Source organism: Brevibacillus migulae, assembly GCF_004521915.1.
GTDB lineage: Bacteria > Bacillota > Bacilli > Brevibacillales > Brevibacillaceae > Brevibacillus_F > Brevibacillus_F migulae.
Genome location: NZ_SDKD01000007.1, coordinates 168,727 through 226,397, shown reverse-complemented (window position 1 = coordinate 226,397; position 57,671 = coordinate 168,727). Strand labels below are relative to the sequence as shown.

The following is a 57,671-nucleotide window of genomic DNA, read 5'->3' as shown; positions in this document are numbered from 1 at the left end:
CGGTACATTTCCGGTGACAGGAATAACCTTGCCGTTTCTCAGCTACGGGGGTTCCTCCCTGACGCTGATGCTAACAGGTGTAGGTGTGTTATTAAATATCTCGCGGTTTTCACGATAGGGATGAACAGAGTGGTCAGTAAGCTGGCCACTCTTTCCTGCTGATAGAAACGTCCTTATCTGTGTAGGAGGAGAAGGAAGAAGGAGGACATCATGAGAGTAGTCCTAACGGGTGGAGGAACAGGTGGTCATATTTATCCGGCGCTGGCGATAGCGAGGGAGATTGCCAGACAGCATCCAGAGGCGACATTTTTATATATCGGTACTGACAAAGGTTTGGAATCCAGGATTGTGCCGCGTGAGGGAATCCCGTTTAAAGCCGTCGAAATCTCCGGACTTAAACGGAAATTATCCTTGGAAAATGTGAAAACAGCATGGAAATTCATTCGCTCCGTCAGCCGTTCCAAGCAATTGCTGCGCGAGTTTCGCCCGGATGTCGTGATCGGCACTGGCGGGTATGTCTGCGGACCAGTCGTCTTCGCAGCGAGCCGCTTGCGGATTCCGACCATCATTCATGAACAAAATGTGGAACCGGGCCTTACCAATAAATTTTTGGCGCGATTTGTCAACGCCGTGTGTGTATCATTTGAAGAATCGCTTGGCCATTTTCCGCAAAAGAAAACGACCGTAACCGGTAACCCCCGGGCAACGGAAGTCCTCCTGGGAAATGCCCTTGCAGGACGAGCATCATTGAATGTGCCTTTGGGAAAACGGATTGTGCTGATCGTGGGCGGCAGCCGCGGCGCGCGCGCGATCAATGAGGCGACCCGGGAGCTGCTCAAAGACGTCAGCGCATACCCTGACACGCACTTTGTGTACGTCACGGGAGAGGTTCACTATGAAGCCATTACGGTGAGCCTGTCGGATTGGCAGCTTCCGGAAAACGTGACACTGCTGCCCTATGTGCACAACATGCCGGATGTATTGGCAGCAACCGATGTGATCGTCAATCGCGCGGGGGCTTCTTTCTTGGCAGAAATCACGGCTTTGGGCGTACCCGCCATCCTGATCCCTTCTCCTTACGTGACCAATAATCATCAGGAGAAAAATGCCCGTGGACTGGAACGTGCCGGTGCGGCTATGGTTATTCTGGAGCGGGAATTGAGTGGTCAGCGCCTGCAGCAGGCATTGGATTCCTTGCTGCGTGATCCACAGCATTGGCAGCAGATGCGGGAAGCCAGCTTGAAGCTTGGCAAACCGGATGCGGCATCGGCCATTTACCAAGTGGTGAAGCATGTCGGGAAATCATAATGGGCTACTGTCACGCCCATATAGCGCAGCGCATAGTATGAAGCAAACACGTGATAGAACATGTTCCGACCTAGCATTTGTGTCAGGGGGTTCGCTATGAACAACAGCATATATCAACTCGGCGAAGAACTAAAACAAGCAAACGTTGGCAAGGTGTGGGTAAATGAGCCTCTCGCCAACCATACCACTTGGCGGATCGGGGGTCCTGCAGATTTGTTAATCCAGCCAAAAGACAAGGAAACTCTTGCCTTGGCTGTCCAAATGATCCATCGTCACAATATTCCTTGGAGTGTAATCGGGCGCGGCTCTAACCTTCTTGTGAGGGATGGAGGGATACGCGGAGCCGTGCTGAAAGTGGCTGAGGGCTTAAGTCACTGTGAATTCAGGGGTCAAGAGGTGTGTGTTGGTGCCGGGTATTCCATGATCCGCCTGGCGGTGGAGGCAGGCAAAATGGGGTTAACAGGATTGGAATTTGCAGGAGGAATTCCCGGTTCAGTCGGCGGCGCCGTATACATGAATGCAGGGGCACACGGATCGGACCTGTCACGTATTTTGAAAAAAGCCGAAATCCTCTTCGATAATGGTGAAGTCAAGGTGCTGACCAATGAGGAAATGAAGTTTGCCTACCGCACATCGCTGCTACAAACAAAGAAAGGTGTTGTGCTGGAAGCAACCTTCCAGCTGCGCGACGGCGATCGCAACGAGATTGCAGCTGTGCTGGCAGCGAATAAAGACCGCCGCCGACAGACACAGCCGCTTCAATTGCCGTGTGCAGGAAGTGTGTTTCGCAATCCGCCGGGGGATCATTCCGGTCGCCTGATTGAAGAGGCAGGACTGAAAGGATTTCAGATTGGCGGTGCGCAGATCTCGGAGATGCACGCCAACTTCATCGTGAACCGTGGAGGGGCAACGGCTTCCGACGTCCTCACCCTAATGGATCATGTCAGACGCACAATTATGGAAAAATACGGTGTCGATCTGCATCCGGAAGTATTGGTGGTGGGCGAGGGGTAACTCGGAGGTGAAAGTTTGGAGACTTTTACGATCGAAGGCGGAAAACCTCTGTCAGGTACGCTTCGAATCCAAGGAGCAAAAAACGCTGCCCTCCCGATTCTTGCCGCCGCTGTAATGGCAGAAGGGCAATTTCATATTTATGACGTACCACATTTGAAAGATATTGAAGTGATGTTGCAGATTTTGACCGCGTTGGGAGCAAAAGCTACTCATACGGATGGATGCGTGTGGCTGGATACAACTTCTATTTCGATCGGGCATGTGCCGGATGACCTAATGGGACAGATGCGTTCTTCCATCTTTTTGATGGGACCGCTGCTAGCACGCCTGGGCGAAGTGACGATTTCCAGGCCAGGCGGCTGTTTGATTGGCGAGAGACGAATTGATTTGCATTTATCTGGATTGACGGCTTTCGGGGCGAAGATGGAAGAAGCAGATGGATACATCAGCTTCCGCACCAAGCAGTTGAAGGGAACCAATATCTTCCTGTCGTTCCCGAGTGTGGGTGCGACGGAGAATATCATGATGGCTGCTGCCTTGGCAAAAGGTACCACTCGGATCTGCAATGCTGCCCGGGAACCGGAAATTAGCGATCTGGCTAACTTTTTAAACGCCATGGGGGCAAAAATCAGGGGCGCGGGGACAGACACCATCGAAATCACGGGTGTTCAACGCTTGCGACCGGTCAGCTACCGAGTCATTCCCGACCGTATTGTAGCCGGAACCCATATCCTGGCTGTTGGAGCCGCGCAGGGACACATTGAATTGACCAATACGATACCTGAGCACCTGACCGCTTTAATTGAAGTGGCGCGTAGCTGTGGTGTTGAAATCAAGACCTACCATGATATAATGGAGGTCAAGAGCACATCACGCCCGCGGGCAATTGACCGAATCATCACTTCCCCTTTTCCAGGGTTTCCAACGGACCTGCAAGCGCAGCTAATGACGTTTCTCGCCTTAGCAAGGGGAACGAGTGTGATCAAGGAGACTGTCTTTGAAGCAAGATTCAGACACGTCAATGAATTAGCACGCATGGGCGCTTCGATTTACGTAGACTTGGGTTCTGCGTTTATCCGCGGTGTGAGCCGTTTCAATAGCGCGACTGTCGAAGCCAGCGATTTGCGTGCCGGAGCTGCCTTGGTGATTGCAGGTATTGCAGCAGAAGGCACGACAGTTGTTGAACAGATCCATCACATCGATCGCGGCTATGATCGGTTGGAGCGACAATTCGAACAATTAGGGGCCACCATAACCCGTACAATCCAATAAATGATTGCAGTCAAGTGAATGGTAAGCGGCATGTAGCTATGCCGCTTTCTCTCTTTCACAGATAGGAACGATCGTACCGGAGGATGTTCACATGTCGGTTTATCAGGAACGTATTCCGCAAGTCAAACAACCAAAACCAAATCGCCGTGGCAATAAGAAGCTCACGTTTCTGCTGGTCGTCTTTTTTCTTTCTGTACTCGCGGTGCTTTTTTTCCGCTCTTCTTACAGCAAGGTCCAGGAGATCACGGTGTATGGGAATGATTTATACGCAGCGAATGAAATTGTACAAGCATCCGGACTTTACAAAGGAATGCAATTTCTCAATGTATGGGAATCCGATGTGCGGGAAGGATTGAAGCCGCTAGCCGGGATTAAAAGTGTGTCCGTCGAACGGAGCTTTCCGGGGAAGATCACGTTGCACGTAACCGAGTTCAAGCGCGTAGCTTTATGGACAAGCACGGACGGAAAACGAGCGCCTTTGCTGGAGAATGGCACCGTGCTCGATAAATTGGATTTTCGCTCAAGAGTGGTGGATCGCCCTTTGATTCGCGCATGGGGAGCTCCCGAGCTGCTGCCGCAGTTAGGTAAGGCACTCGGCTCACTTCCGCCCACAGTCCTTGAACAAATTTCCGATATCGCACTGACGCCGACGATCTCCGACAAGCAGAGAGTTACACTCTATATGCGCGACGGAAACGAAGTGCGGAGTGTGATCTACCAGATTGCCAAAAAGCTCCCATGGTATCCGGCGATTGCCAAAGAGCTTCCGGAAGGCGAGAGGGGAGTCGTCTATATGCTGGAGAGTACATGGTTCAGCAAATACGGCTCGCCTGCCAAACAAGAGGAGAATGGCAGCGAGGCGCAAGCAGGAGAAGAGCAGACAGAAGAAAAACAGGCAGAATCGAACCAAGCAGAATCGAGCCAAGCTGAGGAAGCGCAAACGAATGACAGCGAACAGTCAGAAACATAAAAGGAGTCTAACTTATGGCTAATCGTAAATTTTATTTATACCTGACACTGGTAACGATAAGCACAGGGTTTCTGATCGCCGCTTCGATCGAGTCGACAAAAGCGAGAAATACCGAAAGACAAAACGAGAAGCAATTTCAGCAGGAAACACAATTAAATGAACGAATACTGGCCGAGAAAAAAGAGAATCATCAGCTGGAAGTGCAGCTGCTGGAGCTGCAGCGAAAAGTCAGCCAGGTGGAGGAAGCCCTTGCGCAAAGACAGTCGGAAGCGGCGGAGATCCTCAGTGAACTGGAGGCTGCGCGGATGATGGCCGGTGTGGTGCCGGTTAGCGGCCCTGGCGTTATCGTGACGATGCAAGACAGCGAGCAAGCCGCTGCTTCCGCCGATGTAACGAAATACATTGTCCACGAACAAGATGTCCGGCTTATGGTGAATGAGCTGCGTGCGGCTGGAGCGGAAGCGATCAGCATCAATGGGCAGCGGCTCGTCAGCAATTCAGAAATTCGCTGTGTCGGACCCACGATTATCGTCAACGGTGTGAAGTCGGCGGCCCCGTTTGTGATCACCGCCATCGGAGATCCGGCGACGATGGTTGGCGGACTGCATTTGCCAGGCGGTGTCATGAATATGCTCCAGGATTATGTGAAAATTGATATTCAAGAGAAAGAGCATGTTGAGATCCCTGCTTATGTAGGCGATGGAAAAATGGATTCTTCCGCATCGTAAAGGATGGAGAAAGATGATTACCAAAAACCGTAAAATTACGTTTATTCTATCCTTAATAAGTGCTATCATAGGAATTATGTTTGCGATCCAGTTAAAAAGTAATATGAATCCAGTGCCTAACGAGTCGCGCAGCATTGCCGAGCTTCGCAGCAGCCTGCAAAAGGAGCTGGAAAAGCATAAAGGTCTCCTGGCTGATATCTCGAAGTATAATTTGTTATTTTACCAGTACGAAAGCTCTCTGAATGAAGGAGACAGCGTTTCGGTCATGAAAGAGGAATTGGCGCGCGCGAAAAGGATGGCCGGTATGGTTGGGCTTGAAGGAGAGGGGACGGTCGTCCGCATTCAGGATGCCGTGATTCCCGAACCTCCGCCGCTGAGCGATTTGGAAGAGCACAGCTACATCCCCAATGCCGTGATCGACGAAGACTTGCGCTGGTTGTCCAATATCTTATTTGCCAACGGAGCGAAAGCGATCTCTATCAACGGCCACCGGATTATTGCCACCACCGCCATTCGCAATGTGGGTGAAGATATCCAAATTGATACGAAAACGATACGGCCTCCGTATGAGATCAAAGCGTTGGGCGATCCGGATGTGCTCATCTCAGGCCTGAAATTGGAAGGTGCGGAGGAGAATCTGAAGCTGGCCGGAAAACAGCTGATTATCGAAAAGCATGACAAGCTGCTGATTCCGGCGTATACCGATGCACGTGTGATCCGCTTCATGAAACCGGTAAAAACAAAAGGAGAATCATAAGGCTATGTGGCTACCCGTCCTTGGACTCGTACTTGGAATCGCAGTTGGTTTGCTCCTGGATTGGCGTGTCCCTCAGGAATACAGCAGCTATCTGTCCATCGCCCTTTTGGCAGGATTGGATACGATTTTTGGAGGCATCCGATCCTATTTGGAACGTACGTTCAATGTTCGTATTTTCATGTCTGGCTTCTTTTTCAATATTTTGTTTGCTGCGGGATTGGCTTTTCTGGGTGCCTTTCTGGGCATCGATCTTTATCTGGCAGCGATCGTGGCATTTGGTGTACGTCTGTTTAACAATTTAGCTGTTATCCGTCGCATTATCTTGTCCAAATGGATCAATCAAGGCTAAATCATGAGGAAGAAGACGTATAAACGGTCTTATTTCCTCTGTTTTTTTATGGGTGAAACGTGATATAGTAGATGAAAACGATAATTTCTGATCGAGAAAAAAGGGAATGGGTTTCCTGTGTGGAATAGAGTAAGCAGGTGTCTTCTACAGATGAATGATTATGTCGTAGCAAAGGAGGTGTCACTGTTTTGGTTAGCAATCAAAATGAGCTGATCGTAAGCTTGGATATCGGAACTTCCAAGGTTCGCGTCATGATAGGCGAAATCAATAATGGAACGGTCAATATCATAGGTGTTGGACAAGCTCATTCCGAGGGAATTAAAAAGGGCGTCATTGTCGATATCGACCAAACGGTGAATGCTATCCGGGAAGCCGTTGACCATGCAGAGCGTATGGTAGGTGTATCAATTGAAGAGGTATACGTCGGTATAACCGGTAATCATATTGAATTGCATGAAACGCAAGGTGTCGTTGCTGTTTCTAGTGAAGACCGCGAAATTAGAGAAGACGATATAAATCGTGTGATACAGGCCGCGAAAGTAGTGGCGATTCCGCCTGACCGGGAAATTATCGAGGTTGTCCCCAAGGAATATATTGTGGATGGACAAGGCGGCATCAAAGACCCGCGCGGCATGATCGGCGTCCGTTTGGAAATGGAAGGAACGATCGTTACCGGGTCAAAAACAGTCGTTCATAATATCGTCCGCTGTACGCAAAAGACAAACCTGCGAGTTGCAGGAATTTTTCTGCAACCTCTGGCAGCCAGCTATGTAGCGTTGTCCAAGGATGATAAAAACATGGGCACGGTGCTGGTTGATATCGGAGCAGGCTCTACGACAATCGGCGTATTTGAACAGGGACATCTGGCAGCCACGACCGTAATCGGTATCGGCGGCGACCATATTACCAACGATATCGCTCTTGGCTTGCGTACGCAGACAGATGCTGCAGAGCGTGCCAAGGTGAAACATGGCTGTGCGTTGATCGACGAAGCTTCTGAAGAAGTCAAATTTAAAGTGACACGCATTGGAAGCGATGTAGAAAAACAGTTTACTCAGGTAGATATTGCGAATATTATTGAACCGAGGGCTGCGGAAATTTTCAACCTGGTCGAGGATGCGGTGTACAAGCTCGGCTTCCATTCCGAGATCGCTGGCGGATACGTGCTGACAGGCGGAACGGTCGCAATGCCCGGCATGCTGGAGTTGGCGAAAGAGGAGCTGGCAGCACCGGTTCGGATCGCGATTCCGGATTATATCGGAGTACGAGATCCCTCTTATACGACTGGTGTGGGTTTGATCCAGTACGCCCTGCACCACATGGAACGCAGAGGAAGCAAGACCGGCAGTCCATTTAAATCAGGACAGCGTCAAGCGTTCCCTAAACCACAAAAAGAATCAGGGAATCTCATGGAAAAAGTTAAAAACTGGTTTAGCGAGTTTATTTAATAGCTTGCTTAGACCTTTTGGATCGAGGGTAGAGAACAGACAGTACCCAAATTGAAACGGCCAACATAAACAAGGCCCGACGGAAGCTCTTGTGAGGAGGAACAAGCAGTATGCTGGAATTTGACCTAGATATTGAACAACTCGCGCGCATTAAGGTAATTGGCTGCGGTGGGGGCGGCAGCAATGCCGTGAATCGAATGATCGCAGGAGGTGTTCGCGGCGTTGAGTTCATTACGCTGAATACGGACGCACAAGCACTTGCTCTTTCCCATGCGGAAATCAAGCTGCAGATCGGTGAAAAGCTGACACGCGGACTTGGAGCAGGGGCTAACCCTGAGATTGGGAAAAAAGCGGCCGAGGAAAGCCGTGAATTGATTGAAAATGCACTGCGTGGTGCTGACCTGGTTTTCGTAACGGCCGGTATGGGCGGTGGTACGGGTACAGGGGCAGCTCCGGTTGTCGCTGAAATTGCCAAGGAATTAGGCGCATTGACAGTGGGAGTTGTGACTCGTCCGTTTTCTTTCGAAGGTCGCAAACGCTCCTCACAAGGAGAATTGGGTCTGGCCGCTCTGAAAGAGAAAGTGGACACGCTGATCGTGATTCCAAACGATCGTTTGCTCGAAATCGTAGACAAAAACACGCCGATGCTGGAAGCATTCCGTGAAGCAGACAATATTCTGCGTCAAGGTGTTCAAGGTATTTCCGATTTGATTGCGATCCCAGGGTTGATCAACCTTGACTTTGCCGACGTAAAAACCATTATGACCGAACGCGGTTCTGCTTTGATGGGAATCGGGGTAGGAAGTGGCGAAAACCGTGCGGCAGAAGCTGCTCGTCGTGCCATTTCCAGTCCGCTTCTGGAGACGTCCATTGAGGGCGCACGTGGTGTGCTGATGAATATCACGGGTGGTTCCAACCTCAGCTTGTATGAAGTCAACGAAGCTGCAGATATTGTTTCTTCGGCAGCTGATCTTGAAGTGAACATGATCTTCGGTGCTGTGATTAACGAGGACCTGAAGAATGAGATTGTGGTAACGGTGATTGCGACAGGCTTTGATGACCATCAACGTCAGTCGAATGGAGCAGCTCGTCGTCCACAACCAACCAATGCTGCACGTCCAACATCGCCGCAGCAACAAGCACCAACCGGACGCGCGACACGCGACGAGGAAGAAGAGAAGCCGTTTTTCTCTATGAACAATTTGGACAATCTCGACATTCCTGCCTTCTTGCGCAACCGTAGAAGAAACAAAAAATAACGAAAAGATCGTCAAAAGCCGGGACTCGTTCCCGGCTTTTTTTGTTGATAAAAGCCCGTATAAGTGCTGCGAAGGCTCCGCCAAAAGAGTGGCGCAGTCTCGATTTCTACTGTTTTTTCTTCTACAAAAAATCTGAAAAAAACCTGTCAAGATCTGACAGACTTTACATACACATTGATATATACTGTCCTTGCTGATGAGAAAAGGAGTACGCATCTCTTATACAGCTAGGATTCCTCCGATGGTTTCTAATCGAGTTTTGACTACTGGGCGGGAGGAAGGGCGGTATGGTCATCTATCTCGATATTATTCTACTCATGAATATGGCGATTGATACCTTGCTGCTCTGGTTTACGGCATACTTCCGTAAAGAACGTGTGGTCTGGTGGAGGATCATCGTTGCATCGTTTTTTGGATCGGCCTATTTGATATTCTTCTTTCTGCCGACTCTTGCTGTGTACAACCATTGGATGGTAAAACTGTTGATGTCGCTCGTGATGCTGCTGATCGCGTTTGGGTATCACCGTTTGCAAAACGTTTTTTACAACTTGTGTATTTTTTACTTCATTGCCTTTGTTTTCGGGGGAGGTGTATTTGGACTCAGTTACCTCCTCACGCCAAGCAGCGAAGTGGTAAACGGTGTTCTCCAAGTGCAAAACGATCGATTTGGCGCAGGTACCGGTCCCACCTTTGCAATTTTAGGCGTTGGCTTTCTGCTCGTCTTTTTTCTCACGAAGCGTAGCTATCAGGCTATCCAGGAACCACGTAAACTGGAACAGTTTTTGGTGGAAGTCACGATCCGCATTGCAGGTGAGCATATCCTGTGCCGCGGCTTGGTGGATACAGGCAACCTGCTGCATGAACCGATCACAAGAACACCTGTCATGATTGCAGAGCAACGGCTTTTCGCGCATTTTCTGCCGCCTGCTATCAAAGATATGGTGGCAGAGGAAAACAAGCTCGAGAAGGTAGACAGCTTGCTTGAAGCCGTCCCGCTTGAATGGCAGGGGCGCATACGGTTGATACCGTATCGAAGCGTATCGCGGGGGATGGATTTTATGGTTGCATGTAAACCTGAGGGAGTCGTAGTCATTTCGAATGGTTCGCGGTTTCAAGCTGAAAAAGTATTGATTGGCTTAAGTCCGCTTGCCTTGTCGGCTGATGGGAAATATCAAGCGATTGTGCATCCTGCACTGATGCAGATTGATCCAGAAGATCCAGTAAAATATATCGAACAGGAGGGTTAGCATGTTCATTAAACTTCGCCTTTCCATCCAATTACTCTGGTACCGATTCTTGCTCTCCATCGGTGCACGAGCCGAAGAGATCCACTACATCGGTGGCAGTGAAGCATTACCGCCCCCACTCACTCGGGAAGAAGAGGAAATCCTGCTCTCGCGCCTGCCGTCAGGTGACGCTGCCGTGCGCAGCATGCTGATTGAACGCAATTTGCGTCTGGTGGTTTATATTGCCCGAAAATTTGAAAATACGGGGATCAACATTGAAGATCTGGTCAGCATTGGGACAATCGGTTTGATCAAAGCAGTCAACACGTTTGATCCGGAGAAGAACATCAAGCTCGCGACCTATGCCTCGCGCTGTATTGAAAACGAGATCCTCATGTATCTGCGCCGGAACAATAAGATCCGCTCGGAAGTCTCCTTTGATGAGCCGTTGAACATCGATTGGGACGGAAACGAGCTGTTGCTTTCGGATGTGCTTGGCACTGAAAACGATACGATTTATAAAAATATTGAAGACCAGGTTGATCGAAAATTGCTGAAGAAAGCCCTGGATAAGCTGAGCGAACGAGAGCGCATCATCATGGAGCTGCGCTTCGGGCTTGCGGGGGAAGAAGAAAAAACGCAGAAGGATGTAGCGGATCTCCTAGGCATCTCGCAATCCTATATCTCACGCCTGGAAAAACGAATAATAAAACGGTTGCGAAAAGAATTCAATAAAATGGTGTAACGCATAATTTCCCATCTGGGGGAGATACTGTTCCTAAACCAAAAGGTACTTCTTGGTAAGTGCCCGCTTGTCTGGCCACACGCTGCAGATCGGTCTGACAAGAAAATGGTTGGGAACTTTTTTCTTTTTGAAAAAAGGCTCCGCCAAAGACTTGACGTAGCCAAGTTTTCCAAGCTTTGGCCACCGCCAAGTTGCTTTGCTCCAGAGGAGGGAAAGACATGACACGCAACAAGGTTGAAATCTGTGGAGTAGACACCTCGAAGCTTCCGGTACTGACCAACAAAGAAATGAGAGAATTGTTTGAGCGACTGCAAGCAGGTGAATTGGCGGCAAGAGAAAAGCTGGTAAATGGAAATTTGCGTCTTGTACTGAGTGTGATCCAGCGCTTTAACAATCGGGGCGAATTTGTAGACGACCTTTTTCAGGTTGGATGTATCGGTCTGATGAAAGCGATCGACAACTTTGACCTCAGCCAAAACGTAAAATTTTCGACCTATGCAGTACCCATGATCATCGGTGAAATCCGCCGGTATTTGCGTGACAACAACCCGATTCGTGTCTCCCGGTCATTGCGCGATATTGCCTATAAGGCCTTGCAGGTGCGTGATCAGCTGACCAACATCCACTCTCGGGAACCCACCATTGTGGAGATCTCCAGCGAACTGAATGTCGCGAAGGAAGACGTCGTGTTTGCGCTGGATGCGATTCAGGACCCCGTTTCCCTCTTTGAACCGATTTATCAGGACGGCGGCGATCCGATTTACGTCATGGATCAAATCAGCGACGAGAAGAACAAGGATGCAACATGGGTGGAGGAAATCGCGCTCAGGGAAGGAATGCAACGTCTGGGCGAGCGCGAAAAGATGATCTTATCCATGCGCTTTTATGAAGGGAAGACCCAGATGGAGGTTGCCGAGGAGATCGGCATATCCCAGGCTCAGGTGTCACGTCTTGAAAAAGCAGCCATCGCCCATATGCAAAAGCATGTGCAATCATAGCTTCCGAGATTATCGGGAGCTTTTTTTCGTCTAGAAGAGACTGTGGTGGGGAGAGCATGTTTCCTTGCCTGCGCTCGGATTCTCCGCCCCACTGTGAAGGAGGACTGTCCGCTCCACAAGGAAGCGCGGGGGAGACGCAAAAGTGGTAGCCGCTTCGCAGCAAGAGCAGGTTGCGCTCCTTTTTCCCGCTCTTCCTTGCTCCGCTGGGCAGGGCTCCGCAAGTCGCTTGGCAAGGAAACATGCTCTCTAGCGCGGCATTCATTTTACTACTGACAAAAGAAAAAGAACGAAAGTAACTCTCGGGATACGTACATAGAGTAATCTTTTAAGATCGATCAAATACATGGCCTCTCCGAGGAAGGGAAAAACGGGACGCGCGGAGTCTTTGTCACACCTGCTTAGGCGGAGCTTTCAAAAGCGGGACACGCTTGTCGCCCAACGCTTCCTCGAATAATCCCGCGCCTCTTGGGCCTTTGGGCGACGTCTCGCTTTTGAGAGCAAAGCCGGACAGTCTAATCACACAGTAGGGGTGGCAAGAACGCAGCGCCGCCCGTTTTTCCCTTCCCCCACCACAAAAGTCCGAATTACGAGGGACATATTCGCCTATGTCCACATATACATATGATACAGAGCAACAAGACGCTTATTTCGACCATAGGCGTCTGGGTGGGAAAGCAGGTGAGGATGGATGGTGAAGATCTCCGACTTTCAAACGAAAGAAGTCGTCAATATTTTGGACGGCAAGCGTCTGGGGCAAATTGCCGATCTGGAGATAGATCTTCGGCATGGACGTGTCGATGCGATCGTCGTCCCTGGACCCGGAAAGTTTCTCGGCTTCTTTCAATCCGGAAACGACTACGTGATTCCATGGCGCAACATCGTGAAAATCGGCAAGGATGTTGTCCTGGTAAGGGTAGAAGAAACATTGCGAGTGGATGCAAAGTCGGCTGCGGAGGATGAGTATCGCTCCTGAAGCGGCTCTCTATTTTCTTTTTACTGTTTTTCACGTACACTTATGGGGGAATCACTGAAAGCTCCGAAGGGGATGGAGGAAAGGAACGTGGCTTCATTTGTCTTGTCTGAATCGACACATACCTTGATACTCGATACATGGGAACAACAATTTCCCGGCCTAGTAGCCGGGTTTACCTTGCGTACGGGCGGACAGAGTGACGCTCCCTTTGCTTCTCAAAACATGGGGCTGCACGTGGGTGATGATCCACAGCGTGTGACGGAAAACAGACGATTGCTTTGCGAGCGTATCAACATGCCGTTTGACGTCTGGACGTGTGCCGATCAGGTACATGGAAAAAACGTACAGCAGATTACCCGTCACCATGCCGGGGCGGGGAAGGATCGGCTGGATGATTGTATCCAGGCAACGGACGGCTTACATACAGAGGAGCATGGTATTTTGCTGGCGTCCTTTTATGCTGATTGTGTCCCGCTTTATTTTTTCGATCCGAAAAGCGGAGCGATTGGACTTGCGCATGCCGGCTGGAAAGGTACGGTAGCCCGTATTGCCAAGGAAATGATAGAAGCATTCGCCAAGCGCTATGACAGCAAGGCGGAGGAACTGCTTGTAGCGATTGGACCCGCGATCGGAGGATGCTGCTACGAGGTAGACGACCGCATCATCGATCAGGTGAAGCAGACCGCTCTAAGCTGGATGGAGAGCGTTACGCCCCTGGCAAGCGGAAAATACTTGCTGGATTTGCCGAAGCTGAATCGCTTGGTTATGACCGAATGCGGAGTGCCGGAAGAACATATTGTCAGCACTGACCTATGCACGAGCTGCCATACGGATCTGTTTTTTTCGCATCGCAAAGAAGGGGGAAAGACAGGCAGGATGGCCTCGTTTATCGGTTGGAGGAAGTAAGGAGGTAGAAAAAATGGAGAGAACTGTTGAAAGGGACAAGCTTCGTGCAAGACTGACAAAGATTGAAGAGCGGATTGAGGCTGCCTGTAAACGGGCTGGACGCAGCCGGGAAGAAGTAAAGATCGTAGCGGTTACCAAGTATGTCGATGCAGACGCGATTGGAGATTTGCTGTCCGTCGGGATCGATCATATCGGTGAAAATCGGGCGCAGGATGCCCTGCCAAAGATGGAGCGCTATGGGGCGGAAGGGACCTGGCATTTCATCGGGCATCTGCAAACCAATAAAGTAAAAGATGTGGTAGGGAAATTTGCCTACATCCATTCTCTTGATCGCCTGTCTTTAGCCGAAGCGATCAATAAGCGGGCGGAAGCATTGGGAATCATTGTCCCTTGCTTTGTGCAAATCAACGTTTCAGGCGAAGAGACAAAATTTGGGCTTCGTCCCAATGACGTATTGGCTTTTTTTGCTGAAACAAGTAATATGAAACATATAAAGGTCGTTGGATTGATGACCATGGCGCCTCATGCCGAAAATCCGGAAGAGACCCGCGCGGTTTTTCGCGAATTGCGCCAGTGGCGTGACCGGGTAGGGCAGCTGCCTTATGACAACGTGGATGCACGGGAACTGTCGATGGGCATGTCAGGAGACTTTGAAGTCGCCATTGAAGAAGGCGCCACGTACATACGCCTTGGCTCTGTACTAGTAAAACCGGAAGAACACGAATGATGAATATGAAAGTTGCGCCAAGAGAGGGGGACAGCCAGGATGAGTGTGATGAACAAGCTCAAGGAATTTTTTGGCCTGGAAAGTGAAGAGTATGTCGAAGAATATGTGGAAGAAGAACAGGTAGAGGAAGACTTTTATCCAAAACGTAATCAACAAGTGCGTGCCTCCAACAACATCGTTCCGTTGCATGCAGCCAGAGATAGGGAAGGGATTCGCTTGATGCTTTTTGAACCGCGCAATTACAATGATGCGCAAGATATTGCTGACAATCTGCGTCATCGCAGACCCGTGGTGATTAATCTCCAACGAGTCGAAAAAGAACAGGCAAAACGGATTGTCGATTTTCTAAGCGGCACCGTATATGCATTGAATGGGGATATCCAGAAAGTTGGCGATCATATTTTTGTGTGCACGCCAGAGAATGTGGATATGCAAGGCAATATTTCCAGTGTAGTGGAGGAATAAAAGCAGGTAGAAAAAACATCGAGGTGAATCCATGTATTTGTTGTATACCGTAATCGATTATGCCTTTCTCATTTATCGATATATGCTGATTGCGTACGTACTGATGTCATGGGTACCGCAAATGAGAGATACCGGAATTGGACAGCTCCTGGAGCGTTTGGTTGAACCTTATCTGGCGCCTTTTCGCAGATTTATTCCCCCGCTCGGATTTATTGATCTGTCGCCGATCGTAGCGTTTTTTGCTTTGATTTTTGCGCATAGCGGGTTGAAGCTCCTGCTGCAATTAGTCTTCGGGTACTAAAGCGGATGAGCATCTTTCACCATTTTCGCAAAGAAGAGCTTCCTTTTGCAGAGCGGGCGCTGGAAATGCTGACGCAGGTTGAGCGGAAGCAGGCCATGCGCCTTACTGATTTTCTCGACCCGAGGCATTATTTCATTCTGCACAGCCTGCAATCGCAGGTGAGCGGGGTGGCGGTGACAGCGAATGGCGGGTATTCAGGTGCCGAACGGGTACGAGCTATGCTTCATCCCGAATATATCGAGCCGGATCAGGAAGATTTCCAGCTGATGCTGGTTCAAATCAGTGGAGATCAGCGTTTTCTGAAGCTGGAGCATCGCGATGTCATGGGAGCTCTGTTACACGTTGGTCTAAAGCGGGAAAAATTCGGGGATATTCTGATGGGCGATGATGGCTGCCAGGGCATACTCGCCAAGGAAACGGCCGACTTTGTGCGCATGCAGGTAACGCAAATCCATCGGATCCCGGTGGTGCTGGAAGAGGTACCTTTGACAAAGATCGTCTCGCCAACGGTCAAACAGACCGAGAAAACGTTCACGGTCTCATCGCCACGCATTGATGCTGTGGTGGGGGAAGTGTATCATCTGTCCCGAGCCAAAGCATTGGTGCCGATCCGGGCAGGACGGCTCAAAATCAACTGGAAAGTGGAAGATGATCCCTCCGTTCAGGTAAAAGCTGGGGATATCGTTTCACTGGCAGGGCATGGCCGATTCCAAGTATTGGAGCTTGCGGGCCCGACACGCAGCGGACGAATTCGCATGCAGGTGGGAATTTTTACATAAGCTTGTATGTATGAAAAGCAAAAAAATGCATAATCTCGGAAGGAATACAGCTAATCCTGTCGAAATGTAGGATTACGATTACGCAAAAAGAGTGGGGTGTTCTCGTGCCATTAACGCCGTTGGATATACACAATAAGGAATTTAGCACTGGTTTTCGCGGGTACAATGTGGATGAAGTGAATGAGTTCCTCGATCAAATCATCAAGGATTTCGAGATTTTGATCAAAGAGAAAAAAGATCTCGAAGAACGCGTGGCCCTGCTGAATGAGCGAGTGGAACACTACAAAAGCCTGGAAGAAAACTTGAGCAAATCGATCCTGGTTGCGCAGGAGACGGCAGAAGACGTCAAGTCAAATGCCCGCAAAGAAGCGCAGCTGATCATGAAGGAAGCGGAAAAAAATGCGGACCGGATCGTCAACGAATCGTTGGCCAAGTCACGCAAAATCGCGATCGAGATAGAGGAGCTTAAGAAGCGTGCCTCCGTCTATCGGATGCGCTTCCGCACTTTGCTTGAGGCTCAGCTGGAAATGCTGGAAAACGGCGCTTGGGATGATATCGAGCAAGCTGATTCCACCATTGAAACGGAATAATACATTGACTCTTTGTTGAAAATGGATGTATAATCAAAGCCAAACTTTTGCAATTTCATAATCAGACAATGATCGGGATCAGTACATGAAGCCAGTCTGTTCAGAGAGCCGTTGATGGTGGAAATACGGCCAGCACCCTTCATCGAATATCACCCGTAAGTCCTTAGCTGAACCCAGCGATGCAAGTAAGCTTGAGCGAGTCATTCACGTTACGAATGATTAAGTGGACAAAATCAGTTCTTGGATTTGTTCAATAGGGTGGTACCACGGAAGCCTCTTTCGTCCCTAACCGGGATGAAGGGGCTTTTTTTTATCTCTTAATGACAGGTAGGAGTGAATGGAAATGAGTGTTGATTACGGCAAAACGCTAAATCTCCCCAAAACCGATTTCCCGATGCGTGGAAACTTGCCATCGCGCGAACCGGAAATCCAAGCGAAATGGGAAGAGCTGGATATTTATAAAAAAGTACAGGAACGCACCAAAGGACGTCCGACCTTTATCCTGCATGATGGCCCTCCTTATGCCAACGGGGATATCCATATCGGCCATGCCTTGAACAAAATCCTGAAAGACATGATTGTACGTTACAAATCGATGGCTGGTTTTGACTCTCCGTACGTGCCAGGCTGGGATACACACGGTTTGCCAATTGAACAAGCCATCATTAATGCCCAAGGGCTTGATCGCCGCAGCATCGAGGTCAATGACTTCCGTAAACGCTGTGAGGAGTATGCGTGGTCGTTTATCGACAAACAGCGCAAAGGCTTCAAGCGACTGGGTGTGCGTGGTGACTGGGAAAATCCGTATGTAACCCTGCTGCCACATTATGAAGCCCGTCAGATTAAAGTATTTGGCGAGATGGCCAAGAAAGGCTATATCTATAAAGGGCTTCGCTGCGTGTACTGGTCTCCTTCCTCGGAAACCGCTCTTGCAGATGCCGAAATCGAGTACAAAGACAAACGTTCTCCTTCCATCTACGTTAGCTTCCAAGTGAAAGATGGGAAAGGAAAACTGGATCAAGAGACAGGTGTTGTGATCTGGACAACTACGCCATGGACACTGCCTGCTAACCTGGCGATCTCCATCCATCCGGAGTTTGAATACAGTGTGGTCAAAGTGAACGGCAGCAAATACATGCTCGCATCCGGCCTTTTGGAAGCTGCTTCCAAAGAAATCGGTTGGGAAAACGTTGAAGTGCTGTCTACGTTTAAAGGCGCTGAACTGGAAGGTGTGGTGACACAGCATCCATTCTACGATCGTGAATCGCCGCTGCTTCTCGGTGAACATGTTACGCTTGATGCCGGTACCGGTTGTGTTCATACCGCACCTGGCCACGGGGAAGATGACTTTGCCATCGGAAATAAATATGGCATCGGCGTGCTTTGCCCGGTCGATCATGAAGGTAAAATGACGGCAGAAGCACCAGGCTTTGAAGGCTTGTTCTATGAAGATGCCAACAAAGTGGTAACAGAAAAGCTGAAAGAAACAGGAGCATTGCTGAAGCTCGGCTTCATCACACACTCCTATCCGCATGACTGGCGCACGAAAAAGCCGGTCATTTACCGGGCAACCGAGCAATGGTTTGCTTCCATTGAGGGCTTCCGTTCCCAAATGCTCGATGCAATCAAAGAAGTGAAATGGGTGCCGCATTGGGGGGAAACACGCCTTGCCAACATGGTGGCAGATCGCGGCGACTGGTGCATTTCCCGTCAGCGCGTATGGGGCGTACCGATCCCGATCTTCTATTGCAAATCCTGCAATGAGCCGATTATCAATGACGATACGATCAATCATATTGCTGACTTGTTCCGCCAAGAAGGTTCGTCCGTATGGTTTGCGAAGGATGCAAATGAGCTTGTACCAGCAGGGCTTGCGTGTCCAAAATGCAACCACACCGAATTCCGCAAAGAAACCGACATTATGGATGTATGGTTTGACTCCGGATCGAGCCATGAGGCCGTACTGGAAGAACGTGAAGAGCTCAGCGCACCTGCAGACCTGTATCTGGAGGGCTCTGACCAGTATCGCGGGTGGTTCAACTCTTCGCTCTCCACATCTGTGGCGGTTCATGGACGGGCACCTTACCGCGGCGTATTGAGCCACGGCTTTACACTTGACGGAGAAGGACGCAAAATGTCCAAATCGCTGGGGAATACGATCGTTCCGCAAGAGGTGATTGATAAGCTGGGTGCGGATATCCTGCGTCTGTGGGTAGCCTCTGTTGATTATCAATCGGACGTACGGATTTCCGATGCGATCCTCTCGCAAATCGCGGAAGTGTACCGCAAAATCCGCAATACGTTCCGTTTCTTGCTCGGAAACCTCGATGGCTTCGATGTGAAAAAAGATCGTGTTGCCTACGAGCAGCTGGGTGAACTGGACCGCTTTGTGCTGGCAAAAGCTGCACAAGTGGTAAAACGTGCACGCAAAGCGTATGAGGAGTATCAGTTCCACACCGTGTTCCATGCGGTGCATAATTTCTGCACGATCGATCTGTCGGCGTTCTATCTGGATATTTGCAAAGATCGTCTCTATGTGGAAGCACCGGATAACCTGAAACGCCGCGCAGCGCAAACCGTCATGTACGATTGCCTGCTGGCCTTGGTGAAGCTGGTCGCACCGATTCTGCCGCATACTGCTGATGAGGTATGGAGCTTCATTCCAGGAGTAGAGGAAGTAAGCGTACAGCTGACAGATCTGCCAGAGGAAAACGAACAGCATCTGTCCCTCTCCGCAGAATTAATGGCAAAATGGGAAGCGTTCCTCGCCGTTCGTGATGAAGTGCTGAAAGCGATGGAAGAAGCTCGCCGCAATAAAGTATTCGGTAACTCAGTCGATGCGAAATTGACGCTCTATCCAGAAACTCCTGAGGTATTTGCGACACTGACTCGCATGGAGGACCTGGACGAATTGTTCATCGTCGCACAGGTTGAAATCCACGAGCCTGGTGCAAGCGTACCTGCAGAAGCGAAAAAACTGGAGGGCATCGCGGTGATGGCGCAGCCAGCAGACGGTGTCAAATGTGAACGCTGCCGCATCGTGAAAAATGATGTGGGAACAAATGCGGCTCATCCACAATTGTGCGGCCGTTGCGCAACGGTTGTTACCAATCACTATGCGCATGTAACGGAATAAAAACTGCGATAAAAAAAGGAAACCTCTCCTGTTGGCTAGGAATAACTGCCAGCGGGGGAGGTCTTTTTTTGCCCGCCTCCTGAGGCATACTACAGGAACAAAGAGGTGACGAAAGGGGAGGCTTTTGTGGACCAGAACAAGCTGTCTTACTTTAAGCAACGCCTGCTGGATCTAAAGAAAGAGACGGAAGATCGCGTGCAGGTTCGCTATAGCCTGGAAGAACAAATGTCCGATTCGATCCATGAGTTTTCCATGTACGATAACCATCCGGCCGATATTGGCAGCGAGATGTTTGAACGGGAAAAAGATTTGGCACTCTATAGTTTGGACAGAGAAACGCTGAAGGAAATCGACCAAGCGTTGGCACGCATGGAGGACGGTACATACGGACTGTGCAGTGTATGTGGAAAACCGATCCCCGAAGAGCGATTGGAAGCGTTGCCCCAGGCCATGACGTGCAAGGAACACGCACCACAGCCCCATATCAACAATGATCGCCCGGTAGAGGAGGAGTTTCTGCATCCCCCCTTTGGGCGCACTTCCCTCGATGAACGCGATGATGCCAACTTTTTCGATGGCGAAGACGCGTGGCAGATCGTAGAGCAATGGGGCACGTCCAATACACCTTTTGCCTATGGAGATAACGGGAAAAACGATTATAAAAAAATGTACGTCGAATCAGAGGATCCGGATGGCTTTGTCGAAGCTGTCGAGCAGATCGGTTATACCGGTATTGAAGGCTATCACGGACCGGACAGTGTCCATTTTATCCGAAGCGGCACCTATGAGGATTATATGGATAGCAAAGAAGGCTACGGAAATTTTGTGGACTATGAGGAATATATCAAGGAACAAAACGCGCAGAGGAATCGAGATGATCTAAAGTAAAGCGTGGTGACACCGGTGCAAATCGAACGTATCGAGACTTACCCCCTGCTGTATCAGCTGCCGCGTCCCTACGGAGATGCAAACGGATATAAAAAATACCGTACCTGTTATCTCATCCGCCTCGTGACAACGTCAGGCTTGGATGGCTGGGGGGAAATCATCGATTGGCTGCCTACTCTGGATAAAGGCTTTCGCGAGCGCATCATTCCTTTTTTGCTCGGAAAGCAAGCGACCCAGCGTCTGCATCTCGTAAAAACGATCAAAAAATGGCATCGACGCGCAGCCGCTGGCGTCAGCATGGCATTGACCGAAATCGCTGCGAAACAGGCAGGCATGTCCATTTGCGATCTGTGGGGAGGGAAGCTGCATGACCGTATCCCCGTCTACGCATCCTTTCAATCGTATGGGGAAGAAGACGACTGGCAAAAAAAATCGCTTGCACTGGTAGAGCAAGCGGTGGCAGAAGGCTTTTGCAAGCTTAAAGTCAAGATCGGCGGCCGTACGATCAAGGAGGATCAACAGCATATACGCAGCATGCAGGAGATGCTTCAGTATCAAGCCCAGTTGGCGCTCGATGCCAATCAAAGCTACGATCCGGCTGCTGTCATCGAATGGGAGTGCCTGTTTCGCGAATGGGCCAATCTGCTCTGGCTGGAGGAACCTCTGCCAATGGATCGGACGCTCGGCTATAAAATGCTGCGGAACCGGTTGCCCATCCCGCTCGCTGGCGGTGAAAATCTGCAAAGCGCCAGCGCTTTCGTCCCGCTGGTAAGGGAAGAAGCCATCGATATTCTCCAGCCGGATACGATGCATGAAGATGGCATTGACGGTTATCGGGATACGCTTCAGCTGGCTCGCCATTTTGGGTTGCGGGTTTCTCCTCATGCATTCGATGGAGCATTATCCCGGCTATATGCATGTTTCGCCCAAGCATGCTTGCCACCCTGGAGCAAGATGGTGGGAGAAGAGATTGAACCGGTTGAATGGGATGTGATGGAGAATCCATTTACGAAGCTCTTTTCGTTCACGCCCGTACAAGGAACGATCACCATTCCAGAAGGCGTAGGCATCGGTATCGACGTGGATACGGAAATGCTGGAGGCTTACCGCTGGGATGGAAGCACATACAGGTAGGAGTCGATGAATGAACCATGGCAGCAAACACGAAGAATCTAATCGGTCTTGGTGGGGTACCGTTGGTGATGGTGTTGGGAAACTCCATGTTAATTCCCGTTTTGCCTACCATGAAGGCAAGTCTTGATCTTACTTCATTTGAGACCAGTTTTCTCATCACTGCTTTTTCCATTGCCGCAGGGATCGTCATCCCGTTTGCCGGCTATTTATCTGATCGATTCACCCGGAAAATCGTGGTGATCGTTGGACTGTCCCTATATGGATTGGGCGGTCTGCTGGCCGGACTTTCTGCACTTTGGTGGGATTCCTATTCATTGATCATGGCTGGCAGAATCATGCAGGGGATCGGAGCTGCGGGGACTGCTCCGATCGCAATGGCGCTGGTCGGAGATTTGTTTAACGGAGCGGAAGAAAGCCGGGCCCTCGGCCTGCTGGAAACATCAAACGGACTTGGCAAGGTGCTCAGTCCCATCTTTGGCTCTCTTTTGGCGCTCATCGGCTGGTACATGGTGTTTCTCGCATTTCCTGCCATATGCGGGGTGGTGCTTTTGCTGTTTTTGTTTCTGGTCAAGGAAAAGAAACAGCAAAAAGAGCCAAAACCTGTCAAGCAGTACGTCCACTCGATCAGTCAAGTGTTTAAGCAGCACGGAAAGTGGCTGGTTCCTGCCTTTTTTATCGGCAGCATTTGTCTGTTTACATTGTTTGGCGTGCTATTTTACCTCTCGGATCTGTTGGAGGATAAGTACGGAATCGATGGTGTCCTCAAAGGCGGATTCCTAGCCATCCCCTTGCTGGTGATGAGCATTACCGCTTATATCACAGGTTTGATCATCAAGAAAAAGCTGAACCTGATGCGCCTTTTCGTGATCGTGGGGATGGTTTTGCTGGCAGCGTCCTATGTCATTGCGAGCTTTATGGACAGCGCCTATACGCTCATCGCGGTCTTGGTGATCGGCAGCTTGGGAACAGGGATGATCTTGCCTTGCCTCAACAGCATGATCATCGGCGCGGTGAAAAAGGATGAGCGGGGCATGATCACTTCGCTGTACAGCGGAGTTCGTTTCATTGGGGTCGCGGTTGGGCCGCCTGTCTTTACCTGGCTGCTCGGTTTTTCCAAGACCGTGATGTTTTATTCGATCGCAGGTCTTTCTGCCTTGTTTGCGATCGTGGCCTTCATCTGGCTGAAACCGCAAACGGCCGGAAGCTCGCAGCCTGAAAAGCATGCCAAAGAGGGAGAAAAACAGGTGAAGCAACAAGATTTCGAAGCATTTGATCAGGTAGCCCACATTCTTCAGCTGAAGGAGGAGAGCCCTGAAGAAAGAAAGCGAGCCGAAGCGGAAAAGTCAATCGGCTTCGATGTCGATGACTTGATCGACCATTTGTTGAAGAAACAAAAGGAAAAAGGTCAGTCGTAGGTGTGCATGTTACCAGGCGTGCACCCCTTTTCTTCTCAGGTAATGCCGACGTGGGCCGTAATTCCGCCATCCATCGTGATGGTGGCACCGTTGATATAACCGCTTTCAGGACCGACCAAAAAGGCTGCCATGGCTGCAATTTCGGTGGGTAAGCCGATCCGTTTGACTGGGGTTTTTTCCAGCACTTTTCGAAAATAGTCGGTTATTTCTGGTGATTTTATGCCCATTGCCGTATCGACATAGCCCGGGCAGATCGCGTTGCAGGTGATCCCTTCGTGTCCCCATTCTGCAGCGATTGCTTTCGTATAGCCAATCATGCCATGCTTGCTTGCGACATAGGTAGAACTGCGTGAGGCTCCAAATTGGCCTTGTACGGAAGCGATATTGACGATTCGCCCATAGCCTGCTTGTTTCATTTTCGGGAGCAGATAACGGGTGAACAAGAAGACGCTGCGCAAATTGGTGTTCATGATCCACTCCCATTCCTCATCGCTGACCTCGTCTACACGATGAAAAGGGCCGCCGACACCCGCATTGTTGACGAGCAGTAAAGGAGTGGCACCGAAATGGCTTTCCACCAATGCGAGCGCATTTTCCACACTTTTGCGGCTTCCGACATCGCATGCTACCGCGATCGCACTGCCGCCATCGTTCCTGATTTCTTCCTCGACCAGCTTGGCATTTTCCAGATTGATATCCAGCAGTCCTACCGAGATGCCTTGCCGAGCCAGGCGTTTGGCTGTTTCTTTTCCAATTCCCTGACCGGCTCCTGTTATCAGAGACATATTAGCTCCATCACTCATAGGTTCCTCCTACAATACTCCCTTTGGGGGAAGAATCCGAATCTCATCGACACGCATGGTGAGTGGTTTTGAAGCAATATGGAGAATCGCTTCAGCAATTTCTTCTGGCTTTAGCATATCGGCAGGATCAAACATGCGGTCGTCTGTAATTTCCGTGGCGACCGCCCCTGCACTTACCGTGGTGACAAATACGCGGTCCTCTTTCCATTCTTCATTGCAAATCTGCGAGAGCCCGCGTACCGCATGCTTCGAGGAGCCATAGGCACCGTTATGGGGGATGGGCATGTACCCCGTAATGCTTGAGAGGTTGATGATTCGTCCGCCGCCCTTTCTTTTCATCAAGCGATAGGCTTCCCGTGAGCATAGAAACAATCCGGTCAAATTGGTTGCGATCACCGCTTCCCATTCTTCCCGGGTGGTGTCGGCCAGCGGCTTGAAGATGCCAATGCCGGCGTTATTGACGAGCACATCAAGCTGCCCATGCTGCTCTTCCAACCAAGCAAATAATCGAAAAATACTGTCCTCATCGGTCACATCCAGCTTGGCTGTCGAGATCGTTCCGGTTTGCAGGGGGGCTGCAGGCAGATCAGGAGAAGCATGGCGGGAGGTCACGCATACCGCTGCTCCTTCACGGGCAAGCCATTCGGCCGTTATTTTACCGATCCCCCTGGTTCCGCCAGTGATCAATACGAGTTTACCTTTCATTTTTATCACCGCATCCCTTTACTCAATCAATGAGTCAATATAGGCTTTCGCCGCAATCAATTCGTCTGGGCTGTCCATAAAGCATTCAAGCGTCATATAACCTCTGTATGCGGATTTTTTTAGTGTGTGTAAAAAGGTGTGGAAAGGGAAATGGCCTTGACCAGGTGCCCGGCGATTGGAGTCGGCCAGATGAACGTAAGCGATCAGGGGAGCATGTTGTTCCATAATCGTGGTGATGGAAGTTTCTTCGATATTCATGTGGAATGTGTCGATCAGCAGCTTCACGTGGGAGGAACCCGTACGCTGTACTGCTTGGGCAGCCTCTGCAATTTGATTAAATGCGGGAGATTCATAGCGGTTGATGACTTCTACAAAAATCGTGGTGCCGGCTTGCTGTGCTTCTTGTGCGAGATCTGAGAGGGTAATCCCGAAGTCTTCGATTTCATCGGGAGTGGCCGGCAAATGGGGAGTTAAAACGCCAGGACTGCGTGAAATGCCGAAGGATGGAACGATAATCACTCCGTCCGCGTCAAGCTCACCGGCGATGCGCAGTAAGCGCCGTACGCCGGATATAGCCTTTTGACGTTCGGGTGGGGAGGGGTGAACGAGATGTCCATCGTATCCACCGACCAATGAAGTGATGCGGATCGGAGAATGAGAAAAGGCATGTTTGACTTCCTGGATGCGTTCCTCGATGTCAAAGGCCCATAGCTCCATACCAGAAAAACCATGCCTTTCCAACCAAGCGCATTTTTCCGATAGGGAATCTCCGGGGATGAGGTGCTCTTGAACAGAGAGTTTCATTTCACATCCTCCCAACCATGTTTAGGTATATCGATATTTATTTAGTACATCCTTGCCGCCAGTAACCGGAATAATCGCTCCAGTGATAAAGTCGGAAGCTTCTGCACATAGAAAAGCGACGGTACGGGCAATATCTTCTCCGCTGCCTGGCCTGCCGACGGGTGTATGAGGGTCCTCCAACTCTCTTGCATCTTGGATGTCGGCCTCTTTGTATTTCCCGATGATGTCACCAGGGCTAATCATATTGACCGTAATCCCGTTAGACGCTTCTTCCATCGCCAGCGTTTTTGTCAGAGAGACAAGGCCTGTCTTTGCGGCGGCAAAAGCGGATCGATACATCCAACCGGCAGTATGTTCGGCACGGTCAAAGCCAAACGTGATGATTCGGCCCCAGCGCTTCTGGCGCATCTGCGGCAAAATCAGCCGTGACAAATAGAAGACGCTGCTCAGGTTGCCGTGCAGCAGGTAGTTCCACTCCGCAGGCGTATATTCGGTTAATTTCTTCCTTTCCGCTATGTATGGGCCTGCACTATTGATGAGGATATCAATTCCATCCGTCTGCGCAAGGGCTTGTTGGACAAGGCGTTCTACGTCTTTTTCCTTGCTTACGTCACCCTGCAGCGCGGCTGCTTTGATCCCGTATTCATCCTGCAGTTGTTGGATCAGTGTTTTCGCTTGCTCTTCACTGTGCACATAATTAATCAGCAGATTGACTCCTTGTTTGGCCAATTCCACGGCTGTTCGTCGGCCCAGTCCAGTCGCGCTTCCGGTTATGAGCGCAGTTTTTCCTTTCAACGCAATACCTCCATCTGGAACAGGATGTTGATCATATCCGTCCGTGTGAATAGACATAGCTTCATTTTAGACAATGTATTAAAATAATGCTAGTTTTAGGCATGTGAAATAGGGAGGAAGAAAAATGGAACAATACACAGATCTCAGTGGGAACCCCATTGAACTCACATTTGACCCTGAGGAATTCCGTCCTGCTGGTCACGTGCTGATTGTACCGTTGTGGCAAGGAAAAATCGTGTTTACTCACCATAAAATCCGGGGGATTGAATTGCCGGGTGGAAAAATCGAGCGAGGGGAGACGGCGCTGGCCGCTGCCGTACGGGAGCTGCATGAAGAGACCGGAGCATCCTTGAAATCCATTGCGCTGATTGGGCAATATGTGCTGCAGATGGACGGAGTGTCCATCGTCAAATCCATTTATGCAGGGGAAGTGGAGGAGCTGCTGCCGCTGCCCGCCGAGACGGACACGCATGGGGCCATCCTGTTCGACGAGCTTCCGGACGTACAGAACGACCCCCGCTTCAGTCCATATATGAAAGATGCTGTTTTTGAGAGAACGATGCGCCAGCTTGGGCTGATGGCGGACTAAGCAATAAGGCAGCCGAGCGGGGAATGGGTAGGTTATTCCGCAAATTGCTTGGTATCGTGCTTGTTTTTCCATACACCCAAAGAGACAACCGCTGCCACGACCGCAATGATAAAGCTCCACCGCAAGACAGGATAAGGCTCGAAAACATTAGCGAAGAGAGGCTCTTCTGTAAACATGCGCGCAGCTGTCCAAGCAAGCACAGCCGATCCGACGTAGACGATCAGCGGGAATCTTTCCATGAAATGAAGAATGATGGTGCTTCCCCAGACCATGATGGGGACACTGATCATCAACCCGACCACAACCAACAGAAAAGAACCGTGGGAAGCTCCCGCGATGGCAAGCACATTGTCGAGACCCATCACGACATCGGCGATGACTATGGTTTGAATAGCACCCAGCAGGCTGGTGGCCGAGGCCACGTCTTGATCCTCCTTGTGGCTGACCAGCAGATTATAGGCAATCCAGATCAGGATCAGACTCCCGATCGCACGCAATAGCGGGATGTGCAGCAGCCAGACCACCGCCAGCGTGAGCAAGGCACGCACGATGATCGCGGCGATCGTTCCCCAGAGAATGGTCCGTTTTCGCAGGTGCTCCGGCAGATTGCGTGCTGTCATTCCGATTACGATCGCGTTGTCGCCAGCTAATACCAGATCAATGACCACAATGCTTAGCAGAGACATCCAAAAATCCGGGTTGAATATGCTCACGAAGGAATCACCTCTGAGTTAGGATAACCCAAAATCGGGCGGATCCCATGCTTCACAGGGGACTAGCAATATCTGCATACAGGGTTCCCAAGGAAACATTTATTCGCTACACTTGCTTAGGAACGTTTGATGTAAGGAGCGATACTCTTTTGAAAACACTCATTATTGCGGAAAAACCAGACATGGGACGAAATATCGCAGCCGCAATAGATCCCAAAGCGAAAAATCATCGGACCTATCTCGAAGGAGAACAATATATCATCACCTGGGCAATTGGCCATCTGGTTGAATTGGCGGAACCAGACGCCTATGATCCCAAGTACAAAAGATGGAACATCAACGATCTGCCGATTATTCCCGATTCGTTCAAGCTGGTCCCGAACCGAAAAACGATCGATCAGCTCAAGGTGATCGCAGAGTTGGCCAAGCGGTGCAACATGCTGGTCAATTCCTGCGATGCCGGGCGAGAAGGGCAGCATATATTCTCGCTGATCCAAAGGCATCTCAAACTGTCCCACCCTGTCAAACGGCTCTGGATCTCGGATTTGACCCCGGAAACCATCCGAAAAGGCTTCGCCGAGCTGAAAGACGGAGCCGAATACGAAAATTTGACAAAAGCGGCGAAAGCACGCAGCGAAGCGGATTGGCTGATCGGGATGAATGGTTCGCGCGCGTTTACGACCAAGCATAATGAATTGATTTCGGTTGGCAGAGTACAGACACCCGTACTCGCCCTTATTTATGATCGCCAAAAGCAGATTGAAGCCTTTTCCTCGCAGCAATTTTTTGAATTGGAAGGGCATTTCACACAAGGCCAGACGACCTATCGGGGACTATGGCAAGGGGATCGCATGACCGATCGCGCCAAAGCAGATGCGCTCGCAGCGAAGGTATCAGGCAAGCAGGGACAGATTGCGTCCTATGAAGTGAAGGAAACAAAAGAATACCCGTTCAAGCTGTACGATCTGACGCTGCTGCAGCGGGAAGCAAACAGCCGATACGGCTTTTCAGCAAAGAAAACATTGGATCTTGCCCAAGCGTTATACGAAAAGCACAAGGTGATTTCCTACCCGCGGACAAACTCCAACTATGTGACCGAACAAAACATACCGGAAATGCACAAAACGTTAGCAGCCCTGCAAGGTACGGCCTACGATGCATGGGTGCGGGGAGCGAACAGGCAGCTGGTGCATAAAGGAAATAAATTCATTTGCAATCCGGCCAGAGTCGAGGACCACCATGCCATACTCCCGACACCGCGCAGGGCTAACGGTCTTTCCGCGGATGAACAAAAGCTGTACGACATGATCGTAAGACGCTTTTTGTCCCAATTTTATCCAGCGGCAGAATACAAGGTTCATACGGTACTGACCGAGGTCGAAAAAGAATCCTTCAAGACGACGGTCAAGGAGCTGCTGGGCCTGGGCTGGAAAGTGATTTACGCCGATCAGAAAAAAGAAAAGGCCAAAACGCCAAAAGGTAAAGAAAAGGAAGAAGAGGACGAGGAAGAAGTCGAAGTAAACGAGCCTTTTTCTCTCGTGCCGGGTGCAGAGGTTCTTTGTGCAAAGGCAGCGGTTAAGGAAAAAGAAACCCAGCCTCCGAAGCACTATACGGAAGGGACACTGCTGAAAGCGATGGAGAGCGCTGGCAAACAAATCGAAGACGAGGAACTCCGCGAGGCCATGAAGGACGCAGGACTTGGGACTCCGGCTACCCGCGCTGCCACGATCGAGCGACTCAAAAAAGTGGGTTATGTAACGATGCAAGGCAAAAAGCTGCTGATTACGCAAAAAGGGCGTACGGTGATTGAATTGATCCGTGGGGCGGGTATTGATTTGCTGGCTTCACCAGAGATGACCGGGCACTGGGAACGCCGGCTGAACGAAATCTCCAGAGGAGCCGCATCTGATGCGCAGTTTATGGAGAACGTCAAAAAATTCGCCGCGATGATCGTTGACAAAGTGCGGGTCCAAGCCCGAGCGGCGAAAACGTTGTTTGAGGGCGAAGCGACCAAGCAGCCGGGGGGAGCAAAGCGAAGAGGACGAGCTGTCGGTGAAAGTGCCGGAAAAGCCCGGGCAGCGACGAAGGCTACTTCTGCCACGAAGAAAGGGGCCACCGCAAAGGACGGAGCTTCTCCAAGCATAGTGGCGCATTGCCCGCGACCTGGCTGCGGCGGCGTGATCTTCATGGGCCGTAAAGGCTATGGCTGCTCCAATTACACACAAGGCTGTAAATTTGTCATCTGGAAAGAAAATTACGGCCGCATGTTGACAGACGCCCAAGTCAAGGCGCTGATTGAAAAAGGCAAGACCGGGAAAATGAAGCTGGTACGCCCGGACGATACGCTTGCGGAAGGACGTCTTATCGTCAAAAGCGTGGAGACAGGCGAGCTGGCGATCGAAGAATAAAAAGCACGTACACTTCCGACACTAATGCTGGTTGTAGGATCAACCACCATCTATTCCATCGGGAGGTACATGATGCAACAACGTTTTGCCGCACATGAAGTGCTGGAGACCCAGGAAGCCCTTCGCTCGAAACATGCCGAGATTGAAATGCATGGCCTGTTTGCTGAAATGGCGCAAGATCCGCAATTGAAGGACATCATCGCCAGACATCAACGGATGATCATTAACGCTTATCAGCAAGGATTGAATCTGCTGCAGGGAAAAGGCGTCAACGTCAGCGCTCAAGCCAATCAGCTGCGGATGATGCAGCCGCCATCCATCGGCTTGAACAATCCGCAAATGACAACGCCGAATCCACATCCTTCCCGGTTGTCCGATATGACGATTTCGACGATCATGCTGAACTGGCATAAAGCGGGTTCCGCAATCGGCATGCTCTGGGCGGCGGAATGTGTGGACCCCGATATTCGCCAATATCATGTCAATGGCGCGAACAATTGCCAGCAAATGGCTTATGAGACCTGGCAATATATGAACGCGAGAGGCTACTACCAAGCTCCACAGCTGGCCGATCATACGATGAATACGATGATTGGGGCCTATCAAAATCAACCTGTTCTTGTGTAAAAGATTGCCGTCCTTCCGTGGGCGGCTTTTTTTGGTCGATAAGAATTTATTNGGGCGGCTTTTTTTGGTCGATAAGAATTTATTAAATTCTCATCGACATAAGAGCAACTAAGCTCCGCCAAAGACTTTGCGTAGCCAAGTTTTTTCTAATGCCTCCCTCTCGTCAATGGGGTTCTTGTCGACAAAAGAAGAAGCTTCCGGCAACCACCATTCGACAGTCTTCGTTTCGCCGATTCGTTATACTGGGCATGTGCAGCAGGAAAAACGATCAAATGGAAAGGAGCGCTTTACGATGATTTCCAATGGTGAAAACAAAGCACGGCAAAGAGATGTTGTACGAAAAGAGGCTCCGATTCAAAAAGATTGGATGTCGCTAGCACTCAGCGGTCCAAGCATGCTCCACGTTTGTTGGGAGCTGACATGGTCGCGACTGGTCATGGTTGCGTCCTATTTGCATGCAGAGCAGCAGGAGCTGGAAAAGGGGCTGCGTCTCTATGATGTGACCGGCATTTCCTTTAACGGAAACAACGCAAGAAGCTGGGTGGACATCCGGATCAAAGGGGAAGCCAATGATTGTTTTATTCCGAATGTTCAACCAAATTGCACGTATCTTGCAGACTTCGGGCTGTTTCATGAAGACCGGTTTTACCCGATTTTGCGTTCTGAAACGGTTACCACGCCTTCACAACTTGGCAATCAGATAGCGTGGAAGTACCGCTTTTGTCCGGATGCAGACAAACTCTCCATCCAATAAACGTTCGGAAAGTGAGGCTCACCCATGATTGAAACGGTAAAAAGCGTGACGGTTGTCGCTGCTTCCATTGCGCTTTTGGCAACGATTTTACTTATTTTCATACGTCAGCTGCAAAAATCGATCCGGGATTAACGCTCGGTTCGGTTTTTCATTTCATCGATGTTGTAGTTCTCATTTAGTCTTGTTCCGCATAGAGTGAATATGTTCAATAGCCTAGTTGCGGGGTACCTGTGTCTGGATGATCCGAGCATATGAGCAGATTGGGAGGGAAGTATGTTGCAGAAGGAAGTAGTGGACCAAAGCAGGTGCCCATCCAGCCTGTTTACGCCATACGGAATGGAGGGGGCAGGGAACCGGGAAATGACAGTTGAGGTAGCGGTTCGATTGGCTTCTGCTTATGCCTATGTACAGGCGCAGCCCACGCGAATTGGCATCTCAGCCTGCGCCCATCCCTTTTCCCAGTTGCTGAAGCATGGGATGATGACGAGTCTATGCTGTGCGGGGATGGAAACGGTCGATTTTGGCATTTGCACGGAAACGGTCCTGCAGTTTGGGATGAAACGGGAAGCGTGCCAAGGAAGCATCCATCTCGTGATGAACCGGGGGACCAGCGGAGCCGTCGAGATCATTTTTCTCGATCAAGAAGGGCAGCGTGTCACAGCGAGTTGGACCGACCGGGTGAAGGAAGCGTTTGTTCATCATCGGCATGTTCCAAGAAGGATTGATCAATTGGGGCGCATCCATGTGAAGCATGATGTGCAGGAAGAATATGTGCAAAGCGTAATCGAAATGACCAGAGATTCCTTGCAGAAACAGTAGTCGGTTTGTGACGATATTGCTGATAGGGGAGGGAATCATGTTGGCAAAACGATTGGCGTTTGGAACGGATGGATGGCGCGCAGTGATGGCCGACGAGTTTACCGTGGAAAATGTCCGTATCGTGGCGCAGGCGATTGCCTTGTACACGATTGAAAAAGGCATGGCGGAACAAGGAATCATTGTCGGGCATGATACGCGCTTTTTGGGCAGGAGGTTCGCGGAGGAAGTGGTTCGTGTACTGGCAGCAAACGGAATCCGGGCTGATCTCGTCAACGAGGCGACACCTACACCTGTCGTTGCATTTGGCGTCAAGCATTTCGGCACGAGCGGCGCGGTCATGATTACGGCAAGTCACAATCCCCCTGAATATAATGGACTAAAATACATACCCGACTATGCTGGTCCCGCTACCCCTGAGATTACCGATCGTCTGGAGGAATTGATCGGGAATGTGCAGGAGCAAGGCGGAGTCCATGCGATTGATCTGGAGCAAGCAGCCGCGGCTCAGCTCATGCAGTATATCTTTTTGCGTCCGCATTACGAAGCGCATATACGACGCTTGATTCACTTTGAACGGCTGCGCAAAGCCAACTTGCATGTCGTTGTCGATGCGATGCACGGGGCAGGGATCGGGTACGTCTCCTCTATCTTGAGTGAAGCGGGAGTGAAAACGACTACGCTTCGCGACTATGAGGACCCGCTCTTTGGCGGCAGCCTGCCAGAGCCTGGGGAAAAGCATTTGATGCAATTAAGCAAAGAGGTTGTCATGCAGCAAGCGGACCTTGGCCTGGCCAACGATGGTGACGCGGATCGCTTCGGCGTCATCGATGAAAAGGGCAAATACGTCCCTGCCAATCAGGTGCTGCTCTTGCTGGCGCATCATTTGATCAAAAACCGTGGGCTAAAAGGAAGAATCGTACGCACGGTAGCGACTACCCATCGATTGGATCGCATCGCGCAGCGGCATGGCCTGGAGGCATTGGAGACACCGGTAGGCTTTAAATATATCGGGGAGGAGATGCGGAAAGGGGATGTGCTTTTGGGCGGTGAAGAGAGCGGAGGTGCCAGTATCATCGGACATATCCCCGAAAAAGACGGGATCTTGATCAATCTGCTGCTTGCTGAAATGGTCGCATGGGAAGGAAGGCCGATCACAGAGATCCTGGAAGAGGCTTATCGCGAATATGGCGAGCTTCACACGACACGAATCGATATAAGGCATCGTGAGAAAGAGCGTTGGCTGAATGATTTTCTGTCCATGACCCACCGGAAAGCAGGCAGCTTTCCCGTAGTGTCCATTGATCGAAAAGACGGGGTGAAGCTCCAGCTGCAAGGCGGTCACTGGCTTTTGATCCGACCTTCCGGGACGGAGCCGCTGTTGCGCATCTATTGCGAGGCAGCGACAGCGCAGGCGCTTGAGCAGTTGAAAGAAGTGGTTGAAGATTGGTTTTGTGAATAACAGAATACAATAAAGGAGTGCCCACGAAGCCAGCTTTCAAGCTGTTGTGTGGGTTTTTCTTTTTCCCTCATATTCAGTTCCTTGTCAATTTTTGTTAGAATGGGGGAATAATCATGTCCGGCATGAAAAGAGGGTAACGGTGAAAATTGCACAAAGCGTACTTGAATCATTTTTACAAGAAGTGAAGCTGGAGAGCGTTTCTCCGGAAGATCCGGTCGTCGTTTTTCACCTGCCCAAGCCTTGGGAGCTGGTCGGCACGGGAAATTATGCAGGTGTTTTCGCTCACCCGGATTATCCCGATGTCGTGCTGAAGCTCTATGCCCCTGGCCGTCCAGGGATTGAACAGGAAAAGCAGGTCTATGAAAAACTCGGTGAATCAAAATACTTTCCGATCTGTTACCAGACGGGTGACAATTTTCTCGTCATAAAGCGAATCAGGGGCCATTCCTTGTTTGACTGCGTACGATACGGCATTCCGATTCCCCCGCAGGCGATCGAAGATGTGGAAGCGGCGATGGCGGAGGCGAGGGCAAAAGGCTTGCATCCCCACGATGTCCATGGCAAGAATGTCATGATGTATCAAGGACGCGGCTATTTGATTGACGTATCGGATTATTACAAGCCTCAGGAAGATAATAAATGGCGAGACCTACGCAAGGCGTACTACCGCTTTTATCTGCCTTTCATGAAGGATCGGGGATGGAAAGTCCCGCTGTGGACGCTCGATGGAATTCGGAAAGGGTATCGACTCTACAGAAAAATGAGAAGATTGTTCAGTTCTTGATGGCGTTTCTTGTTTCACATAGTGGGCTGTGGTAAAATTTTATTTTGACGCGTCTTGTGTACAGTGTTGTTCTACCATTGGACAACGTCTTCAGGGGAGGACTTATGATCATCTACTATATCATCGCACTTGTCATCATTGGGTTGGATCAGCTGACGAAATATCTGGTGAAAACGAATATGGAGCTGGGAGAATCGATTCCGCTGATACCGGATGTCTTTCATCTGACGTCGCATCGCAATATGGGGGCGGCTTTCGGCATTCTGCAGAACCAGCGCTTCTTTTTCATTCTCATTACGATCGCGGTGGTCATTGGGATCGTGATCGCAATCAAGCGAATCGGACATGCACAGCCTCGTACGGCATTCGCCCTCTCGCTTGTGCTGGGCGGAGCGATCGGAAATTTTATCGATCGGGCTACGACTGGACAGGTTGTAGATTTTCTGCACTTTATTTTGATTAACTTCCCGATATTTAACGTGGCGGATATGGCGATTACCATCGGGGTAGGGTTGATGCTGCTCGACCTGCTGCTCGACTCCAGACGGGCACGATAATCCGTGAACAACGAGAACATACTAGCAGTAATGACTAAGGTAGGAGAAAAAGGATTCTATGGAAAATACGTTATTTGAACGCTTTGACTGGACGGTTGATGCCGCCGACGCCGGCGAACGCATTGACAAATTCATTACCCTGCAAGGGGAGGAATGGTCCCGTTCCCAGATACAGGCCTGGATCAAGGAAGGTCGGGTATCGGTTGGCGGGGAAACGGTGAAGAGCAACTACAAGGTTAGCCGGGATGATGAAGTGACCTTGCGAGTGCCTCCTCCGCGCGAGCTGGCCATTCAGCCCGAGAACATCCCGCTGGATATCCTGTATGAAGATGCCGATGTGGTTGTGGTGAACAAGCCGAGGGGATTGGTCGTTCATCCGGCACCCGGTCATTATACGGGAACTCTGGTAAATGCCCTGCTGCACCACTGCAAGGATCTGTCCGGTATCAATGGCGTCCTGCGTCCGGGAATCGTGCATCGGATTGATAAGGATACATCCGGACTCTTGGTTGTTGCCAAAAATGACCGCGCACATGTGGGCTTGGCTGAGCAGTTGAAAGAGCATACAGTGAATCGCAAATACGTAGCCATCGTCCACGGTGTGATCCCGCATGAAATGGGGACGATTGATGCGCCGATTGGGCGTGACCCGAAGAACCGTCAGCAGATGGCTGTCGTTTTTGAAAACAGCAAGCCTGCTGTGACGCATTTTGTCGTACTGGAGCGCTTCAAGGATTATACGCTGGTGGAGTGCAAGCTGGAAACAGGCCGTACCCATCAAATCCGCGTACATATGAAATATATTGAGCATCCGCTCGCAGGAGATCCGAAATACGGGCCGAAAAAGACGCTCGAGATCGATGGACAGGCTCTCCACGCGAAAACGCTTGGATTTACCCATCCTCGCACCGGCGAGTATTTGGAATTTGATGCACCGCTGCCGCAAGAAATGGTCAGTGTGCTCGAATGGCTTCGCCTGCAATAATCAGAAACGAAAACGCTTGGGACTGCCGTGGGCATCTTCCAAGCGTTTTTTGCTGCCATGCATGAGGAAACAAAAACTGGGAAAAATCGTCAAAAGAGAATATGCTCCAGGAAAGAGAGGTTGTCCCTGCATGAAATACGTTTCTCGCTTCGTGGTATGCTTGTTCACACTATCGATCCTGATGGGGATTGGCAGCGGATCTGACAACACGTATGCGGCCGCTGCACCTGTGCAAGAGTCTGCGAACCCAGGGGGAGTGCCTGCCAAGATCGCTTTCACACGAAACCAACAGCTATGGATGCTGGATGCCGCCAATCCCAAAGCCGTTCCCAAACAGGTAACGAGATCTGGCAACGTTGAGGTCATCGGCTGGTCTTATGACGGGGAGTATCTCCTGTATAAAAACAGGGGAAAACAGGATGCGAATGAATTCAGCTATTTGTGGGTAGTCCAGGCAGACGGAAGCAATCCGCGGCAAGTAGATCCTCGACCCGTGCAAGGAACCCCGAAATGGTCGCCTCATGAACACACGATCGCTTATTTGACGGGCAACCCGCCGGATCAGATGATGGTCACCCTTGCAACCGTCCGAGCCAAGCAGCAGGTCCGTACCCGTCAGCTGCCATTCAGCCCGGAAGCGGCGGATATCGCGTGGTCCCCGGATGGAAAGAGCTTGTACGTGTCTTTACCTGCCGCCAAGGATCGGCCTATTCAATTGAATAAAGTGTCTGTGTTGAATGGAATAATCACGGAAATGTACCGTCTGGGAGGTCCGCCAAAGGTTGAAGAGGGGATTTATCCCTATCTTGCAGACGGGATCACCCTTTCCCCGGATGGCCGCTATGTCGCCTATTTTGAAAGAGTAACCTCCGCCTCCTTGTCTGCAGACGGACTGCCGATCAAACTGTTCGACTTCACCACATCAGCAGCTCCTAAAGTGATCGGGGCGGGACTCGCTTATCCCGAATGGCTGGCTTGGTCGCCAGACAGCAAGCGGTTGGCCATCGTGGACGGTACAGGCAGAGAAGCAACTGCCAACAAGCATGTGGTGCTGATCGACCCGGCTACGGGAAGCAAGCTGTTTGATTCCAAAGAAGCGGGATTGGTCGATACGCAACCCGTCTGGTCGCAAGGAAAGAACAGCGTCCTTTATTTTGCGAGAGGAAGAGAGAATCGTGACTGGCTGGGCAACTATGATCCGAACCGATTGCTTGTGCCTGACCAGCGGATCTGGGCCTACTACGGAATCGGCAAGCCGGTACCCGTTACCCGCGATCAAGGGAAGACTGCGGATCTTTATGCGAATCCTTCGCCAACCAATCAATTCCTGCTGTTCCTGCGTCTTTATCAGACGGAGCATGGATCGGTCTTTGTCAAAACACTAGGCAAAGGAACGGAGACGGAATTGATCAAAGATGTGAATGGAGAGGCCGGCTACTATGGGAATTATCTGCCGGAGTGGGTCAAGGTCTACTGGATGGAAGAAAAATAACCGTTGACACGTTTGTCTAACCATGTCATAATCGCTACAGAAAGCAAAGGAACCTTTAAATCCAGTCCCGTGAGGCTGGCAAGGGCTACGGATATTGGCGTTTGACGGACAGGAAGAATGTTTTCTTCTGTGTATTCGTCACACCCCCAAAAGCTCCTTGTCAACTGGACAAGGAGCTTTTTTTGCAAAGTCTACGGAAAAGGAGAGAGAGCATGGTCGAGAAAAATGTCATTTTGGACGAAGCTGCGATCAGACGCGCCCTTACCCGGATTGCCCACGAAATCATCGAAAAGAACAAAGGTGTAGAAAACTGTGTGCTCGTCGGCATCAAGACACGCGGGGTCTATTTGGCAGAAAGACTGGCTCAGCGAATCGAACAAATCGAAAACGTCAAGCTGCCAACCGGACATCTGGACATCACGCTCTATCGCGATGATTTGACACACAAAGCCGAGGACGCGGTGCTCAAAGGCGCTCAGCTGCCGAATGATATCACCGGTAAAACGGTCATCCTGATCGATGATGTGCTCTTTACAGGAAGAACGGTGCGCGCAGCTTTGGATGCGCTGGTCGATCAAGGCCGGCCGACGATGATCCAACTGGCGGTGCTGGTGGATCGCGGACATCGCGAATTGCCGATCCGTCCTGATTATGTCGGAAAAAATGTCCCTACCTCCCGCAGCGAGATCGTGGCGGTCGAATTGACCGAGGTAGATGAGCTGGATCAAGTGACGATCCGGCAAATGTAAGAAAACAATATATCACCTCTTTAAGGTTGATCCCGTGAGGTCAGCAAGAGGCCATTGCTTCTCCACCAAGGATGAAGACTGCCTCTTTGCGCCCATGCAAAGAGTTTTTTTATGCCTGAAAGACATCCTAAGAGTAAACGTTCTACGAAGAGAAAGAAGGGGAAGCAATGAACACAAACACTAAGAATTTTATCGACGTACACGAAACACCAGGGATTGGAAAATTGCTGCCGCTCAGCTTACAGCATCTGTTTGCGATGTTTGGCTCGACCGTCTTGGTACCGATCCTGACGGGACTGGATCCAGCGACTGCCCTCCTGACAAGCGGGATCGGCACGCTGCTGTTCCTGTGGATTACAAAAGGGAAGATTCCGAACTATCTGGGCTCCTCCTTTGCCTTTATCGGACCGATCATCACGGTATCCGCTGCACACGGCGTGGGAACCGCGCTTCTCGGCTGCCTCCTCTCCGGTCTCGTCTACATCATCGTCGCCGCGATCGTGGCGAAGAGCGGAGTGAAATGGCTGGATCGGGTACTGCCGCCAGTCGTCATTGCTTCTGTCATCGTAGTGATTGGTCTGAGCCTCGCAGGTGTAGCGGTGGATATGGCCACAAAAGTGACGGTAGATGGAGTAAGCACCATTTCCTTGACTTCGATTGAGATCTCTTTGGTAACGATGATTGTCACCATCCTCTCAGCGGTATTGCTTCGCGGATTTTTCGCACTCATTCCGATCCTGATTGGGATCATTACTGGATATGTATATACGCTGCTTCGCCATCCCGAATTGATCGACTGGCAAAAAGTCGTGGATGCGCCGATTTTCATCGGCATCGGCGAAATGTTCACGAACCACTTCAAATTTGCAGAGGTGTCTGCCGCACTGGCAAGCCCAAGCGCGTGGCTTGCGGCTCTGATCGTGGCGCCGATCGCGTTTGTCACACTTGCAGAGCACCTTGGCCACTTGCTCGTAACCAGTAAGATCATGGATCGTGACTTGATGAAAGACCCTGGTCTGCACCGCAGCTTGCTGGGTGACGGGATCGCGACTTCTCTGGGTGCACTGATCGGTGGTCCGCCAGCGACTACTTACGGGGAGAACATCGGGGTTCTTGCCATCACCCGGGTTTACAGCCGTGTCGTCATCGGACTTGCAGCGGTATTCGCCATCCTGTTTTCCTTCATCGGAAAAATCAGCGCCCTGCTCATGACGATTCCAACAGCAGTGCTGGGCGGTGTATCGATCATCCTGTTCGGGATCATCGCAGCACAAGGCTTGCGCATGTATGTGGAAAGCAAAGTCGATTTCTCCAATAAACGCAATATGATCATCGCAGCGGCGATCCTCGTAACCGGGATTGGCGGCTATAAAATCAGCTTCACCGGTGTTACCTTCTGGGAGTCCTTCTTGACAAACCTGACGATTGATAACGTAGCGTTCTCTACCTTCTTGGGAATCTTGCTCCACGTCATCCTGCCTGGAAAAGAATCCGCGATGGGAGAAGCGCACCAAGAACAAAAAAAATCTGCATAACTGTCCCTAATCCTTTAATTCGGTCCCGTGAGGCTGGCAAGGAACGCAGGGGTTCTTTTCTCCTGCACGCTGGGAAGCTTTTCATCCAAAGCTTCTTGCCTTTGCTGCCTTCGTTTGCGCAAAGACAAGAAGCTTTTTCTATCCAAAAATGTATACGGAGGGATTCGCCGTGAGCATGAACCACCTGATCGGCATGAAAGAACTGGAGAAACCACAGATCGAAGCGCTGTTAGACCGAGCGAACGCATGGGCAGAGCGCCCGGGTGAACAGACGGATATTCTGAACGGCAGATTTGTAGCCAATCTGTTTTTGGAGCCGAGCACGCGGACGCGCTTTTCCTTCGAAGTCGCGGAAAAACGGCTGGGGGCTCACGTGCTGAACTTTACAGCGGAAACCTCTTCCACAACAAAAGGGGAAACAGTCTACGATACGCTGCGGACGTTAGAATCGATGGGTGTCGAAGCAGCTGTGATACGTACGAAAGAAAATCAATTGCTGCAGGATCTGGCCGGTCAAGTCCAGCTGCGGCTAATCAATGCGGGGGATGGCACGAATGAGCATCCGACCCAGTGTCTGCTCGATCTGCTTACGATGAAACGCTATTTTGGCAAGATTGCCGGGCTGAAGGTTGCGATAATCGGTGACCTGCGCCACAGCCGTGTGCTGGGTTCTCACCTGCATGCGCTGCCTAAGCTGGGGGCGGAGCTGATTCTTTCCGGACCTCCGAGCATGATGCGGGCCAAGGAAGAAGTGCCTGCTGGCGTAAAAACGGTCGACATCGAGGAAGCGATCGAAACCGCGGATGTGGTGATGATGCTGCGCGTACAGCTGGAACGTCATGAGCATGCCCTGTTCGATACAAAAGAGCTGTACCATCAAGCCTATGGCCTGACGCTAGAGCGGGCCCAGCGGATGAAAAAAGGAGCGGTGATCATGCATCCGGCTCCGATCAACCGAGGCGTGGAAATTGACACGAATCTGGTGGAAGCCGAGCAATCCCTGATCTTTACCCAAATGAGCAACGGCGTGCCAGTACGCATGGCTGTATTGGAAACTTTAATGACCGGAGGCGAGAGTAAATGGGCATCATCCTTACAAATGGCAAGCTTCTGAACCAAGCAGGTAGCTTGGAGACAAAAGAAATTTTGATTGAAGAGGGTACGATTTCCCGCATAGCGGATCAGCTGGACCATACCGGCCACGAGGTTATCGATCTGCAAGGCAAATTCCTCTCGGCAGGCTTTGTCGATGTACACGTGCATCTGCGCGAGCCGGGCTTTGAAGCGAAGGAAACGATCGCGACTGGAGCGGCAGCAGCCGTACGTGGCGGCTTCACGACCATCGCCTGCATGCCAAATACAAGACCCTCCATCGATTCGGTAGAGACGGTGACGTACATTTTGCAAAAAGCAAAAGAAGCGGGGCTTGCCCGTGTCATCCCGTATGGCGCCATCACCGTGCGTCAGCTGGGAAAAGAGCTGACAGACTTTGCGGCCTTGAAAGAAGCGGGCATTTTCGCGCTAACAGATGACGGGGTTGGCGTCCAGTCCAGCCAGATGATGAAGCAAGCGATGAAACGCGCACAGGAATTGGGATTGTCCGTCGTGGCGCACTGCGAGGATGACGACCTGCTGATCCCGGGCAGCGCCCTGCACGATGGCGTGGTGGCAGCCCGCCATGGTTTGCCAGGGATCCCTTCCGAATCGGAGTCCATCCATGTCGGACGCGATATTTTGCTGGCAGAGCAGACAGGGGTTCATTACCACGTGTGCCATATCAGCGCGAAGGAATCGGTGCGCTTGGTGCGCGACGGGAAACGGGCAGGGGTGAACGTCACGACAGAGGTAACGCCACATCATCTGCTTCTGTGTGAGGAAGATATTCCGGATAGCTTGGATGCAAACTGGAAGATGAACCCGCCGCTGCGCTCCCGGGAGGATCGGGCTGCACTGATTGCGGGACTGAAAGACGGCACGATCGACATCATTGCGACAGACCATGCTCCGCACACGGCTGAGGAAAAGGCAAACGGGCTTGCGCGAGCGCCATTTGGCATCGTTGGTCTGGAGACCGCTTTTCCGTTGCTCTACACGCATCTGGTGCTGACTGGCGAGCTCACACTGGTTGAACTGGTTGAGAAAATGACGAGAAAACCTGCTGAAATCTTCGGGCTGCCATATGGACGCCTGGAGGAAGGCGCACCTGCAGATCTGACGGTGATTGATCTGGATGAAGAAAAAGAGATCGATCCAGCCGCATTCGCCAGCAAAGGGAAAAACACACCATTTGCTGGATGGCGCTGCAAAGGCTGGCCGACACTGACAATGACAGCAGGAAAGATAGTATATCAAGGATAACGAGGGGGAACTGCAATGAAAGCGAGACTGATTCTGGAAGATGGTACGGAGTGCATCGGCACTGCTTTTGGGGCTGTGACGGAAAGCCTGGGAGAAGTGGTGTTTAACACCGGATTGACGGGGTATCAGGAGGTATTGTCTGATCCGTCCTACTGCGGGCAAATTGTGACGATGACCTATCCGCTGATCGGCAACTACGGGATCAATCGTGACGATTTTGAAGCGGTCCGCCCATTCATCCACGGGTTTGTGGTCCGGGAGCACTGCGATCTGCCAAGCAACTGGCGCAGCACCAGCACGCTCGACGAACTGCTGAAGGCGTATGAGATCCCGGGAATCTCCGGTGTGGACACACGGATGCTGACACGTAAAATCCGCCACTTCGGAACACTCAAAGGGATGATTACGACCAGCGACGCCCCGCTGGAAGAGTTAGTCGCCTCCTTGCAGCAAGCAACGTTAATGACCGATCAAGTCTCCCGTGTATCCACCAAGAGTGTATTTAGTGCGCCGGGCACGGGCCATCGTGTGGTGCTTGTGGATTATGGTTCCAAGCACGGCATTTTGCGCGAGCTGACCAAACGCGGCTGCGATGTAGTGGTTGTCCCGTACAACGTGACGGCAGAAGAAATTCGCCGCCTGCAGCCGGATGGCATCCTGCTTTCGAATGGACCTGGCGACCCGAAAGACGTACCGCAGTCCATTCAGACGATTGCTCAAATCCTTGGAGAATATCCCTTGTTCGGCATCTGTCTCGGCCATCAGTTGTTCGCACTGGCTTCCGGAGCGGATACAGAAAAACTGAAATTCGGCCATCGCGGCGGCAACCATCCGGTCAAAGAGCTGACGACCGGACGCACCTACATCACCTCGCAAAATCACGGCTATGCGGTGAAGGAAGATTCGATCGCAGGCACTGGTCTGGAAGTGACCCATCTGGCGCTGAATGACGGCACGATTGAAGGCTTGCGCGATGTGAAGAAACAAGCATTTTCCGTACAGTATCACCCTGAAGCAGCACCAGGACCATATGATTCCGGCTACTTGTTTGACCAATTTCTCGACATGATCGTAAGCACCAAGGAGGAGAAAAGCTATGCCAAAACACGCTAACCTGAAAAAAATCCTGGTGATCGGCTCCGGTCCAATCGTGATCGGGCAGGCTGCCGAATTCGACTACGCGGGAACCCAGGCTTGCCAAGCATTGAAGGAAGAAGGCATGGAGGTTGTCCTGATCAACTCCAACCCAGCGACGATCATGACCGACACCAATATGGCGGACAAGGTATATATTGAGCCGATCACGCCAGAGTTTGTGACACGTGTCATTCGCCAGGAAAAACCAGACGGACTTTTGCCTACTCTCGGTGGACAGACCGGATTGAATATGGCGGTAGCCTTGGCAGAAGCAGGTGTCCTGGAAGCGGAGAATGTGAAGCTGCTGGGAACCAAGCTCTCCTCGATCAAGCAGGCGGAAGACCGTGAGCTGTTCCGCGCCTTGATGAAGGAGCTGGGTGAACCGGTTCCGGATTCTACGATTGTCAGCACCGTGGAGGAAGCCGTTACTTTTGCAAATGAAATCGGCTATCCGATCATTGTACGCCCTGCCTACACGCTGGGTGGAACAGGCGGCGGGATTTGTGACGATGAAGCCAGCCTGCGTGAAATCGTAGCATCCGGTCTGAAATATTCGCCGATTACCCAGTGCTTGATCGAGAAGAGCATCGCCGGGATGAAGGAAGTAGAATATGAGGTTATGCGCGATGCGAATGACAACTGCATCGTGGTCTGCAATATGGAAAATATCGATCCGGTCGGCGTGCATACCGGGGACAGCATCGTCGTCGCGCCGAGCCAGACGCTGTCTGACCGCGAGTATCAGATGCTGCGTTCTTCCGCGCTGAACATCATCCGTGCGCTGGGCATCGAGGGCGGCTGCAACGTGCAATACGCGCTCGACCCGCACAGCTTCCAATACTATGTGATCGAGGTAAATCCACGCGTGAGCCGTTCCTCGGCGCTCGCTTCCAAAGCAACCGGCTATCCGATTGCGAAAATGGCGGCAAAGATTGCGATTGGCTATACCTTGGACGAATTGAAGAACCCGGTGACCGGGCAAACCTACGCTTGCTTCGAGCCAACCCTCGACTACGTGGTGAGCAAAATTCCACGCTGGCCATTCGATAAATTCCAGTCTGCCAACCGTCGTCTGGGCACCCAGATGAAAGCAACGGGCGAGGTGATGGCGATCGGACGCACATTTGAAGAATCGATCATGAAAGCGATCCGATCGCTGGAAGTGGGAGCCTACCATCTGGAGCTGCCGGAAGCCGCTCAGATCCCGACAGATGTGCTGCAGCAGCGAATTGTGGCGGCCGATGATGAACGGATCTTCCTGTTGGCCGAAGCCATGCGCCGCGGTATAACCATCGAGGAGCTGCATGATCTGACCAAGATCGATCTGTTTTTCCTGAACAAGCTGGCGAAGCTAATTGATCAAGAGCGCATGCTCGCTGACTTTGGTCTGACGGAAGAAACACTTTATCAAGCAAAGCGACTTGGCTTTACCGACCGGAAAATCGCGGAGCTGACTGGCAAGGCAGAGGAGGAAGTCCGCAGCCTGCGCATCGGCAAGGGAATGGTTCCCGTCTATAAAATGGTGGATACGTGCGCGGCGGAGTTTGAAGCGCAAACGCCATACTACTACTCCAGCTACGAGCAGGAAGATGAGCGCATCGAGACAGGGAAAAAACGTGTCGTGGTGCTGGGCTCCGGGCCGATTCGGATCGGACAGGGGATCGAGTTCGACTACGCGACTGTACACGCGGTGTGGGCATTGCGAGAAGCTGGCTACGAAGCTGTGATTATCAATAATAATCCGGAAACCGTTTCTACCGATTTCAATACGTCAGATCGCCTTTACTTCGAACCGCTCTATATCGAGGATGTGATGAATATTCTCGACAAGGAGCAGCCAGAAGGTGTTATCGTACAGTTCGGCGGACAGACAGCGATTAATCTTGCGGATAAATTAGCAAAACGCGGGATCAAGATCCTGGGTACCAGCCTGGAAAATATCGATGCCGCAGAGAATCGCGAAAAATTCGAAGCGTTGCTGCGCGAGCTGGATTTGGCCCAACCACCGGGAAAAACCGTTACGTCGGTGGAAGGAGCAATTGCAGCAGCAGAAGGCTTGGGCTTCCCAGTGCTGGTTCGTCCATCTTATGTATTGGGTGGTCGTGCGATGGAAATCGTCTATAACGAGCAGGAACTGGTGTCCTACATGGAACAGGCAGTAAAAGTGAATCCAGAGCATCCGGTACTGATCGACCGCTACATGCTGGGCATCGAGGCTGAGGTAGACGCCATTTGCGACGGAGAAAACGTCCTGATTCCTGGCATCATGGAGCATATCGAGCGGGCAGGGGTGCACTCCGGTGACTCCATCGCGGTCTATCCGCCGCAATCGCTGTCCGTGGAAATCAAGGAAGAGCTCATCGAAATGACCACGAAGCTGGCAAAAGCGCTGCAAATCAAAGGGCTCTTGAACATCCAGTTCGTGATTTACAAAAACCGCCCTTACGTGATCGAAGTAAACCCACGTTCATCCCGTACGGTGCCATTCCTTTCCAAGGTGACAGGCATCCCGATGGCAAACATCGCGACAAAAGCCATTCTGGGGCATTCCATACCAGAACAAGGCTATGCTACAGGCTATCATCCGGAGGAAGAGATGGTCTCCGTCAAGGTACCGGTGTTCTCCTTTACCAAGCTGCGCCGGGTAGACATCACGCTCGGACCAGAGATGAAATCGACAGGTGAAGTCATGGGACGGGAGCGTACGCTGGCAAAAGCATTGTACAAAGGGCTGGTGGCAGCCGGCATGAACATCAAGACACACGGCACCTTGCTGGTTACCGTAGCGGATAAAGATAAACAGGAAGCTCTCGAAATCGTCAAACGCTTCCACAGCATCGGCTATAAATTGATGGCGACAGCGGGTACCGCCGATTATTTGGAGCAAGCCGGATTCCAGGTCACCCGGGTGCAAAAGCTATGGGAGGGTACGCCGAATCTGCTTGATGCGATTCACTCCGGAGAAGTCAATCTGGTGCTCAATACGTTGACCAAAGGAAAAACACCGCAACGCGACGGTTTCCGTATCCGCAGGGAAGCGGTAGAAAACGGAGCGGTATGTCTCACATCGCTTGATACGGCAAAAGCGCTCTTGCATGTACTGGAAACCATCACGTTCTCCACCGAAGCGATGCCACAACAGCAGTTTGCCAAAATCCCTGTACAGGCGTAGGAGGCACAAATGATAGGACAATCGATCGATTTGCGTGAACGCACCATACTCGCGCTTGATTTTCAAACGATTGGGGAAGTGGAACAATGTCTGTCTCAACTTGAAGGGCAGATTCGCTATGTCAAGGTAGGCATGGAATTGTTTTACGCAGCTGGTCCAGAAGTCATCTATAGCCTGAAGGAACAAGGTCTTCGCATCTTTCTGGATATGAAGACTCACGATATTCCCAACACGGCGAAAGGGGCTATGAAAAGCCTAGCGCGGTTAGGGGTAGACATGATCAATGTGCATGCGGCAGGCGGCAAAGCCATGATGGCGGCGGCACGGGAAGGATTGGAGGAAGGGACGCCGGCGGGAAGCCCTCGTCCCCTTCTGATCGGGGTCACGATGCTGACCAGCACGAGTCAGACAGTCATGAACCGGGAGCTCGGGATACCGGGTACCGTAGAGGAAGCAGTGCTCCAGTATGCCGTGCTGACCAAGGAAGCCGGACTGGATGGCGTCGTTGCCTCTCCGCTGGAGGTACCGATGATCAAAAAGGTGGCGGGCGGGTCTTTTCTAACCGTTACACCGGGCATTCGGCCAAAAGGGGCGGAGGCGGGAGACCAATCACGCATCACCACACCAAAGGAAGCTTTCGATCTGGGAAGTGACTATATCGTGATCGGCCGAGCCGTAACAGCGGCACGCGATCCTCTGGCGGTATGGCAAGCGGTTGTTGGAAAATAGAACAAGGGGGAACCGAGGATGAGTCAAGCGGGGATAACTGATACAGCAAAGCAAATCGCCAGTCGATTGCTGGAGATAGGAGCGGTCCATTTGAGACCGGATGAACCATTTACCTGGACGTCCGGAATCAAGTCACCGATCTATTGCGATAATCGGATCACCATGTCCTATCCAGCTGTGCGCAAGCTGATCGCCCAAAGCTTCGCCGACATGATCCGCGAGCGCTATCCGGATGTCGAGGTGATCGCCGGAACGGCTACAGCAGGCATCCCGCATGCGGCATGGGTAGCGGAACTATTCAACCTGCCGATGATCTATGTACGTGACAAGGCAAAAGCGCACGGGCGGCAGAATCAGATTGAAGGAAAGCTTGATCAGGGACAAAAGGTAGTAGTCATCGAGGATTTGATATCTACAGGGGGCAGCTCATTGAAGGCTGCACAGGCTGTTCAAGCGGAAGGCGGGAATGTGCTGGGAGTGGCAGCTATTTTCAGCTATCAATTCCAGACCGCAGAGGATTTATTTGCGGGAGCAGGAGTTTCTTTTTCCACCTTGTCCAACTATACAGCTTTATTAAGTGTGGCACGCGAGCAGGGGATCATTGATGAGGCAAAAGAGCAGCTCCTGTCCGAATGGCGGAAAGCACCGCAAACCTTTTATCAAGCGTAACTGCAAAAAGAGGTTGACAACATGAATGAATAGCATTACGATAGTTTCATTCCTTTTGAAAAAACATTGAATATGACTATATTCTCTTTTCTTATCGAGAGAGGTGGAGGGACAGGCCCGATGAAACCTCGGCAACCCATTCTGATTCGTCAGATGAAGGTGCCAATTCCTACAGGAGAACATCCTGAAAGATAAGAAGGAACTCTCATTTCTGTTACATATGTAATAGTGGTGCGCTCCTTCTTATTTCATAGAAGGAGCGCTTTTTCGTCGTTAGGAATTTATAAAATTCCCATCGACATAAGAAAAACTAAGCTCCGCCAAAGAATTGGCAGGTACCCAAGTTTTTCTAAATTATTCGGAAGGGGTGATTCCATGATCGAACTACGACATTTAACCAAGACTTATCATACCAAGGGAAAGACGATCACCGCCGTCCATGACGTCTCATTCACGATTAACCGCGGTGAAATTTTCGGGATTGTGGGATATAGCGGGGCTGGAAAAAGCTCTCTCTTGCGTTGCTTGAACATGCTGGAGAAACCTACGAGCGGGCAGGTGCTGATCGACCAGACAGATTTGACGAAACTTTCTGGCGACCAACTGCGTCAGGTCCGACAGTCGATCGGGATGATCTTTCAGCATTTCAACCTGATGGCTAATCGCACGGTGGCTGGCAATATCGCCTACGCCATGGAAGTGGCGGGAAAGGGCAAGGAGGAGATCGCAGCCCGGATTCAGGAACTTTTGGACCTTGTGGGACTAAGCGATAAAGCCAATGCTTTTCCTTCCGAGCTGTCGGGGGGACAAAAGCAGCGGGTGGGCATTGCTCGGGCATTGGCCAATTCCCCGAAGGTGCTGCTCTGCGACGAAGCCACGTCTGCGCTTGACCCGATGACGACCAGCTCGATCCTCGAGTTGCTGCGCGAGATCAATCGAAAGCTGGGCTTGACCATCGTACTCATTACGCATGAAATGCACGTGGTCAAAGAGATCTGCCATCGCGTAGCCATTATGGCCAATGGTCATGTGTTGGAAGAAGGCGATGTGTATCAAATCTTTGCCAAGCCGCGGCAGCAGTTGACCAAGCAATTTGTGCGCACGGTGATTGATGTGCAGCTGCCTGATCATCTGCTCGAACCGAAAGCGGAGAGTGAGTTGGTACGTATTTCCTTGCTGGCTGAGCAAGCGGAAAAACCGATGTTTGAGAAACTGATTCGTTCTTTCCAAGTACAAGCCAATATTTTGCACGGGAAGATTGAGTACATCCAAGGGCGGCCACTGGCCGTGTTCATCCTGGAGCTGACAGGTGAACAGCAAGAGCGGTTGAAGGCGTTGGCGTATCTGCAGCAGGAAACGGCTGAAACGGAGGTGATCCCGTATGCAAATCATCAATGACATCATCGCAGTCATCCCGGATCTCAACAAGGCTTTTTTTGAAACCTTCTACATGCTCAGCATCTCGGTCTTCTTATCGGCTTTGCTGGGAATCCCGCTCGGCATCCTGCTCTACACCAGTCAGCATGACTTGCTCGGCGAGAAACCGTGGCTGAACCGCATCATCGGGTTTGTGGTGAACGTGATTCGCTCCACGCCGTTCGTCATCTTGCTCGTCGCGCTGATCCCGTTCACCAGCTGGATAGCAGGAACGATTGTAGGACCCAAAGCCGCCGTCGTTCCGCTGACAGTCGCTGCGATTCCGTTCTACGCACGACTGGTAGAGGGATCCCTCAAGGAGATTAACCGGGGCGTGATCGAAGCAGCACTCGCCATGGGCTCAACCCTTTGGCACATCATCTACAAGGTTCTCCTGGTGGAAGCGCGGTCCGGCTTGATCATTGGACTGACGGTGACTACGATCAGCTTGCTTGGTTTTTCGGCCATGGCGGGGATCGTAGGCGGCGGGGGAATCGGTGACCTGGCGATTCGCTTTGGCTACTATCGTTTTGATAACACCATCATGTTTACCACGCTTGTCATCTTGATCGTCATCGTCCAATTGATCCAAGCGATCGGAGACAGACTGGCGAAAAAATTAGACAAGCGTTAAATAAAAAACAGAGACTAAAGGAGAGAAACATCGATCATGAAAAAGCAATGGAAAGTACTCGCAGGACTTCTTTTGACAGCATCTCTATTTGCCAGCGGCTGCGGCAGCTCTGACTCTTCAGCGCCTGCTCAAAATGGAGCAGCAGCGGATACCAAACAAATCAACTTCGGTGCTACCGCCGGCCCATACAGCGATATGGTGACTAAGGCAATCACACCGATCCTCGAGAAAAAAGGCTACACCGTAAAAGTGACGGAATTCAGCGACTATGTACAACCTAACCTGGCGCTGGCAGAAGGCTCTATCGACGCGAACCTGTTCCAGCATAAAATCTACCTGGACAAATTCGCCGCTGACAAAAATCTGCCGCTCAGCGCCGTGATCAACGTACCAACGGGGCCGATGGGCATTTACTCCAACAAATTCAAATCCATCGATGAAGTAGCCGATGGCGCTTCTGTTGCGCTACCAAACGATCCGGCAAACCTGGCTCGCGCGCTCGGAATTTTGCAGCATGAAGGCTTGATTACCGTAAAACCAGACGCAGATCCACTGAAAGTGTCCGAAAAAGACATCGTGGAAAACAAGAAAAATCTCGTGATCACGCCAGTGGAAGCTGCCCAGCTGCCGCGCGCGGTTGAACACCAAGATCTCGCGCTTGTCCCAGGTAACTTCGCGTTGGCTGCCAAAATGGATCTGAACAGTGCGCTGGCTCTGGAAGAGATGCCTGAGCATTTCCTCAACCTGGTCGCGGTCAAAACAGCCGATCTGGAAAAACCATTCGTGAAAGATATCAAGGAAGCTATAGAATCTCCAGAGTTCGAAGCAGCGATCGACAAAGATTTCAAAGGATTTTTCAAACCAGAGTGGATGAAAAATCGTAAATAAATGGCAAGATAATTGAAAGAAAAGAAATGTCGACTACTAATTACATGTAATGGTAGATCTTTTATCATTTGGATGAATAACACAAAGAAAGGGATACACCCTTCCTGTGTTGCTCATCCTCTTTTTCTTTATAAGGGGGAATCATTGGCTCATAATCGAAAACAGCCATACAATAGCAATAAGTTTTTCAAATACTAATGGGATAAGTCATATCTAATTGGAAACTATAATTTTTAGAGGTGACGGAGAAATGAACGAAACGCAAATTAAACTAACTTCGCCGGAAATCGGAGCTTTGTGGGGGCAATACGTAAACGGTACTATGGTAAATTGTGTGAACAAATATATGCTATCCACTATAGAGGATGTTTCCATCAGAGCGATTTTTGAAGATGCAGTAAAAATAACTGAGAATCAAATGCAGCAGGTTTCTACATTTATTTGTAATGATGGATTTCCACTCCCCATCGGATTTACAGATGCAGATATCAATCCCAATACAAAAAGGTTATTTTCAGATCTTTTTTGTCTGGATTATTTGTATCTCATGACAATACATGGGTTAAACGGCCACCTATTTTCGTTTACCACTTCAGTTAGAAAAGATCTAAGGGAATTTTTTGATTCCTGCTTGACGGACGGAAAAAATATGTTCAACCGCACCGTTGATTTATTACTGGAAAAGGGGCATTTTCAAAGAGACCCCTATTTTTTCCCGCGTTCAAGCCCTGAATTTATTAATAGTAAAGAATATCTTGATGGTTATTGGGGTGATAAGCGTCCTCTTTCAGCCTTAGAAATCGCGAATATTTCCCTTAACCTAAAGAAAAGTATTATGGCAAAGGCACTAGGAATTGCATTTAGTCAAATTGCTGGTTCCCAGGAAATAAGAAAGTTTCTAACGGATGCAGCAACGACGGCAGATAGCCACATTCAAATACTAAGTAAAAAACTAAAAGATGATAATTTACCCGTACCAATGTCATGGGAAACTGAAATAACCGATTCTACAGATTCACCGTTTTCAGATAAACTTATCATGCAACACACTGGATTTTTGTATCTAACTTCTCAGACTTATCACGGGTTAGGACTTGCAGGTTCTATGCGGTCTGATCTAATTCTTGATTATGAGAGAATAATTATCAAAGACCTATCTGTAACAAAAAATTGGTTTGATCTCATGATAAAAAATAAATGGCTAGAACAACCTCCAATTGCACCAAATAGAAAAGAACTTGCCGTCAAACAATAATGATTAGTAGACAAAAGCCCTCTTTGTAGAACATTTGAAGAGGGCTTGATTTAATTGCAAGTATTGTAAATGTCTCGAACTTACTAACGATCCACATGCTTTCATTCTTTGCGATGAACCGCCAAAAAGTTTGGTTTCTCTATCTCGGTCTGGAGACGGAGCGCTGCTCATCCTCCCGCATGTTCACTTTCCAAGAAAAATTGTGTAATCTTGGTACTAGCTTTTATCGATTTTCTAATCGTTTCCAGGAGGGCCGCATGGAGAAGTTTATTTTCTTTTTTGAGCAATTATATGTAAAAGTGGAACCACATTGGTTTGAACTTTCTATTATTTCTGTTTTGCTGATTAGCTACTATCTGTATGAGAAGAAGTTTTTCTCGAAGAGCTAGCGATTCGTTAGCGCTTTGCTATATTGTCCAGCACACGCTACCGGTTCTTACTACCATGTCCTAGTGGCGAACTCGGACAAAGTGATCGTCATCGGCTATAATCCATACGGTCGGCTTTCGAACATACCGGATCGAGTGGTTCTTCCGAAGTGAAGGAAAGGGCGCGACTTGAAAATTCGGCGAAGTAAGACTTGTATCTAGTTTTTTTAAGACGTACACTATAACATATGAATGAACATCCGGGAGCTTGTGGAATCAGGCTGAGAGTATGACTATCCCGTCATAGACCGTTGGAACCTGTTGGATAATGCCAGCGCAGGAAAGCGAGTAGCATAGGATCAATGCAGCGCTCTGCTCTGGCAGAGTGCTTTTTTCATTCGTAGATACAGCAAGCATAGAGGAGATGACCATATGATTACCGTCCAGGAAATCGCGAAAACCTTAGCTGCAGTGCGAGCAAGCAATCCGCTCGTCCATAATATCACCAATGTCGTCGTGACGAATTTTACCGCAAACGGCCTTCTTGCCCTAGGAGCCTCTCCGGTGATGGCGTATGCCAAAGAAGAGGTAGCGGATATGGCGAAAATCGCGGGAGCCCTGGTCCTAAACATCGGGACGCTCAATGAAACAGAGATTGAGGCCATGATCATCGCAGGGAAATCCGCCAATGCGCACGGTGTTCCGGTTATTTTTGATCCGGTTGGAGCAGGAGCGACCGCCTATCGGACGCAGACCGCGCAAAAAATCGCGAAGGAGCTCAAGCTGGCTGTGATCCGGGGAAATGCCGCGGAGATTGCCAATGTTGTCGGCGAAGAGTGGGCCATCAAGGGAGTAGATGCAGGAGAAGGGAACGGGGATGTGGTCGAGCTGGCACAGTCGGCCGCAAAGCAGCTGCATACGCTGGTCGTGATCACGGGGAAAAACGATGTGGTCACCGATGGAGAGACCACGTATGTGATATCCAATGGGCATCCGCTTCTGACGAAAGTGACAGGAACGGGCTGCTTGCTGACATCTGTCATCGGGGCATTCGCTGCAGTGGAAAAAGATCCGATGCTGGCTGCCACCTCGGCTCTTGTCAGCTATGAAGTAGCGGCGGAGCTTGCCGCCGGGCAATGCGCGGGAGAGGGTCCGGGAAGCTTCCAGATTGCGTTTTTGAACCAGCTTGCCCGTGTGACCCCCGAACACATCGTGTCGCTTGGCTGCATCCATAAAAGCTAGGAAATACAGCGTTTATCCAGTGCAGCTGGATAAGCGCTTTTTTCGTTTTTGCATTGCCAGTCCACCCGGGGAGGGGTAAGATAGATCATGGGTTTGTTCATAAATTCTACCTATTTAGGAGGACGTTCACATGTTTGCTTCTCTGTTTCGTCGCAAATGGACGACGATTGATTTTGTACTGATAGTTGTTACGGCTGCCCTATATGCGGTTGCTCTCATACTATTGGCGAATATTAAGTTGATTCCATCTGTTCCGATTCGTCCGGCGAATGCCTTGCAGCCGGTTTTCGGCATTTTGTTCGGGCTTCCTGGCTGCATCGGGCTCGGGCTGGGCAACATGGTCAGCGATTTGATGCAAGGTACCGCAAGTCCGCATATGCTGCTGGCCGGGTTGTTCTCCAACTTCATGGGCGGATTCATTGCCTATGTAGCTGTCAGTCATCCCGCCCTGCAAACCAAGCGAAGCTATCTGCAATACTACCTGTTTGTCGTGATTATCGCTTCGGTCGTGGTCGCATGCACCATCTTGATTAATGTGGCGCTCGGCTTTACACCGATGGCGATCGCGTCCGCTTTTGTGCCTACCGTATTCTTGAATCAGGCGATCTCTACGGCGATTCTGGGCCCCATTCTGCTGAAACTACTCTATCCGTCTGTGAAGCGCTCTGGCTTGTATCGCGGACGCCCGCTTTCCAGCGGATATGAATCCATCCCGCGAGGCTACTGATGGTGGGACGTGAAGCGCTGCTTACGCTTGCCGATGTAAGCTGGAGATATGAAGGCTCATCGTATCAAGCGCTGAATCACATTCAACTGCAGCTGCAGCCAGGAGAAGTGACGGGGCTCGTCGGCCTCTCCGGTGCAGGCAAAACCACTTTGCTGTTGACCATGGCCAATCTGATCCCTGCCAATTATGGCGGGGATTTCTCAGGAAAAAGGACTGCAGCAGAGGAGATCGGGATTGTATTCCAGGACCCGGAAACGCAGTTTATCGGGCTTACGGTGGAAGAAGAGATCGCCTTTTCCCTGGAAGCTCGCGGCATGGACGATGACGAGATCGAGAGCCGGATCGAGGAAGTATTGGAACTTGTGGGATTGGATGGATTCGCGGAACGCTCCCCGCTTGAACTCTCTGGTGGAGAAAAACAGCGGGTAGCGATTGCCTCCGCTCTGGCTACCAGGCCGAAGATATTGCTGCTGGATGAGCCAACATCCGAGCTTGACCCAAAAGGGACGAGAGAAGTGTTTGCCTTGCTGAAGCGGCTCAAGCAGGACAGTGAGATGACCATTGTCGTAGCTTCCCATGCGACAGAAGAGCTTGCCCAGTTTTGCGACCGGATGCTGTTGATCAGCGAAGGAACCATTTTATACGACCTGCCTACCCGTGCCTTCTTTGCTCAGGCGGGTGAGCTGTCTGCCCATGGCATTCATGTTCCTGACATGATTTTGCTCTATCAGTGGCTCTGCAGGACGGGAAGGATTCGTGGAAATGTGGCTGACGTGCCATTGAGTGTAGAAGAGATGGAGCAAGCATACCGATTGATCGCTTTACAGGTGGAGGTGGAGCGATGAGTGAGTTTATTCGTTTTGAAGATGTGCATTTTCACTATACGGAAGAAAAGCCCATACTCAAAGGGATCGATTTGCAGATCGCACCAGGAGAATTCGTCGCCCTGATCGGCGGGAATGGCTCAGGAAAAACGACATTGGCCAAGCATTGCAATGGGCTCTATCGTCCGACAGCTGGGACCGTTCTCATAGATGGAATCGATACGAAGAAGACCGATGTAGCATCGCTTACCCCGAGTGTGGCTTACTGCTACCAAAATCCCGACCATCAAATCTTTCATTCGACCATCGAGGAAGAGATCGCCTTTGGCCCGAAAAATCTTGGGCTGACCGCCTCTGAGATTGAGGAACGGGTAAAGGAAGCGCTGCAGGCCGTTGATTTATGGGAGCTGCGTAAGGAAGAGCCGTTTTTTGTAGGCAAGGGAACCCGCCAGAAGATAGCGGTTGCCTCGATTCTCGCGATGCGGCCAAAAGGGATCGTGCTGGATGAGCCGACAACCGGACTGGATCATCGCGGGGTGCAGGAGATGATGCGGCTGATCGCCGGCTTGCATGGAGAAGGACACACCATTTTGGTAGTCACCCACGACATGCAGCTGGTCGCGGAATATGCCAGCCGCGTCATCGTCATGGCGCAGGGAGAAATCGTGTGTGACGGCACGCCGCAGGAGGTCTTTGCCCGTCAGGACTTACTTGAGCTGGCCCAGGTAGAAGCGCCGGCTGCCGCACGTTTTGCTGCAAGCATCGGACTCGCGGCGCCGTTCCCGTTAACCTTGGCGGCCCTGAAGGAAAGGTTGGCTGCAGATGAATAGGGAATCCATGATGACAGACCGTTCACAACCAGGAAGACAGGCGCGGATTTGGCAACAGGCTCATCCCGGATTTGTCTTGCTTTTCTTTGTGCTGCTGGGGGCTCTGCCGTTTATTTTCCAGGACCCGCGCATTCTTGTCATTTTGCTTGCTCTCAACCTGCTGCTGGTGAGCAGCATCGGTTGGCCGCGGATGGTGCGTAATACGTATTTGCTGGTCGGGGGAGTCGGCGGATTGTTCACCGCCCTATCCTGGCTGCCTTTTACGAGCGTCGGGGAGGCGTATTGGCGGGGAGAGGTGCCCTTGATCGGCTATCCGCTGCAAATTACCGATATCGGGGTCATGTGGGGATTGGGGATGGGACTGCGGATCGCCAATGTGGCCTTGCTGTCGATGTACTACCTGTTTGTCACAACCCCGCGCCAGATGGCGATGGGCTTTAAAAGCATCGGCATTCCGTTTTCGATCGGCTTTCTGTTCGCGCTGATCTTTCGGTTTATTCCGCTGGCCAAACAGGACTTGACCACGATACGAGAAGCGCAAATGGTCCGGGGAGTCCGCATCGATCAAGGTTCTCTCCGGGAAAAAATGCGGAAGTACGGGGTGCTGCTGGCTCCGCTCATTTTTTCCTCGCTGCGGCGCGTCCAGTTGATCGCCAATGCGCTTGATGCCAAGGGATTTGCCATGCGCAATCCCCGACACCGATACTATCGCATGCCGGAATGGGGCAAAAAGGAGATCCTCCTGCTGTTGCTCGTTTTTCTGATTGTGATTTCGCTTTTTTATGCAGCGCGGATCTCTCCGAATCACTTCGGTGTGCTTTTCCCATCCAGAATTTAATAGAGGAGAGTCTGGTATGACAACCATTTTGAAAAATGACTGGGCACCGCTGTTGGAAGCGGAGTTTGCCCAGCCTTATTACCAACAGTTGCGACAATTTCTAGCGGAAGAATATCAGCGAAGGGTCATTTATCCGGACAAGTATGACATTTTCAATGCCCTGCATTTGACCCCCTACGAGCAGACCCGCGTGGTGATCCTCGGGCAAGATCCGTACCATGGCCGCGGTCAGGCGCATGGCTTGAGCTTCTCCGTAAAGCCGGGTGTCGCCGTACCTCCTTCGCTGCAAAACATCTATAAGGAGCTGCAGGCTGATCTGGGCTGCTCGATTCCGAATCATGGCTATCTCCAAAAATGGGCGGAGCAGGGCGTGCTCCTGTTGAATACCGTACTGACCGTGCAGGAGAGCACGCCCAATTCGCACAAAGGTAAGGGCTGGGAGATTTTCACCAATCGGGTCATCGAAAAGCTCAATCAGCGTGAGGAGCCTGTCGTCTTTATTCTCTGGGGAAAACATGCGCAGGAAAAAGGGGAGCTGATCACATCCCCCCATCATTTTATCATCCGTTCCCCGCATCCCAGCCCGTTTTCCGCCAACCGCGGCTTTTTCGGAAGCCG

The 57,671-nt window shown here is 50.8% G+C and carries 58 protein-coding genes, 1 riboswitch and 1 other annotated feature (2 of these 60 only partly in view); of the genes, 52 read left to right on the top strand and 6 right to left on the bottom strand.

Annotation, left to right across the window (positions count from 1 at the left end; all coding sequences use genetic code 11):
* The 12 genes from spoVE to sigE all read left to right on the top strand — a co-directional run.
* A protein-coding gene (gene spoVE, locus EIZ37_RS10715) for a stage V sporulation protein E (protein ID WP_134684582.1) crosses the window boundary here: on the top strand, positions 1–118 show its 3' portion. The gene continues 974 nt to the left of window position 1, outside the view; the window shows 118 of its 1,092 coding nt (coding positions 975–1,092); its start codon lies beyond the left edge, outside the window; its stop codon occupies positions 116–118.
* Positions 119–210: 92 nt separating this feature from the next.
* Complete coding sequence (gene murG, locus EIZ37_RS10710) at positions 211–1,308, top strand: undecaprenyldiphospho-muramoylpentapeptide beta-N-acetylglucosaminyltransferase (RefSeq protein ID WP_134684581.1); 1,098 nt, start codon at positions 211–213, stop codon at positions 1,306–1,308.
* A gap of 96 nt (positions 1,309–1,404) precedes the next feature.
* Positions 1,405–2,322 (top strand): UDP-N-acetylmuramate dehydrogenase, encoded by a 918-nt coding sequence (gene murB / locus EIZ37_RS10705; RefSeq protein WP_407921133.1) that lies wholly within the window; start codon positions 1,405–1,407, stop codon positions 2,320–2,322.
* A 15-nt stretch (positions 2,323–2,337) separates the two neighbouring features.
* Entirely contained in the window at positions 2,338–3,594 is a 1,257-nt protein-coding gene (murA, locus tag EIZ37_RS10700; protein WP_134684580.1) for a UDP-N-acetylglucosamine 1-carboxyvinyltransferase, read from the top strand.
* Positions 3,595–3,685: 91 nt separating this feature from the next.
* Positions 3,686–4,564, top strand: a complete 879-nt coding sequence (locus EIZ37_RS10695) for a cell division protein FtsQ/DivIB (RefSeq protein ID WP_134684579.1) — start codon at positions 3,686–3,688, stop codon at positions 4,562–4,564.
* A gap of 14 nt (positions 4,565–4,578) precedes the next feature.
* Positions 4,579–5,292, top strand: coding sequence for a DUF881 domain-containing protein (locus EIZ37_RS10690; protein ID WP_134684578.1), 714 nt, complete (start codon positions 4,579–4,581; stop codon positions 5,290–5,292).
* Positions 5,293–5,305: 13 nt separating this feature from the next.
* Positions 5,306–6,049 (top strand): DUF881 domain-containing protein, encoded by a 744-nt coding sequence (locus EIZ37_RS10685; RefSeq protein ID WP_134684577.1) that lies wholly within the window; start codon positions 5,306–5,308, stop codon positions 6,047–6,049.
* A gap of 4 nt (positions 6,050–6,053) precedes the next feature.
* The gene (locus EIZ37_RS10680) at positions 6,054–6,398 is read left to right on the top strand and encodes a small basic family protein (protein ID WP_134684576.1); all 345 of its coding nucleotides are present in this window, start codon (positions 6,054–6,056) and stop codon (positions 6,396–6,398) included.
* 188 nt (positions 6,399–6,586) lie between these two features.
* A complete protein-coding gene (gene ftsA / locus EIZ37_RS10675) occupies positions 6,587–7,846 on the top strand; it encodes a cell division protein FtsA (protein ID WP_134684575.1) in 1,260 nt (419 codons plus the stop codon).
* Between the two features lie 110 nt (positions 7,847–7,956).
* On the top strand, positions 7,957–9,105 hold the full coding sequence (gene ftsZ / locus EIZ37_RS10670; RefSeq protein WP_134684574.1) for a cell division protein FtsZ: 1,149 nt from the start codon (positions 7,957–7,959) through the stop codon (positions 9,103–9,105).
* Positions 9,106–9,392: 287 nt separating this feature from the next.
* The gene (gene spoIIGA / locus EIZ37_RS10665) at positions 9,393–10,352 is read left to right on the top strand and encodes a sigma-E processing peptidase SpoIIGA (protein WP_134684573.1); all 960 of its coding nucleotides are present in this window, start codon (positions 9,393–9,395) and stop codon (positions 10,350–10,352) included.
* 1 nt (position 10,353) lies between these two features.
* Entirely contained in the window at positions 10,354–11,076 is a 723-nt protein-coding gene (gene sigE / locus EIZ37_RS10660) for an RNA polymerase sporulation sigma factor SigE (protein ID WP_134684572.1), read from the top strand.
* On the opposite strand, the gene EIZ37_RS10655 is transcribed toward sigE, so the two are convergent.
* Positions 11,060–11,266 (bottom strand): hypothetical protein, encoded by a 207-nt coding sequence (locus EIZ37_RS10655; protein WP_134684571.1) that lies wholly within the window; start codon positions 11,264–11,266, stop codon positions 11,060–11,062. The genes sigE and EIZ37_RS10655 overlap by 17 nt on opposite strands.
* 28 nt (positions 11,267–11,294) lie before the next feature.
* Between EIZ37_RS10655 and sigG the strand changes: the two genes are divergently transcribed.
* The 12 genes from sigG (at position 11,295) to EIZ37_RS10595 (ending at position 23,388) form a co-directional block, all read left to right on the top strand.
* Complete coding sequence (gene sigG / locus EIZ37_RS10650) at positions 11,295–12,074, top strand: RNA polymerase sporulation sigma factor SigG (RefSeq protein WP_134684570.1); 780 nt, start codon at positions 11,295–11,297, stop codon at positions 12,072–12,074.
* A gap of 688 nt (positions 12,075–12,762) precedes the next feature.
* On the top strand, positions 12,763–13,047 hold the full coding sequence (locus tag EIZ37_RS10645) for a YlmC/YmxH family sporulation protein (protein ID WP_134684569.1): 285 nt from the start codon (positions 12,763–12,765) through the stop codon (positions 13,045–13,047).
* Between the two features lie 72 nt (positions 13,048–13,119).
* Positions 13,120–13,953, top strand: coding sequence for a peptidoglycan editing factor PgeF (gene pgeF, locus EIZ37_RS10640; RefSeq protein WP_134684568.1), 834 nt, complete (start codon positions 13,120–13,122; stop codon positions 13,951–13,953).
* A 13-nt stretch (positions 13,954–13,966) separates the two neighbouring features.
* The gene (locus EIZ37_RS10635; RefSeq protein ID WP_134684567.1) at positions 13,967–14,680 is read left to right on the top strand and encodes a YggS family pyridoxal phosphate-dependent enzyme; all 714 of its coding nucleotides are present in this window, start codon (positions 13,967–13,969) and stop codon (positions 14,678–14,680) included.
* A 39-nt stretch (positions 14,681–14,719) separates the two neighbouring features.
* Positions 14,720–15,145 carry a cell division protein SepF gene (locus EIZ37_RS10630; protein WP_134684566.1) on the top strand — a complete coding sequence of 142 codons (426 nt, stop codon included), beginning with the start codon at positions 14,720–14,722 and terminating at the stop codon, positions 15,143–15,145.
* Positions 15,146–15,176: 31 nt separating this feature from the next.
* Positions 15,177–15,446: a YggT family protein gene (locus EIZ37_RS10625; protein ID WP_134684565.1), complete on the top strand. Its 270-nt coding sequence runs from the start codon at positions 15,177–15,179 to the stop codon at positions 15,444–15,446.
* A gap of 5 nt (positions 15,447–15,451) precedes the next feature.
* Positions 15,452–16,225 (top strand): YlmH family RNA-binding protein, encoded by a 774-nt coding sequence (locus EIZ37_RS10620; RefSeq protein WP_134684564.1) that lies wholly within the window; start codon positions 15,452–15,454, stop codon positions 16,223–16,225.
* 104 nt (positions 16,226–16,329) lie between these two features.
* Positions 16,330–16,815, top strand: a complete 486-nt coding sequence (locus tag EIZ37_RS10615; RefSeq protein WP_134684563.1) for a DivIVA domain-containing protein — start codon at positions 16,330–16,332, stop codon at positions 16,813–16,815.
* A gap of 59 nt (positions 16,816–16,874) precedes the next feature.
* Positions 16,875–17,105: a binding site (T-box leader), on the top strand.
* A gap of 53 nt (positions 17,106–17,158) precedes the next feature.
* On the top strand, positions 17,159–19,951 hold the full coding sequence (gene ileS / locus EIZ37_RS10610; protein ID WP_134684562.1) for an isoleucine--tRNA ligase: 2,793 nt from the start codon (positions 17,159–17,161) through the stop codon (positions 19,949–19,951).
* A gap of 126 nt (positions 19,952–20,077) precedes the next feature.
* A complete protein-coding gene (locus EIZ37_RS10605) occupies positions 20,078–20,839 on the top strand; it encodes a TraR/DksA C4-type zinc finger protein (protein ID WP_134684561.1) in 762 nt (253 codons plus the stop codon).
* A 15-nt stretch (positions 20,840–20,854) separates the two neighbouring features.
* On the top strand, positions 20,855–21,973 hold the full coding sequence (locus EIZ37_RS10600) for a mandelate racemase/muconate lactonizing enzyme family protein (RefSeq protein ID WP_134684560.1): 1,119 nt from the start codon (positions 20,855–20,857) through the stop codon (positions 21,971–21,973).
* A 17-nt stretch (positions 21,974–21,990) separates the two neighbouring features.
* Complete coding sequence (locus EIZ37_RS10595; RefSeq protein ID WP_134684559.1) at positions 21,991–23,388, top strand: MFS transporter; 1,398 nt, start codon at positions 21,991–21,993, stop codon at positions 23,386–23,388.
* Between the two features lie 35 nt (positions 23,389–23,423).
* On the opposite strand, the gene EIZ37_RS10590 is transcribed toward EIZ37_RS10595, so the two are convergent.
* Genes EIZ37_RS10590 through EIZ37_RS10575 form a run of 4 tightly spaced genes read right to left on the bottom strand, consistent with a single transcriptional unit; the run spans position 23,424 to position 26,495 of the window.
* A complete protein-coding gene (locus EIZ37_RS10590; RefSeq protein ID WP_235827955.1) occupies positions 23,424–24,191 on the bottom strand; it encodes an SDR family NAD(P)-dependent oxidoreductase in 768 nt (255 codons plus the stop codon).
* Between the two features lie 9 nt (positions 24,192–24,200).
* Positions 24,201–24,896, bottom strand: a complete 696-nt coding sequence (locus EIZ37_RS10585; RefSeq protein WP_235827954.1) for an SDR family oxidoreductase — start codon at positions 24,894–24,896, stop codon at positions 24,201–24,203.
* 18 nt (positions 24,897–24,914) lie between these two features.
* Positions 24,915–25,700: a sugar phosphate isomerase/epimerase family protein gene (locus EIZ37_RS10580; protein ID WP_134684558.1), complete on the bottom strand. Its 786-nt coding sequence runs from the start codon at positions 25,698–25,700 to the stop codon at positions 24,915–24,917.
* A 21-nt stretch (positions 25,701–25,721) separates the two neighbouring features.
* Positions 25,722–26,495: an SDR family oxidoreductase gene (locus EIZ37_RS10575; protein WP_134684557.1), complete on the bottom strand. Its 774-nt coding sequence runs from the start codon at positions 26,493–26,495 to the stop codon at positions 25,722–25,724.
* A 124-nt stretch (positions 26,496–26,619) separates the two neighbouring features.
* Here EIZ37_RS10575 and EIZ37_RS10570 point away from each other — a divergent pair, with 124 nt between their 5' ends.
* Positions 26,620–27,084, top strand: coding sequence for an NUDIX domain-containing protein (locus tag EIZ37_RS10570; protein ID WP_134684556.1), 465 nt, complete (start codon positions 26,620–26,622; stop codon positions 27,082–27,084).
* A 32-nt stretch (positions 27,085–27,116) separates the two neighbouring features.
* Here the strand turns inward: EIZ37_RS10570 and EIZ37_RS10565 are convergent, their stop codons facing one another.
* Positions 27,117–27,797, bottom strand: a complete 681-nt coding sequence (locus tag EIZ37_RS10565) for a TerC family protein (RefSeq protein ID WP_235827953.1) — start codon at positions 27,795–27,797, stop codon at positions 27,117–27,119.
* 149 nt (positions 27,798–27,946) lie between these two features.
* On the opposite strand from EIZ37_RS10565, the gene EIZ37_RS10560 reads away from it, so the two are divergent.
* From EIZ37_RS10560 to EIZ37_RS10430, 27 genes are all read left to right on the top strand, one after another.
* A complete protein-coding gene (locus EIZ37_RS10560; RefSeq protein ID WP_134684555.1) occupies positions 27,947–30,205 on the top strand; it encodes a DNA topoisomerase 3 in 2,259 nt (752 codons plus the stop codon).
* Between the two features lie 69 nt (positions 30,206–30,274).
* Positions 30,275–30,832 (top strand): spore coat protein, encoded by a 558-nt coding sequence (locus tag EIZ37_RS10555; RefSeq protein ID WP_235827952.1) that lies wholly within the window; start codon positions 30,275–30,277, stop codon positions 30,830–30,832.
* 175 nt (positions 30,833–31,007) lie between these two features.
* On the top strand, positions 31,008–31,586 hold the full coding sequence (locus EIZ37_RS10550; RefSeq protein WP_167568788.1) for a DUF4912 domain-containing protein: 579 nt from the start codon (positions 31,008–31,010) through the stop codon (positions 31,584–31,586).
* A gap of 273 nt (positions 31,587–31,859) precedes the next feature.
* A complete protein-coding gene (locus EIZ37_RS10545; protein WP_134684553.1) occupies positions 31,860–32,405 on the top strand; it encodes a phosphohexomutase domain-containing protein in 546 nt (181 codons plus the stop codon).
* A 37-nt stretch (positions 32,406–32,442) separates the two neighbouring features.
* A complete protein-coding gene (locus EIZ37_RS10540; protein ID WP_134684552.1) occupies positions 32,443–33,864 on the top strand; it encodes a phosphoglucomutase/phosphomannomutase family protein in 1,422 nt (473 codons plus the stop codon).
* Positions 33,865–34,003: 139 nt separating this feature from the next.
* Positions 34,004–34,648, top strand: coding sequence for a serine/threonine protein kinase (locus EIZ37_RS10535; protein WP_134684551.1), 645 nt, complete (start codon positions 34,004–34,006; stop codon positions 34,646–34,648).
* 107 nt (positions 34,649–34,755) lie between these two features.
* Positions 34,756–35,205 (top strand): signal peptidase II, encoded by a 450-nt coding sequence (gene lspA, locus EIZ37_RS10530; RefSeq protein WP_134684606.1) that lies wholly within the window; start codon positions 34,756–34,758, stop codon positions 35,203–35,205.
* Positions 35,206–35,263: 58 nt separating this feature from the next.
* Positions 35,264–36,190 carry an RluA family pseudouridine synthase gene (locus EIZ37_RS10525; protein ID WP_134684550.1) on the top strand — a complete coding sequence of 309 codons (927 nt, stop codon included), beginning with the start codon at positions 35,264–35,266 and terminating at the stop codon, positions 36,188–36,190.
* 130 nt (positions 36,191–36,320) lie between these two features.
* Positions 36,321–37,682 (top strand): PD40 domain-containing protein, encoded by a 1,362-nt coding sequence (locus tag EIZ37_RS10520; RefSeq protein WP_167568786.1) that lies wholly within the window; start codon positions 36,321–36,323, stop codon positions 37,680–37,682.
* Positions 37,683–37,894: 212 nt separating this feature from the next.
* On the top strand, positions 37,895–38,431 hold the full coding sequence (gene pyrR / locus EIZ37_RS10515; RefSeq protein ID WP_134684548.1) for a bifunctional pyr operon transcriptional regulator/uracil phosphoribosyltransferase PyrR: 537 nt from the start codon (positions 37,895–37,897) through the stop codon (positions 38,429–38,431).
* A gap of 167 nt (positions 38,432–38,598) precedes the next feature.
* Positions 38,599–39,966, top strand: coding sequence for a solute carrier family 23 protein (locus tag EIZ37_RS10510; RefSeq protein WP_134684547.1), 1,368 nt, complete (start codon positions 38,599–38,601; stop codon positions 39,964–39,966).
* A gap of 175 nt (positions 39,967–40,141) precedes the next feature.
* On the top strand, positions 40,142–41,080 hold the full coding sequence (locus EIZ37_RS10505) for an aspartate carbamoyltransferase catalytic subunit (protein ID WP_134684605.1): 939 nt from the start codon (positions 40,142–40,144) through the stop codon (positions 41,078–41,080).
* Complete coding sequence (locus tag EIZ37_RS10500) at positions 41,047–42,324, top strand: dihydroorotase (protein WP_134684546.1); 1,278 nt, start codon at positions 41,047–41,049, stop codon at positions 42,322–42,324. The genes EIZ37_RS10505 and EIZ37_RS10500 overlap by 34 nt, the downstream gene beginning before the upstream one ends.
* Before the next feature lie 15 nt (positions 42,325–42,339).
* Entirely contained in the window at positions 42,340–43,437 is a 1,098-nt protein-coding gene (locus EIZ37_RS10495; RefSeq protein ID WP_134684545.1) for a carbamoyl phosphate synthase small subunit, read from the top strand.
* A complete protein-coding gene (carB, locus tag EIZ37_RS10490; RefSeq protein WP_134684544.1) occupies positions 43,421–46,633 on the top strand; it encodes a carbamoyl-phosphate synthase large subunit in 3,213 nt (1,070 codons plus the stop codon). Before EIZ37_RS10495 ends, carB begins: the two co-directional genes overlap by 17 nt.
* Positions 46,634–46,642: 9 nt before the next feature.
* Entirely contained in the window at positions 46,643–47,362 is a 720-nt protein-coding gene (pyrF, locus tag EIZ37_RS10485) for an orotidine-5'-phosphate decarboxylase (protein ID WP_134684543.1), read from the top strand.
* 18 nt (positions 47,363–47,380) lie between these two features.
* Complete coding sequence (pyrE, locus tag EIZ37_RS10480) at positions 47,381–48,031, top strand: orotate phosphoribosyltransferase (protein WP_134684542.1); 651 nt, start codon at positions 47,381–47,383, stop codon at positions 48,029–48,031.
* Between the two features lie 88 nt (positions 48,032–48,119).
* A riboswitch (SAM riboswitch) is annotated at positions 48,120–48,229 on the top strand.
* Between the two features lie 177 nt (positions 48,230–48,406).
* Positions 48,407–49,429, top strand: coding sequence for a methionine ABC transporter ATP-binding protein (locus tag EIZ37_RS10475; RefSeq protein ID WP_134684541.1), 1,023 nt, complete (start codon positions 48,407–48,409; stop codon positions 49,427–49,429).
* A complete protein-coding gene (locus EIZ37_RS10470; protein ID WP_134684540.1) occupies positions 49,413–50,081 on the top strand; it encodes a methionine ABC transporter permease in 669 nt (222 codons plus the stop codon). The genes EIZ37_RS10475 and EIZ37_RS10470 overlap by 17 nt, the downstream gene beginning before the upstream one ends.
* A gap of 36 nt (positions 50,082–50,117) precedes the next feature.
* On the top strand, positions 50,118–50,969 hold the full coding sequence (locus EIZ37_RS10465) for a MetQ/NlpA family ABC transporter substrate-binding protein (RefSeq protein WP_134684539.1): 852 nt from the start codon (positions 50,118–50,120) through the stop codon (positions 50,967–50,969).
* A gap of 250 nt (positions 50,970–51,219) precedes the next feature.
* Positions 51,220–52,224, top strand: a complete 1,005-nt coding sequence (locus EIZ37_RS10460; protein ID WP_134684538.1) for a DUF3231 family protein — start codon at positions 51,220–51,222, stop codon at positions 52,222–52,224.
* A gap of 800 nt (positions 52,225–53,024) precedes the next feature.
* Positions 53,025–53,834 (top strand): hydroxyethylthiazole kinase, encoded by an 810-nt coding sequence (thiM, locus tag EIZ37_RS10455; protein ID WP_134684537.1) that lies wholly within the window; start codon positions 53,025–53,027, stop codon positions 53,832–53,834.
* Between the two features lie 130 nt (positions 53,835–53,964).
* On the top strand, positions 53,965–54,561 hold the full coding sequence (locus tag EIZ37_RS10450) for a QueT transporter family protein (protein ID WP_134684536.1): 597 nt from the start codon (positions 53,965–53,967) through the stop codon (positions 54,559–54,561).
* Positions 54,561–55,406, top strand: a complete 846-nt coding sequence (locus EIZ37_RS10445) for an energy-coupling factor ABC transporter ATP-binding protein (protein WP_134684535.1) — start codon at positions 54,561–54,563, stop codon at positions 55,404–55,406. Before EIZ37_RS10450 ends, EIZ37_RS10445 begins: the two co-directional genes overlap by 1 nt.
* Positions 55,403–56,215: an energy-coupling factor ABC transporter ATP-binding protein gene (locus tag EIZ37_RS10440; RefSeq protein WP_134684534.1), complete on the top strand. Its 813-nt coding sequence runs from the start codon at positions 55,403–55,405 to the stop codon at positions 56,213–56,215. The genes EIZ37_RS10445 and EIZ37_RS10440 overlap by 4 nt, the downstream gene beginning before the upstream one ends.
* A complete protein-coding gene (locus EIZ37_RS10435; protein ID WP_235827951.1) occupies positions 56,208–57,053 on the top strand; it encodes an energy-coupling factor transporter transmembrane component T in 846 nt (281 codons plus the stop codon). Before EIZ37_RS10440 ends, EIZ37_RS10435 begins: the two co-directional genes overlap by 8 nt.
* 16 nt (positions 57,054–57,069) lie before the next feature.
* Positions 57,070–57,671: the 5' portion of a uracil-DNA glycosylase gene (locus EIZ37_RS10430; protein ID WP_134684533.1), read on the top strand. The gene runs 76 nt beyond the window's last position; the window shows 602 of its 678 coding nt (coding positions 1–602); its start codon is at positions 57,070–57,072; its stop codon lies off the right edge, out of view.

What these genes read in the sequence shown, in the direction of transcription:
- EIZ37_RS10540 (WP_134684552.1), top strand. Translation starts at nt 32,443, where the DNA reads ATGTTGGCAAAACGATTGGCGTTTGGAACGGATGGATGGCGCGCAGTG.
- EIZ37_RS10585 (WP_235827954.1), bottom strand. Translation starts at nt 24,896, where the DNA reads ATGAAAGGTAAACTCGTATTGATCACTGGCGGAACCAGGGGGATCGGT.
- EIZ37_RS10625 (WP_134684565.1), top strand. Translation starts at nt 15,177, where the DNA reads ATGTATTTGTTGTATACCGTAATCGATTATGCCTTTCTCATTTATCGA.
- murG (WP_134684581.1), top strand. Translation starts at nt 211, where the DNA reads ATGAGAGTAGTCCTAACGGGTGGAGGAACAGGTGGTCATATTTATCCG.
- EIZ37_RS10500 (WP_134684546.1), top strand. Translation starts at nt 41,047, where the DNA reads ATGGGCATCATCCTTACAAATGGCAAGCTTCTGAACCAAGCAGGTAGC.
- EIZ37_RS10495 (WP_134684545.1), top strand. Translation starts at nt 42,340, where the DNA reads ATGAAAGCGAGACTGATTCTGGAAGATGGTACGGAGTGCATCGGCACT.
- sigG (WP_134684570.1), top strand. Translation starts at nt 11,295, where the DNA reads ATGACACGCAACAAGGTTGAAATCTGTGGAGTAGACACCTCGAAGCTT.
- EIZ37_RS10525 (WP_134684550.1), top strand. Translation starts at nt 35,264, where the DNA reads ATGGAAAATACGTTATTTGAACGCTTTGACTGGACGGTTGATGCCGCC.
- EIZ37_RS10630 (WP_134684566.1), top strand. Translation starts at nt 14,720, where the DNA reads ATGAGTGTGATGAACAAGCTCAAGGAATTTTTTGGCCTGGAAAGTGAA.
- thiM (WP_134684537.1), top strand. Translation starts at nt 53,025, where the DNA reads ATGATTACCGTCCAGGAAATCGCGAAAACCTTAGCTGCAGTGCGAGCA.
- ftsZ (WP_134684574.1), top strand. Translation starts at nt 7,957, where the DNA reads ATGCTGGAATTTGACCTAGATATTGAACAACTCGCGCGCATTAAGGTA.
- ileS (WP_134684562.1), top strand. Translation starts at nt 17,159, where the DNA reads ATGAGTGTTGATTACGGCAAAACGCTAAATCTCCCCAAAACCGATTTC.
- EIZ37_RS10435 (WP_235827951.1), top strand. Translation starts at nt 56,208, where the DNA reads ATGAATAGGGAATCCATGATGACAGACCGTTCACAACCAGGAAGACAG.
- EIZ37_RS10620 (WP_134684564.1), top strand. Translation starts at nt 15,452, where the DNA reads ATGAGCATCTTTCACCATTTTCGCAAAGAAGAGCTTCCTTTTGCAGAG.
- EIZ37_RS10555 (WP_235827952.1), top strand. Translation starts at nt 30,275, where the DNA reads ATGATGCAACAACGTTTTGCCGCACATGAAGTGCTGGAGACCCAGGAA.
- EIZ37_RS10645 (WP_134684569.1), top strand. Translation starts at nt 12,763, where the DNA reads ATGGTGAAGATCTCCGACTTTCAAACGAAAGAAGTCGTCAATATTTTG.
- EIZ37_RS10545 (WP_134684553.1), top strand. Translation starts at nt 31,860, where the DNA reads ATGTTGCAGAAGGAAGTAGTGGACCAAAGCAGGTGCCCATCCAGCCTG.
- EIZ37_RS10690 (WP_134684578.1), top strand. Translation starts at nt 4,579, where the DNA reads ATGGCTAATCGTAAATTTTATTTATACCTGACACTGGTAACGATAAGC.
- carB (WP_134684544.1), top strand. Translation starts at nt 43,421, where the DNA reads ATGCCAAAACACGCTAACCTGAAAAAAATCCTGGTGATCGGCTCCGGT.
- EIZ37_RS10450 (WP_134684536.1), top strand. Translation starts at nt 53,965, where the DNA reads ATGTTTGCTTCTCTGTTTCGTCGCAAATGGACGACGATTGATTTTGTA.
- EIZ37_RS10470 (WP_134684540.1), top strand. Translation starts at nt 49,413, where the DNA reads ATGCAAATCATCAATGACATCATCGCAGTCATCCCGGATCTCAACAAG.
- EIZ37_RS10590 (WP_235827955.1), bottom strand. Translation starts at nt 24,191, where the DNA reads ATGAGTGATGGAGCTAATATGTCTCTGATAACAGGAGCCGGTCAGGGA.
- pyrE (WP_134684542.1), top strand. Translation starts at nt 47,381, where the DNA reads ATGAGTCAAGCGGGGATAACTGATACAGCAAAGCAAATCGCCAGTCGA.
- EIZ37_RS10595 (WP_134684559.1), top strand. Translation starts at nt 21,991, where the DNA reads ATGGCAGCAAACACGAAGAATCTAATCGGTCTTGGTGGGGTACCGTTG.
- pyrF (WP_134684543.1), top strand. Translation starts at nt 46,643, where the DNA reads ATGATAGGACAATCGATCGATTTGCGTGAACGCACCATACTCGCGCTT.
- EIZ37_RS10695 (WP_134684579.1), top strand. Translation starts at nt 3,686, where the DNA reads ATGTCGGTTTATCAGGAACGTATTCCGCAAGTCAAACAACCAAAACCA.
- EIZ37_RS10505 (WP_134684605.1), top strand. Translation starts at nt 40,142, where the DNA reads ATGAACCACCTGATCGGCATGAAAGAACTGGAGAAACCACAGATCGAA.
- EIZ37_RS10465 (WP_134684539.1), top strand. Translation starts at nt 50,118, where the DNA reads ATGAAAAAGCAATGGAAAGTACTCGCAGGACTTCTTTTGACAGCATCT.
- murB (WP_407921133.1), top strand. Translation starts at nt 1,405, where the DNA reads ATGAACAACAGCATATATCAACTCGGCGAAGAACTAAAACAAGCAAAC.
- pyrR (WP_134684548.1), top strand. Translation starts at nt 37,895, where the DNA reads ATGGTCGAGAAAAATGTCATTTTGGACGAAGCTGCGATCAGACGCGCC.
- EIZ37_RS10460 (WP_134684538.1), top strand. Translation starts at nt 51,220, where the DNA reads ATGAACGAAACGCAAATTAAACTAACTTCGCCGGAAATCGGAGCTTTG.
- pgeF (WP_134684568.1), top strand. Translation starts at nt 13,120, where the DNA reads ATGGAGGAAAGGAACGTGGCTTCATTTGTCTTGTCTGAATCGACACAT.
- EIZ37_RS10445 (WP_134684535.1), top strand. Translation starts at nt 54,561, where the DNA reads ATGGTGGGACGTGAAGCGCTGCTTACGCTTGCCGATGTAAGCTGGAGA.
- EIZ37_RS10440 (WP_134684534.1), top strand. Translation starts at nt 55,403, where the DNA reads ATGAGTGAGTTTATTCGTTTTGAAGATGTGCATTTTCACTATACGGAA.
- EIZ37_RS10680 (WP_134684576.1), top strand. Translation starts at nt 6,054, where the DNA reads ATGTGGCTACCCGTCCTTGGACTCGTACTTGGAATCGCAGTTGGTTTG.
- EIZ37_RS10580 (WP_134684558.1), bottom strand. Translation starts at nt 25,700, where the DNA reads ATGAAACTCTCTGTTCAAGAGCACCTCATCCCCGGAGATTCCCTATCG.
- EIZ37_RS10520 (WP_167568786.1), top strand. Translation starts at nt 36,321, where the DNA reads ATGAAATACGTTTCTCGCTTCGTGGTATGCTTGTTCACACTATCGATC.
- EIZ37_RS10510 (WP_134684547.1), top strand. Translation starts at nt 38,599, where the DNA reads ATGAACACAAACACTAAGAATTTTATCGACGTACACGAAACACCAGGG.
- EIZ37_RS10475 (WP_134684541.1), top strand. Translation starts at nt 48,407, where the DNA reads ATGATCGAACTACGACATTTAACCAAGACTTATCATACCAAGGGAAAG.
- sigE (WP_134684572.1), top strand. Translation starts at nt 10,354, where the DNA reads ATGTTCATTAAACTTCGCCTTTCCATCCAATTACTCTGGTACCGATTC.
- EIZ37_RS10570 (WP_134684556.1), top strand. Translation starts at nt 26,620, where the DNA reads ATGGAACAATACACAGATCTCAGTGGGAACCCCATTGAACTCACATTT.
- EIZ37_RS10685 (WP_134684577.1), top strand. Translation starts at nt 5,306, where the DNA reads ATGATTACCAAAAACCGTAAAATTACGTTTATTCTATCCTTAATAAGT.
- EIZ37_RS10635 (WP_134684567.1), top strand. Translation starts at nt 13,967, where the DNA reads ATGGAGAGAACTGTTGAAAGGGACAAGCTTCGTGCAAGACTGACAAAG.
- spoIIGA (WP_134684573.1), top strand. Translation starts at nt 9,393, where the DNA reads ATGGTCATCTATCTCGATATTATTCTACTCATGAATATGGCGATTGAT.